50 protein-coding genes, 10 tRNA genes and 3 rRNA genes (2 of these 63 running past the window's edge) are annotated in these 57671 nt (G+C 21.1%); 36 read left to right on the forward strand and 27 right to left on the reverse strand.

Features of this window, described 5'->3' with window-relative positions; genetic code table 11:
- Positions 1 to 1486, forward strand: partial view of a UvrD-helicase domain-containing protein gene (locus MEJ61_RS00880; protein WP_459563215.1) — the 3' portion only. Its footprint begins 446 nt before the window's first position; 1486 of the gene's 1932 nt are visible here — the last part of the coding sequence; the start codon falls outside the window, past its left edge; the stop codon is at positions 1484 to 1486.
- Positions 1487 to 1545: 59 nt separating this feature from the next.
- On the opposite strand, the gene MEJ61_RS00885 is transcribed toward MEJ61_RS00880, so the two are convergent.
- Positions 1546 to 2037: a ferritin gene (locus tag MEJ61_RS00885; RefSeq protein WP_459563216.1), complete on the reverse strand. Its 492-nt coding sequence runs from the start codon at positions 2035 to 2037 to the stop codon at positions 1546 to 1548.
- A gap of 59 nt (positions 2038 to 2096) precedes the next feature.
- On the reverse strand, positions 2097 to 3047 hold the full coding sequence (locus MEJ61_RS00890; protein WP_459563392.1) for a ribose-phosphate pyrophosphokinase: 951 nt from the start codon (positions 3045 to 3047) through the stop codon (positions 2097 to 2099).
- Positions 3048 to 3234: 187 nt separating this feature from the next.
- On the opposite strand from MEJ61_RS00890, the gene tpiA reads away from it, so the two are divergent.
- The 4 genes from tpiA (at position 3235) to rpmA (ending at position 6156) form a co-directional block, all read left to right on the forward strand.
- Entirely contained in the window at positions 3235 to 3990 is a 756-nt protein-coding gene (gene tpiA / locus MEJ61_RS00895; RefSeq protein WP_459563218.1) for a triose-phosphate isomerase, read from the forward strand.
- 88 nt (positions 3991 to 4078) lie between these two features.
- On the forward strand, positions 4079 to 5539 hold the full coding sequence (gene zwf, locus MEJ61_RS00900) for a glucose-6-phosphate dehydrogenase (protein ID WP_459563393.1): 1461 nt from the start codon (positions 4079 to 4081) through the stop codon (positions 5537 to 5539).
- A 39-nt stretch (positions 5540 to 5578) separates the two neighbouring features.
- Positions 5579 to 5890 (forward strand): 50S ribosomal protein L21, encoded by a 312-nt coding sequence (rplU, locus tag MEJ61_RS00905; RefSeq protein ID WP_459563220.1) that lies wholly within the window; start codon positions 5579 to 5581, stop codon positions 5888 to 5890.
- Positions 5891 to 5904: 14 nt separating this feature from the next.
- A complete protein-coding gene (rpmA, locus tag MEJ61_RS00910; RefSeq protein ID WP_459563221.1) occupies positions 5905 to 6156 on the forward strand; it encodes a 50S ribosomal protein L27 in 252 nt (83 codons plus the stop codon).
- Between the two features lie 39 nt (positions 6157 to 6195).
- On the opposite strand, the gene rrf is transcribed toward rpmA, so the two are convergent.
- From rrf to MEJ61_RS00935, 5 genes are all read right to left on the reverse strand, one after another.
- A 5S ribosomal RNA gene (rrf, locus tag MEJ61_RS00915) occupies positions 6196 to 6311 on the reverse strand.
- A 64-nt stretch (positions 6312 to 6375) separates the two neighbouring features.
- Positions 6376 to 9258: ribosomal RNA gene (locus MEJ61_RS00920) — 23S ribosomal RNA — on the reverse strand.
- A 92-nt stretch (positions 9259 to 9350) separates the two neighbouring features.
- Positions 9351 to 9423: transfer RNA gene (locus MEJ61_RS00925), tRNA-Ala, on the reverse strand.
- Positions 9424 to 9490: 67 nt separating this feature from the next.
- Positions 9491 to 9564: transfer RNA gene (locus tag MEJ61_RS00930), tRNA-Ile, on the reverse strand.
- Between the two features lie 58 nt (positions 9565 to 9622).
- A 16S ribosomal RNA gene (locus tag MEJ61_RS00935) occupies positions 9623 to 11164 on the reverse strand.
- Together the 16S, 23S and 5S rRNA genes with 2 tRNA genes alongside form the textbook arrangement of a ribosomal RNA operon.
- Positions 11165 to 11553: 389 nt before the next feature.
- Here MEJ61_RS00935 and MEJ61_RS00940 point away from each other — a divergent pair.
- Positions 11554 to 11626: transfer RNA gene (locus MEJ61_RS00940), tRNA-Lys, on the forward strand.
- Positions 11627 to 11663: 37 nt separating this feature from the next.
- Positions 11664 to 12764 (forward strand): DNA polymerase III subunit beta, encoded by a 1101-nt coding sequence (gene dnaN / locus MEJ61_RS00945; RefSeq protein ID WP_459563222.1) that lies wholly within the window; start codon positions 11664 to 11666, stop codon positions 12762 to 12764.
- Positions 12765 to 12769: 5 nt separating this feature from the next.
- On the opposite strand, the gene grxD is transcribed toward dnaN, so the two are convergent.
- From grxD to rpsL, 5 genes are all read right to left on the reverse strand, one after another.
- Positions 12770 to 13084 carry a Grx4 family monothiol glutaredoxin gene (gene grxD, locus MEJ61_RS00950; protein ID WP_459563223.1) on the reverse strand — a complete coding sequence of 105 codons (315 nt, stop codon included), beginning with the start codon at positions 13082 to 13084 and terminating at the stop codon, positions 12770 to 12772.
- Positions 13085 to 13190: 106 nt separating this feature from the next.
- On the reverse strand, positions 13191 to 14378 hold the full coding sequence (tuf, locus tag MEJ61_RS00955) for an elongation factor Tu (RefSeq protein WP_459563224.1): 1188 nt from the start codon (positions 14376 to 14378) through the stop codon (positions 13191 to 13193).
- A gap of 167 nt (positions 14379 to 14545) precedes the next feature.
- Positions 14546 to 16654 carry an elongation factor G gene (gene fusA / locus MEJ61_RS00960; protein ID WP_459563394.1) on the reverse strand — a complete coding sequence of 703 codons (2109 nt, stop codon included), beginning with the start codon at positions 16652 to 16654 and terminating at the stop codon, positions 14546 to 14548.
- A gap of 24 nt (positions 16655 to 16678) precedes the next feature.
- Positions 16679 to 17149, reverse strand: a complete 471-nt coding sequence (rpsG, locus tag MEJ61_RS00965) for a 30S ribosomal protein S7 (protein ID WP_459563226.1) — start codon at positions 17147 to 17149, stop codon at positions 16679 to 16681.
- A gap of 45 nt (positions 17150 to 17194) precedes the next feature.
- Positions 17195 to 17566, reverse strand: coding sequence for a 30S ribosomal protein S12 (gene rpsL / locus MEJ61_RS00970; RefSeq protein WP_459563395.1), 372 nt, complete (start codon positions 17564 to 17566; stop codon positions 17195 to 17197).
- 285 nt (positions 17567 to 17851) lie between these two features.
- On the opposite strand from rpsL, the gene eno reads away from it, so the two are divergent.
- Positions 17852 to 19159 (forward strand): phosphopyruvate hydratase, encoded by a 1308-nt coding sequence (gene eno, locus MEJ61_RS00975; protein WP_459563228.1) that lies wholly within the window; start codon positions 17852 to 17854, stop codon positions 19157 to 19159.
- On the opposite strand, the gene tadA is transcribed toward eno, so the two are convergent.
- The 3 genes from tadA to MEJ61_RS00990 all read right to left on the reverse strand — a co-directional run bounded on the left by tadA (position 19151) and on the right by MEJ61_RS00990 (position 22852).
- Entirely contained in the window at positions 19151 to 19600 is a 450-nt protein-coding gene (gene tadA, locus MEJ61_RS00980; RefSeq protein ID WP_459563229.1) for a tRNA adenosine(34) deaminase TadA, read from the reverse strand. The genes eno and tadA overlap by 9 nt on opposite strands.
- Before the next feature lie 54 nt (positions 19601 to 19654).
- Entirely contained in the window at positions 19655 to 20260 is a 606-nt protein-coding gene (gene rsmD / locus MEJ61_RS00985) for a 16S rRNA (guanine(966)-N(2))-methyltransferase RsmD (RefSeq protein WP_459563230.1), read from the reverse strand.
- A gap of 117 nt (positions 20261 to 20377) precedes the next feature.
- Entirely contained in the window at positions 20378 to 22852 is a 2475-nt protein-coding gene (locus MEJ61_RS00990) for a DNA gyrase/topoisomerase IV subunit A (RefSeq protein ID WP_459563231.1), read from the reverse strand.
- Between the two features lie 160 nt (positions 22853 to 23012).
- On the opposite strand from MEJ61_RS00990, the gene MEJ61_RS00995 reads away from it, so the two are divergent.
- The 7 genes from MEJ61_RS00995 (at position 23013) to MEJ61_RS01025 (ending at position 25328) form a co-directional block, all read left to right on the forward strand.
- Positions 23013 to 23085: transfer RNA gene (locus MEJ61_RS00995), tRNA-Thr, on the forward strand.
- Positions 23086 to 23099: 14 nt separating this feature from the next.
- A tRNA-Tyr gene (locus MEJ61_RS01000) sits at positions 23100 to 23181 on the forward strand.
- Positions 23182 to 23225: 44 nt separating this feature from the next.
- Positions 23226 to 23296: transfer RNA gene (locus tag MEJ61_RS01005), tRNA-Gly, on the forward strand.
- 135 nt (positions 23297 to 23431) lie between these two features.
- Entirely contained in the window at positions 23432 to 23794 is a 363-nt protein-coding gene (secE, locus tag MEJ61_RS01010) for a preprotein translocase subunit SecE (RefSeq protein WP_459563232.1), read from the forward strand.
- Positions 23795 to 23865: 71 nt separating this feature from the next.
- On the forward strand, positions 23866 to 24294 hold the full coding sequence (gene rplK, locus MEJ61_RS01015) for a 50S ribosomal protein L11 (protein ID WP_459563233.1): 429 nt from the start codon (positions 23866 to 23868) through the stop codon (positions 24292 to 24294).
- Positions 24295 to 24302: 8 nt separating this feature from the next.
- On the forward strand, positions 24303 to 24989 hold the full coding sequence (gene rplA / locus MEJ61_RS01020; protein ID WP_459563234.1) for a 50S ribosomal protein L1: 687 nt from the start codon (positions 24303 to 24305) through the stop codon (positions 24987 to 24989).
- A 111-nt stretch (positions 24990 to 25100) separates the two neighbouring features.
- Positions 25101 to 25328 carry an oxidative damage protection protein gene (locus MEJ61_RS01025; RefSeq protein WP_459563235.1) on the forward strand — a complete coding sequence of 76 codons (228 nt, stop codon included), beginning with the start codon at positions 25101 to 25103 and terminating at the stop codon, positions 25326 to 25328.
- 170 nt (positions 25329 to 25498) lie between these two features.
- Here MEJ61_RS01025 and rpoD read toward each other — a convergent pair whose 3' ends face one another.
- From rpoD to MEJ61_RS01045, 4 genes are all read right to left on the reverse strand, one after another.
- Positions 25499 to 27325, reverse strand: coding sequence for an RNA polymerase sigma factor RpoD (rpoD, locus tag MEJ61_RS01030; RefSeq protein ID WP_459563396.1), 1827 nt, complete (start codon positions 27323 to 27325; stop codon positions 25499 to 25501).
- A gap of 80 nt (positions 27326 to 27405) precedes the next feature.
- Positions 27406 to 29175 (reverse strand): DNA primase, encoded by a 1770-nt coding sequence (gene dnaG / locus MEJ61_RS01035; RefSeq protein WP_459563237.1) that lies wholly within the window; start codon positions 29173 to 29175, stop codon positions 27406 to 27408.
- Between the two features lie 23 nt (positions 29176 to 29198).
- Positions 29199 to 29411 carry a 30S ribosomal protein S21 gene (gene rpsU, locus MEJ61_RS01040; protein WP_459563238.1) on the reverse strand — a complete coding sequence of 71 codons (213 nt, stop codon included), beginning with the start codon at positions 29409 to 29411 and terminating at the stop codon, positions 29199 to 29201.
- 40 nt (positions 29412 to 29451) lie between these two features.
- Positions 29452 to 29524 (reverse strand) — tRNA-Asn (locus MEJ61_RS01045).
- Positions 29525 to 29706: 182 nt separating this feature from the next.
- Between MEJ61_RS01045 and trpD the strand changes: the two genes are divergently transcribed.
- The 4 genes from trpD to trpA all read left to right on the forward strand — a co-directional run bounded on the left by trpD (position 29707) and on the right by trpA (position 34149).
- Complete coding sequence (gene trpD, locus MEJ61_RS01050) at positions 29707 to 30732, forward strand: anthranilate phosphoribosyltransferase (protein WP_459563397.1); 1026 nt, start codon at positions 29707 to 29709, stop codon at positions 30730 to 30732.
- Entirely contained in the window at positions 30716 to 32077 is a 1362-nt protein-coding gene (gene trpCF, locus MEJ61_RS01055) for a bifunctional indole-3-glycerol-phosphate synthase TrpC/phosphoribosylanthranilate isomerase TrpF (RefSeq protein WP_459563398.1), read from the forward strand. The genes trpD and trpCF overlap by 17 nt, the downstream gene beginning before the upstream one ends.
- A gap of 66 nt (positions 32078 to 32143) precedes the next feature.
- Positions 32144 to 33325: a tryptophan synthase subunit beta gene (gene trpB / locus MEJ61_RS01060; protein WP_459563399.1), complete on the forward strand. Its 1182-nt coding sequence runs from the start codon at positions 32144 to 32146 to the stop codon at positions 33323 to 33325.
- A gap of 8 nt (positions 33326 to 33333) precedes the next feature.
- Complete coding sequence (gene trpA / locus MEJ61_RS01065) at positions 33334 to 34149, forward strand: tryptophan synthase subunit alpha (RefSeq protein WP_459563400.1); 816 nt, start codon at positions 33334 to 33336, stop codon at positions 34147 to 34149.
- 17 nt (positions 34150 to 34166) lie between these two features.
- Here the strand turns inward: trpA and trpS are convergent, their stop codons facing one another.
- The 3 genes from trpS to htpX form a co-directional block, all read right to left on the reverse strand.
- Positions 34167 to 35168, reverse strand: a complete 1002-nt coding sequence (gene trpS, locus MEJ61_RS01070; RefSeq protein ID WP_459563401.1) for a tryptophan--tRNA ligase — start codon at positions 35166 to 35168, stop codon at positions 34167 to 34169.
- A gap of 109 nt (positions 35169 to 35277) precedes the next feature.
- Positions 35278 to 35562 (reverse strand): 50S ribosomal protein L25, encoded by a 285-nt coding sequence (rplY, locus tag MEJ61_RS01075; protein ID WP_459563244.1) that lies wholly within the window; start codon positions 35560 to 35562, stop codon positions 35278 to 35280.
- Positions 35563 to 35657: 95 nt separating this feature from the next.
- Entirely contained in the window at positions 35658 to 36530 is an 873-nt protein-coding gene (htpX, locus tag MEJ61_RS01080) for a protease HtpX (protein WP_459563245.1), read from the reverse strand.
- A gap of 259 nt (positions 36531 to 36789) precedes the next feature.
- Here htpX and MEJ61_RS01085 point away from each other — a divergent pair.
- From MEJ61_RS01085 to tyrS, 6 genes are all read left to right on the forward strand, one after another.
- Positions 36790 to 36863, forward strand: a tRNA-Arg gene (locus MEJ61_RS01085).
- Between the two features lie 107 nt (positions 36864 to 36970).
- A complete protein-coding gene (gene cyoA, locus MEJ61_RS01090) occupies positions 36971 to 37825 on the forward strand; it encodes a ubiquinol oxidase subunit II (protein WP_459563246.1) in 855 nt (284 codons plus the stop codon).
- A 61-nt stretch (positions 37826 to 37886) separates the two neighbouring features.
- Entirely contained in the window at positions 37887 to 39845 is a 1959-nt protein-coding gene (gene cyoB / locus MEJ61_RS01095) for a cytochrome o ubiquinol oxidase subunit I (protein WP_459563247.1), read from the forward strand.
- 6 nt (positions 39846 to 39851) lie between these two features.
- Positions 39852 to 40466, forward strand: a complete 615-nt coding sequence (gene cyoC / locus MEJ61_RS01100) for a cytochrome o ubiquinol oxidase subunit III (protein ID WP_459563402.1) — start codon at positions 39852 to 39854, stop codon at positions 40464 to 40466.
- A complete protein-coding gene (gene cyoD, locus MEJ61_RS01105; protein WP_459563249.1) occupies positions 40463 to 40801 on the forward strand; it encodes a cytochrome o ubiquinol oxidase subunit IV in 339 nt (112 codons plus the stop codon). Before cyoC ends, cyoD begins: the two co-directional genes overlap by 4 nt.
- 115 nt (positions 40802 to 40916) lie before the next feature.
- Positions 40917 to 42191: a tyrosine--tRNA ligase gene (gene tyrS, locus MEJ61_RS01110; RefSeq protein WP_459563403.1), complete on the forward strand. Its 1275-nt coding sequence runs from the start codon at positions 40917 to 40919 to the stop codon at positions 42189 to 42191.
- 38 nt (positions 42192 to 42229) lie between these two features.
- On the opposite strand, the gene metG is transcribed toward tyrS, so the two are convergent.
- The gene (metG, locus tag MEJ61_RS01115) at positions 42230 to 43885 is read right to left on the reverse strand and encodes a methionine--tRNA ligase (protein ID WP_459563441.1); all 1656 of its coding nucleotides are present in this window, start codon (positions 43883 to 43885) and stop codon (positions 42230 to 42232) included.
- 96 nt (positions 43886 to 43981) lie between these two features.
- On the opposite strand from metG, the gene sppA reads away from it, so the two are divergent.
- From sppA to rplT, 8 genes are all read left to right on the forward strand, one after another.
- The gene (gene sppA / locus MEJ61_RS01120; protein ID WP_459563251.1) at positions 43982 to 45595 is read left to right on the forward strand and encodes a signal peptide peptidase SppA; all 1614 of its coding nucleotides are present in this window, start codon (positions 43982 to 43984) and stop codon (positions 45593 to 45595) included.
- A 155-nt stretch (positions 45596 to 45750) separates the two neighbouring features.
- Positions 45751 to 46776: a PTS mannose transporter subunit IIAB gene (manX, locus tag MEJ61_RS01125; RefSeq protein ID WP_459563404.1), complete on the forward strand. Its 1026-nt coding sequence runs from the start codon at positions 45751 to 45753 to the stop codon at positions 46774 to 46776.
- A 28-nt stretch (positions 46777 to 46804) separates the two neighbouring features.
- Complete coding sequence (locus MEJ61_RS01130; RefSeq protein WP_459563253.1) at positions 46805 to 47605, forward strand: PTS mannose/fructose/sorbose transporter subunit IIC; 801 nt, start codon at positions 46805 to 46807, stop codon at positions 47603 to 47605.
- Between the two features lie 14 nt (positions 47606 to 47619).
- Entirely contained in the window at positions 47620 to 48444 is an 825-nt protein-coding gene (gene manZ, locus MEJ61_RS01135; RefSeq protein ID WP_459563405.1) for a PTS mannose transporter subunit IID, read from the forward strand.
- Between the two features lie 157 nt (positions 48445 to 48601).
- The gene (gene trxB, locus MEJ61_RS01140) at positions 48602 to 49555 is read left to right on the forward strand and encodes a thioredoxin-disulfide reductase (protein WP_459563255.1); all 954 of its coding nucleotides are present in this window, start codon (positions 48602 to 48604) and stop codon (positions 49553 to 49555) included.
- 90 nt (positions 49556 to 49645) lie between these two features.
- Entirely contained in the window at positions 49646 to 50149 is a 504-nt protein-coding gene (infC, locus tag MEJ61_RS01145) for a translation initiation factor IF-3 (protein ID WP_459563368.1), read from the forward strand.
- Positions 50150 to 50190: 41 nt separating this feature from the next.
- Positions 50191 to 50391 (forward strand): 50S ribosomal protein L35, encoded by a 201-nt coding sequence (gene rpmI, locus MEJ61_RS01150; protein ID WP_459563256.1) that lies wholly within the window; start codon positions 50191 to 50193, stop codon positions 50389 to 50391.
- Between the two features lie 26 nt (positions 50392 to 50417).
- Entirely contained in the window at positions 50418 to 50768 is a 351-nt protein-coding gene (gene rplT / locus MEJ61_RS01155) for a 50S ribosomal protein L20 (protein WP_459563257.1), read from the forward strand.
- 130 nt (positions 50769 to 50898) lie between these two features.
- Here rplT and MEJ61_RS01160 read toward each other — a convergent pair.
- The 3 genes from MEJ61_RS01160 to lpdA form a co-directional block, all read right to left on the reverse strand.
- Positions 50899 to 50972, reverse strand: a tRNA-Pro gene (locus tag MEJ61_RS01160).
- Positions 50973 to 51026: 54 nt separating this feature from the next.
- Positions 51027 to 51099, reverse strand: a tRNA-His gene (locus MEJ61_RS01165).
- Positions 51100 to 51146: 47 nt separating this feature from the next.
- Positions 51147 to 52571 carry a dihydrolipoyl dehydrogenase gene (gene lpdA / locus MEJ61_RS01170; protein WP_459563442.1) on the reverse strand — a complete coding sequence of 475 codons (1425 nt, stop codon included), beginning with the start codon at positions 52569 to 52571 and terminating at the stop codon, positions 51147 to 51149.
- A 140-nt stretch (positions 52572 to 52711) separates the two neighbouring features.
- Between lpdA and typA the strand changes: the two genes are divergently transcribed.
- Complete coding sequence (gene typA / locus MEJ61_RS01175; RefSeq protein WP_459563258.1) at positions 52712 to 54532, forward strand: translational GTPase TypA; 1821 nt, start codon at positions 52712 to 52714, stop codon at positions 54530 to 54532.
- 52 nt (positions 54533 to 54584) lie between these two features.
- On the opposite strand, the gene MEJ61_RS01180 is transcribed toward typA, so the two are convergent.
- Positions 54585 to 55100, reverse strand: coding sequence for a phospholipase D family nuclease (locus MEJ61_RS01180; RefSeq protein WP_459563259.1), 516 nt, complete (start codon positions 55098 to 55100; stop codon positions 54585 to 54587).
- 27 nt (positions 55101 to 55127) lie between these two features.
- On the opposite strand from MEJ61_RS01180, the gene crtY reads away from it, so the two are divergent.
- Both crtY and crtI read left to right on the forward strand, forming a co-directional pair.
- Positions 55128 to 56276, forward strand: a complete 1149-nt coding sequence (crtY, locus tag MEJ61_RS01185; RefSeq protein WP_459563260.1) for a lycopene beta-cyclase CrtY — start codon at positions 55128 to 55130, stop codon at positions 56274 to 56276.
- Position 56277: 1 nt separating this feature from the next.
- Positions 56278 to 57671 carry the 5' portion of a phytoene desaturase family protein gene (gene crtI, locus MEJ61_RS01190; protein WP_459563406.1) on the forward strand. Its footprint extends 82 nt past the window's final position, so only the first 1394 of its 1476 coding nucleotides appear in the window; the start codon lies at positions 56278 to 56280; its stop codon lies off the right edge, out of view.

Below are 57671 nucleotides of genomic sequence, written 5' to 3' on the forward strand. Positions count from 1 at the left end.
GTATTCTAAAGATTATGTTGATATGAATTGTAGTAATGAATTTAATAATAAATTATTATATATATATAAAATATATCAAAAAGAATGTTATAAACATTGTTTTTTAGATTTTGGGGAAATTTTAATAAGCGCGAATGATTTTTTATTTAAAAATCCTGTTGTTTTAAAAAAATATAATATGCAATTTAAATATATTTTAATAGATGAATTTCAAGATATTAATAATATTCAATATAAATGGATAAGTACAATTAAAAATAAAAATAATAAAATTATGGTTGTTGGTGATGATGATCAATCTATATATGGTTGGAGAGGCGCTAAAAGTGAGTTTATACAAAAATTTATATTTGATTATCCAGATACAAAAATTATTCGTTTAGAACAAAATTATAGATCGACTGGAAATATTTTATTTGCAGCAAATGAATTAATTAATAATAATAATAATCGAATTAAAAAAAAATTATGGACACAAAAAAAAAATGGTGAATTAATTTCAATATATTCTGCAAAAAATGAAATAGATGAGGCGGTTTTTATTGTTAATTATATTAAAATTTGGAAATATAATGGTGGATTATTAAATGATTTTGCAGTTTTATATAGAAAAAATATTCAATCTAATATTTTAGAAAAAATTTTATTAAGAAATAATATTAATTATGAAATTTTAAATAGTATTAATTTTTTTAATAGAATAGAAATTAAATTAATAATTTTTTATTTACGTTTTATTTTAAATAATAATGATAATATTTCATTTTTAAAAATTATTAATACTCCTAAAAGAGGTATTGGTATTAATACTATTAATAAAATAAATGAAATTTCAAAAAAATATAAAATATCTTTATTTAAAGCAGTATATAAAATTTTAAAATATAAAATTTTAAAAAATCGTCAATTTTTAAATTTAAATGGTTTTTTTATTTTAATTAATGAAATAAAAAAAAAAATAATAAATTTAAAATTATATGAACAAATAAATTATATTATTCAAAAAATTGACTTATTTTTAATGTATAAAAAAAAAGAAGATTTTAAAATTAGGATTAATAATGTATATGAATTAATTGAATTAAGTAAAAAATTTTATTTTGAAAATATTAAAGAAACTGAAATTTTAAAATTATTTTTATCAAATATTATATTAAATAATGATAACATAGATATTAAGAAAATTGATTCAGTGAAATTAATGACTTTACATTCTTCTAAAGGATTGGAATTTAATCAGGTATTTATAATTGGAATGGAAGAAGGGATATTCCCTAATAAATTTATAATTAATAGTAAATCTTTAGAAGAAGAAAGAAGATTAGCTTATGTTGGAATAACAAGAGCAAAAAAAAAATTAATATTAACTTATACTAAAAGTCGTTATTTGCATGGTAAAAATATATTTCCAATACCATCTAGATTTATTAAAGAAATACCTAAGAAATTTATTAAAAAAATTGAAAATTATAAAATTATTTTATAAATTCATTAAATTTTAAATTAATAAAAGTAATTAAATAATTATTTAATTTTATTTTGAATTTAAATGTATTTTGATAAAAATAAATTATCAAAAATTAAAAAATTTTTGTTATTATAATTAAAAAATTTTAAATTATCTAAAATTGTTTTTAGTATTTTTTCTTCTTCATTTTGTTTTAAAATATACCAACTTAAAAAATGAAAAGTTTTAAAATCTCTTTTTTTAAATGCAATATTTGATATATAATTAATATTACGTGTTATTTTTTTTTCGTTAATATAAGCTTTTTTAAAAATATCTTGTATGGAATTAAAATTTATTTTAAAATAAATATTAAAATTTAATATTGGTAATATATTAATATCACATAAAAAATTAAATATTTTTTCCATATGTTTTAATTCTTCTTCTGAGTTTTTTTTAAAAAAAATAGATGCATTTTTATAATTTTCAATATTACACCATGCACTCATTTGTAAATATAAATTTGATGAATAATTTTCTAAATTTAATTGATTATTTAAATTTTTATTTATTTTGTTTTTATTCATAATTATCCTTTTTAAAATAGATTGTTTTAAATTAAATTTTTTAAAATTAATAATATTTATTAAATTTTGAACATTTCTGATATTGATTGACCATTATGTATTCTACGTATAGATTCAGCAAGTATATTTGATAATGTTTGTGTGTTTATTTTAATACTTTCAGAAATTTTTTTAGATAATGGAATACTATCACAAACAGTAATTTCATCAATTTCAGAATATTTCATATATTGTGTAGAATTACCTGAAAACACAGGATGTGTTACATATGCATAAACCTTAGTAGCACCATTTTTTTTTAAAGCTTTGGCTGCTTTACATAAAGTACCTCCAGTGTCAATCATATCATCTATTAGTATACAATTTTTATTAATAATATTACCTATTATATGCATTACTTGTGAAGTATTTGAATTATTTCTGCGTTTATCTATTATAGCAATATTAACATCGTTTAAAATTTTTGATATAGCTCTTGCTCTTATAACTCCTCCAATATCTGGGGATACTATTGTAATTTTATCTTCTTTCTTTTTTTTAATTATATCTTTATAAAAAATTAAACTACCAAATATATTATCTACAGGAATATCAAAAAATCCTTGAATTTGTTCTGAATGTAAATCTACAGTTAATATACGATTAACTCCTACATTTGTTAAAAAGTTAGCTATTAATTTTGCAGTTATTGGTACACGGGATGAATAAATTTTTCTATCTTGTCTAGCGTATCCAAAATATGGAATTACAGCGGTAATACGTCCTGCCGATGCCCTTCTAAGCGCATCAACCATAATAAGTAGTTCCATTAAATTATCATTACTTGGCGAACAAATTGATTGTATTATAAATACATCATCTCCTCTAACATTTTCATTTACCTGAATATTGATTTCTCCGTCACTAAAACGTCCAACATGAGAACAACTTAAATTAATTTTTAATTTTTTTGATATTTTTTTAGCAATTTCAGTATTTGAATTTCCTGCAAAAATTTTAATATTAGGCATTTGTTTCCTTAAGTAATTTAAATTTATATAAATAATTTTATTTTAGTAATAGAATAATATTTTTAAAATAATAAATCAAATATTTTAATTGAATTTATATTAATTATAATTATATAATATTTTTGTTGTTTTAAAATATTATTATATAATTTTTAATAATTTACAATTTTAAAAATTAAGGAATAACATGAAATTCCCTTTAATTATTGCCAATTGGAAATTAAATGGAAATAAATATTTTGTTAATGTTTTTTTAAAAAAATTATGTTATAAATTAAATAAAAAAAAATTATATAATATTGCTATTGCTCCTCCGTTGGTTTATTTACATACATCTATAAAAGAAATTAAAAATACTAATATTACTATATGCGCTCAAAATGTTGATGTTAATTTATCCGGTGCTTTTACTGGTGATGTATCGATTTCAATGTTAAAAGATATAGGTGTAAAATATGTATTAATAGGTCATTCTGAAAGACGTATTTATCATAATGAAACTGATTTTGAAATTTTAAAAAAATTTATAAATGTTAAAAAAAATAATTTAATTCCAATTTTATGCATTGGTGAAACATTAGAAGAAAAAAAAAAAAATAAAACTAAAGAAATTTGTTTTAATCAAATTAATTTAATTATTAAAAATTTAGGTATTAAAGTGTTTAAAAATTGTGTTATTGCATATGAACCTGTATGGGCTATTGGTAATAAAGTTTCTGCAAATTTTAAAGATGTTCAAAAAATACATAAATTTATACGATCAACAATTAGTTTATATGATAAAAAAATATCTAAACAAATTATAATACAATATGGTGGTTCTGTTAATTATAAAAATGCTAAAGAATTATTAATGCAACAAGATATTGATGGTTTATTAATTGGTAATTCATCTTTAAATATTAATAATTTTTTAAAAATTATAAAAATATTAAAAAATTAATTTAATTTATTTTTTAAAATAGTTGTTTATTTAAAATTAAAATAATTATAATTTTATTTAAAATTATTTTAATATTTTGAGAATTTATATGGAAAAAATTAAACCATGTGACTTCATAATTTTTGGAGTTAAAGGTGATTTATCTAAACGCAAGATATTACCATCATTATATTATTTGGAAAAAACTAATAATATTCATAATAATACTTGTGTAATTGGAGTTGGACGTTCTAAATGGCATAAAATAGATTATATTAATATGATAAGAAAATCATTAGTTACTTTTTTAAAAGAAAAAATTAATGAAAAAATTTGGTTAAAATTTATTTCTCGTTTTAAATTTTGTAATTTAGATGTATATTATAGTGACAATTTCATAAAATTAAAAAAAATTTTAGATCAAAAAAATCGCGTTTCAATTAATTATTGTGCTATGCCATCAAGTACTTTTTCTGCTATATGTGATGGATTAGGAAAAGCAAAAATAAATAAAAAAACTTCACGTATTGTTATAGAAAAACCTTTAGGAACAAATTTAGAATCGTATAATTATATTAATAAAAAAATTTTAAAATATTTTAATGAATCTCAAGTTTACAGAATTGATCATTATTTAGGTAAAGAAACTATTTTAAATTTATTAGCTTTTAGATTTTCTAATAGTTTTTTTTTAAATAATTGGGGTAATCATATTATTGATTCTGTTCAAATTACAGTTTCAGAAGAAGTGGGAATTGAAGGTAGAATAGAATATTTTGATAAAACAGGTCAAATTAAAGATATGATACAAAATCATTTATTACAAATTTTAAGTATAATTGCTATGGAATCTCCAAAAAATTTAAATACTAATAGTATTAGAGAAAAAAAAATAAAAATTGTACGTTCATTAAGAAAAATTGATTATAATAATATTAATGAAAAAATAGTTTTAGGGCAATATACTTTTGGAAAAATTAATGGAATAAATGTACCAGGTTATTTAGATGAAATAAATTTAGATAAAAATAGTAATACTGAAACTTTTGTTTCTTTACGTGTTGATATTGATAATTTAAATTGGGCAGGCGTACCATTTTATTTACGTAGTGGAAAAAGATTAAAAAAAAAATTTTCAGAAATTGTAATTTATTTCAAAAATTTACCTATTAATTTATTTAAAGAATTTAATAAAAAAAATTTTCAAAATAAACTAATAATTCGTTTACAACCAAACGAAGGGGTTGAAATGCAAATTTTAAATAAATTACCTGGTTTAAAAAATAAATATGAATTACAATTAACAAAACTTGATTTTAATTTTTATAGAAATAATGAATATAAAACAGATGCTTATGAACTTTTAATATTAGAAATAATGTATGGTATTCAGTCGCATTTTGTTAGTTGCGAAGAATTAGAAGAATCTTGGAAATGGATAGATCCTATAATAAATGGTTGTAAAATTACTAAAAAAAAACCTATTTTATATAAATCCGGTTCATGGGGACCTGAAGAATCAAATTTTTTAATTAAAAAAGATGGTAGAGAATGGAATAAATATAATTAATTATTATATATTACTAAAATTATTTACATAAGGTTTATTATGTATGCAATTATAATTAATGGTGGTAAACAATATAAGATTGTTAAAAATAAAATTTTACGCCTTGAAAAAATAAATAATAAAATAGGGGAAATAATTAAATTTGAAAAAATTCTTTTGTTTGTTAAAAATAAATATATTAAAATTGGAAATCCTTTTGTTGAAAATATTATAATAGAAGCTGAAATTATTAATCATGGTAAAGATATTAAAAAAAAAATTATTAAATTTAAACGTAGAAAACATCATTTAAAACAAATAGGTCATCGACAAAAATATACAGAAGTTAAAATAATTAAAATAATTAAATAAAAATAAGGAAAAATATGGCTCAAAAAAAAGCTGGTGGTTCTACTAGAAATGGACGAGATTCTAAATCTAAAAGATTAGGTGTTAAAAAATTTGGTGGTGAAATAGTTTTAGCTGGGAATATTATTGTTAGGCAAAATGGGAATAAATTTCATGCTGGTGAAAATGTAGGTTGTGCTAAAGATTATACATTATTTGCATTAAAAAATGGCAAAATAAAATTCGAAACAAAAGGGAAAAAAAAAAAAAAATTTATTAAATTGATTTAATTTATTAAATTAATAATTTTAAATTTTTTAAATATAAATGCCTGGCATTTTCCTACTCTCACATGAGGGATCCTCACACTACCATCGGCGATACAGTATTTCACTTCTGAGTTCGGGATGGAATCAGGTGGTGCTACTGTGCTATTAATGCCAGGCAAATAAAAATTTAAAAAATAAAATTAATAAATATTTTAAAATTATTTAAATATTTAGTTATATAAAATTAAGTCTCACGGTTCATTAGTATTGGTTAGCTTAATATATTGCTATACTTACACACCCAACCTATCAACGTCTTAGTCTCAAACGTCCCTTTAGGAACCATAAGGTTCTGGGAAGATTTATCTTGAGGCAAGTTTCGCACTTATATGCTTTCAGCGCTTATCTCTTCCGTACTTAACTACCGGGCAGTACCATTGGCATGATAACCCGAACATCAGCGGTACGTTCACTTCGCTCCTCTCGTACTAGAAGCAACCCCTCTCAATCTTCCAACGCCCACGACGGATAGAGACCGAACTGTCTCACGACGTTCTGAACCCAGCTCGCGTTCCGCTTTAATGGGCGAACAGCCCAACCCTTGGAACCTTCTTCAGCTCCAGGATGCGATGAGCCGACATCGAGGTGCCAAACACCGCCGTCGATATGAACTCTTGGGCGGTATTAGCCTGTTATCCCCGGAGTACCTTTTATTCGTTGAGCGATGGCCTTTCCATGCAGAACCACCGGATCACTAAGACCTGCTTTCGCATCTGCTCGAGTTGTCACTCTCGCAGTTAAGCTAGCTTATGCCTTTGCACTTAAAATTACGATTTCTGACCGTAATTAGCTAACCTTTGTGCTCCTCCGTTACTCTTTAGGAGGAGACCGCCCCAGTCAAACTACCCACCAGACATTGTCTTTATTCCAGATAATGGAATTAAATTAGAATATTAAATTTTAAAGGGTGGTATTTCAAGTATGGCTTAATTAAAACTTGCGTTTTAAGTTTAAAACCTCCCACCTATCCTATACATTAAAAATTAATATTCAATATCAAGCTATAGTAAAGGTTCACGGGGTCTTTCCGTCTTGCCGCGGGTACACTGCATCTTCACAGCAATTTCAATTTCACTGAGTCTCGGGTGGAGACAGTCTGGCCATCATTACGCCATTCGTGCAGGTCGGAACTTACCCGACAAGGAATTTCGCTACCTTAGGACCGTTATAGTTACGGCCGCCGTTTACTGGGGCTTCGATCAAAAGCTTTGTATTTCTACTAACTCTATTAATTAACCTTCCAGCACCGGGCAGGCGTCACACCGTATACTTCCACTTACGTGTTTGCACAGTGCTATGTTTTTATTAAACAGTTGCAGCCAGCTATTATCTGCGACTGGATTCAGCTTGATTCGTTTAGAATTTTACTTAATACCAGCGTGCCTTTTCCCAAAGTTACGACACTATTTTGCCTAGTTCCTTCACCCGAGTTCTCTCAAGCGCCTTAGTATTCTCTACTTAACCACCTGTGTTGGTTTGTAGTACGGCTTTATTTTTATTTTTGCTTTAAAAGCTTTTCTTGTAAGTATGGCATTAACTAATTTATCATATTTAATGATTATTCATTGTATCTTAAAGTTAAAACTTCTACGTACTTAAACCAAGACAACCGACACCTGGATAGTTTAGCCTTCTTCGTCCCTTTTTTAGCAATAAAAATAAAGTACAGGAATATTAACCTGTTGTTCATCGACTACGCTTTTCAGCCTCATCTTAGAGACCGACTTACCCTGCCTTGATTAACATTGGACAGGAAACCTTAGTTTTTCGGCGAGCAGGTTTTTCACCCGCTTTATCGTTACTTATGTCAGCATTCGCACTTCTGATACCTCCAGAAAATTTTTCAATTTTCCTTCAACAGCTTACAGAACGCTCCTCTACCTAACAATAATAAATATTGTTACCACAGCTTCGGTATATAGTTTAGCCCCGTTACATCTTCCGCGCAGGTTGACTCGACCAGTGAGCTATTACGCTTTCTTTAAATGATGGCTGCTTCTAAGTCAACATCCTGGTTGTTTATGCCCCCCCACATCGTTTTCCACTTAACTATAATTTTGGGACCTTAGCTGGTGGTCTGGGTTGTTTCCCTTTTCACGACGAATGTTAGCACTCGCCGTGTGTCTCCCATGATAACATTCTTCGATATTCGGAGTTTGCAACGGTTCAAAAATCGGTAGATTCCTTACCCGAAACAGTGCTCTACCCTCGAAGATGAATTACATGAGGCGCTACCTAAATAGCTTTCGAGGAGAACCAGCTATCTCCCGGTTTGATTGGCCTTTCACCCCTAACCACAAGTCATCTGCTAATTTTTCAACATTAGTCAGTTCAGTCCTTCAATTAGTTTTAATTAATTTTCAACTTGCTCATGGTTAGATCACCGGGTTTCGGGTCTATATCTTGAAACTATTTGCCCATTTAAGACTCGGTTTCCCTTTGGCTACCCTATATGGTTAACCTTGCTACAAAATATAAGTCGCTGACCCATTATACAAAAGGTACGCAGTTACATTATATAAATGCTTCTACTGCTTGTACGTATACGGTTTCAGGTTCTATTTCACTCCCCTTCCGGGGTTCTTTTCACCTTTCCCTCACGGTACTAGTTCACTATCGGTCAATCAGGAGTATTTAGTCTTGGAGGATGGTCCCCCCGTATTCAAACAGGATTACACGTGTCCCGTTTTACTATTAGAGAAAAAAAAATATAATTTTTTGTATACGGGACTATCACCCTATATTATGTTTTTTTCCAAAAACTTCTACTAAAATATATTTTTTTAAAATATCTCTTGACTTGTCCCATTTCGCTCGCCACTACTAAGGGAATCTCAATTGATTTTTTTTCCTCAGGTTACTTAGATGTTTCAGTTCACCTGGTTTGCTTTTTGTTATTATGTATTCATAACAAAATAGTGTTTTAAAAACACTGGGTTTCCCCATTCGGGTATCATTGATTTTATCGGGTCAATCACCTTATCAATGCTTTTCGCAGATTTGCACGCCCTTCTTCGCCTCTGATTGCCTAGGCATCCACCGTATACGCTTAGTTTCTTAATTTTATAAAACTTAAAATGTATAAATTAATATTTTTGAATTTTAAATAATAATGTTTATAATGTATATAATTTTACTTTAATATATAAACAATATGGAGCTAAGCGGGGTCGAACCGCTGACCTCCTACTTGCAAGGCAGGCGCTCTACCAGCTGAGCTATAGCCCCTTTAAAATAAAAGGGGATATTTTTAAAATATTTTAATAATTTAATAGGTCAGTTAAAATATAAAATTTAGGCCTGAGTGGAATTGAACCACCGACCTCACCCTTATCAGGGGTGTGCTCTGACCATCTGAGCTACAAGCCTATTTTTGAATATTTGTTATATTTTAAAATTTATATGGGCACTCACGTTTTTAATAAAGTAAGGAGGTGATCCAACCGCAGGTTCCCCTACGGTTACCTTGTTACGACTTCACCCCAGTTATGAACCACAAAGTGGTAATTGCCCTTCCTTAGATTAAGCTAATTACTTCTTTTACAGCTCACTTCCATGGTTTGACGGGCGGTGTGTACAAACCCCGAGAACGTATTCACCACGACATGCTGATTCGCGATTACTAGCGATTCCGACTTCATGAAGTCGAGTTGCAGACTTCAATCCGAACTGAGACTGTTTTTTTGAGATTGGCTTGCTCTCGCGAGTTAGCTACTCTTTGTGTACACCATTGTAGCACGTGTGTAGCCCTACTCATAAGGGCCATGATGACTTGACGTCGTCCTCACCTTCCTCCAGTTTATCACTGGCAGGCTCCTTTGAGTTCCCGACTTTCTCGATGGCAACAAAGGATAAGGGTTGCGCTCGTTGCGGGACTTAACCCAACATCTCACGACACGAGCTGACGACAACCATGCACCACCTGTCTCAGAATTCCAATAGGACCAATTTCATTTCTGAAATGTTTTCTGGATGTCAAGAGTAGGTAAGGTTTTTCGCGTTGCATCGAATTAAACCACATGCTCCACCGCTTGTGCGGGCCCCCGTCAATTCATTTGAGTTTTAACCTTGCGGTCGTACTCCCCAGGCGGTCGATTTAACACGTTAGCTACGAAAGCTATATCTCAAGGATACAACTTTCAAATCGACATTGTTTACGGCGTGGACTACCAGGGTATCTAATCCTGTTTGCTCCCCACGCTTTCGTGCCTCAGCGTCAGTTTTTGCCCAGGGGGTCGCCTTCGCCACTGGTATTCCTCCAGATATCTGCGCATTTCACCGCTACACCTGGAATTCTACCCCCCTCTACAAAACTCTAGTTTATTAGTTTCAAATGCAGTTCCTAAGTTAAGCTTAGGGATTTCACATCTGACTTAATATACCGCCTACGTGCTCTTTACGCCCAGTAATTCCGATTAACGCTCGCACCCCCCGTATTACCGCGGCTGCTGGCACGGAGTTAGCCGGTGCTTCTTTTGAAGGTAACGTCAATTATTAACATATTAAGTTAATTTTTTTCTTTCCCTCTGAAAGTGCTTTACAACCCTAAGGTCTTCATCGCACACGCGGCATAGCTGCATCAGGCTTTCGCCCATTGTGCAATATTCCCCACTGCTGCCTCCCGTAAGAGTCTGGACCGTGTCTCAGTTCCAGTGTGGCTGGTCGTCCTCTCAGACCAGCTAGAGATTATTGCCTAAGTGAGCCTTTACCTCGCTTACTAGCTAATCTCGTCTGGGCACATTCAATGGCATGATATTATTTACCCCTTTGGTCTTTTTACAAGACATTATATGGTATTAGCTATCATTTCTAATAGTTATTCCCTTCCATTGGGTAGTTCCCCAGATATTACTCACCCGTTCGCCGCTCGCCGTCAAAATAGTTAAACTATTTTTCGTTGCCGCTCGACTTGCATGTGTTAAGCTTGCCGCTAGCGTTCAATCTGAGCCATGATCAAACTCTTCAATTTGAGAACAAATTTTTTTTCTTTAAAACTAATTTTAAATTTACATGTTTATTTATTGACTCTAAAAAAATTAATTTTTAATTTATTAAAAATATTTTTCTGTGAGTGCCCATATAAATTTAAAAATAATTTTATTTAAAATTATTTAATTTTAAAAATATTTTTAAACAATTTAATTCTAAAATATTTATTTATAATGTCAAGGAATTATTATTATTTCTAAAATAACTTGTTTTTATAATTTTATTATTTTTAAATATTTATTTAGTTTATTTAAAATGTATTTAAATATTTTAATTAATTTAAAATATGTATAATAATTTTTTATATATTTTTAAAATTATTTATTGCTAATTTTAAATATTTTTAGTACAATTATTTATATAATTAATGGGTCGTTAGCTCAGTTGGTAGAGCACTTGACTTTTAATCAATTGGTCGCAGGTTCAAATCCCGCACGACCCATTATTTATATAAATATAATATTTATAAGGAATAAAACATGAAATTTGATATTATTAAAGAGACATTTTTAAATAATGTTTATCAATTAAATTATATATTAAATACTAATAATTTATATATATATAATAATATTTTATTAAAAGTTAAAAATAATATTTTATTAGTTACTCATGCTAATCAAGAAATGGAAATAATATCAAAAGTTAAATTATGTGGAAATTCTGAAGATGGATCAATAACAGTTTCCACTAAAAATTTTATAAATATATTTAAAAATTTACCAGATAATTCTGAAATTTTAATAAAATTAGAAAAAGATTTAATATTTATGAAAACAAAAAAAATTAAATTTTGTTTATCTACATTGCCATCAAATAATTTTCCTAGTATAGATAAATGGATTATTAAAAATCAATTGGAATTTATATTAAATCAGCATGTGTTTAAAAATATTATTAACAGCACTTATTTTTCAATATCAAATAATGATATTAAATATTCATTAAATGGCATATTTTTGGAAATCAAAAAAAATATAATACAATGCACTGCTTCAGATGGACATAGATTATCTATTTGTACTTTATATATTACGCAAGAATTACCATTTTGTTCTATAATTATACCTAAAAAAGGAATTTTAGAAATAATGCGTTTATTAAAAAAAGGTGATATGAAATTACAAATAGGTAAAAACAATATACGTATATATATTAAAAATTTAATATTTACTTCAAAATTAATAAATGGAAATTATCCAAATTATAAAAATTTATTAGATAATAAAAAAGGAGAAAGTTTTGAAATAAATTCAGATGATTTTAAAGAAGCTATTAAACGTGTATCTATTTTAGCAAGTGAAAAATTTAATATTGTATATTTAATTTTAAATAAAAATAATTTAAAAATAAAAACATATAAACCGCCAAAAGAAAAAGCGGAAGAATTTATTGAAATTATTTATAATGGACCTAAAATAAAAATTGGTGTTAATTTAAATTATATTTTATCTATATTAAATTCATTTGTTAAAAAATATATCAAAATATTAATTAAAGATTTGGATAATAGTATTCAAATAACATATATTAGTAAAAATATCAAATATTTACACATTATAATGCCAATAGTAATATAAAATTTTTATTTTTGAATATTTTTAATCATTTTTTGTAATTCTTTAGTTTTATAAAGATATTTAATAATATCATAACCTCCTATAAATTCTTTATTAATCCATATTTGAGGAAAAGTATACCAATTTGAATATTTAGGTAGTTCTTGTTTTATAAATGGTTTTTCTAAAATATTAACATATGAAAATTTATTACAACATTTAAATAAAATTTGAACAGCTTTTTCTGAAAAAGAGCAATTAGGATTTTTAGGTGTACCTTTCATATATATTAAAATTAAATTATTATTAATTTGTTTTTTTATTTCTTCAATAGTTTTCATTTAAAACCAATTTAAAATAATTATTAATATAATTAGTTATTAATGTTTGTTATTTTTAAAACAATTTATTTTGTTTAAAGTAGGGCACTTAGTGCCCCGTGTAAAATTAAGAAATTATTTTCGTTACTATTCCAGCACCTACAGTTTTACCACCTTCTCTAATAGCAAATCTCAAACCTACGTCCATAGCTATTGGACTTATTAAAGTAACTATCATTTTAATATTATCTCCTGGCATAACCATTTCAATATTATTTTGTGAAAATTCAATATTACCTGTAACATCAGTTGTTCTAAAATAAAATTGTGGTCTGTAACCTTTAAAAAATGGTGTATGTCTACCTCCTTCTTCTTTATTTAATATATAAACTTCTGACTCAAAAACAGTATGGGGTTTTATTGATCCTGGTTTTGCTAATACCTGTCCTCTCTCAATGTCTTCTCGTTTTATACCTCTTAGTAAAACACCTATATTTTCTCCAGCTCTTCCTTCATCTAATAATTTACGAAACATTTCAACACCTGTACAAGTAGTTTTAACAGTATTTTTAATTCCTATTATTTCGATTTCTTCACCAATTTTGATAATTCCTCTTTCAACTCTACCAGTTACTACTGTACCTCTACCAGAAATTGAAAAAACATCTTCAATAGGTAATAAAAAATCTTTTTCAATCAATCTTTTAGGATTAGGGATATATGTATCTAAACTATTTGAAAGATCTATAATTTTGTTTACCCATTTTGAATTTCCATCTAAAGCTTTTAACGCTGATCCTCTAATTACTGGTGTTGTATCACCTGGAAAATTGTATTGTGTTAAAAGCTCTCTTACTTCCATTTCTACTAATTCTAAAAGTTCTTCATCTTTAACCATATCGCATTTATTTAAAAAAACAATTATATAAGGAACACCTACTTGTCGACTAAGTAAAATATGCTCTCTAGTTTGTGGCATTGGTCCATCAGTCGCTGCTACTACTAATATTGCTCCGTCCATTTGAGCTGCTCCTGTAATCATATTTTTAACATAATCAGCATGTCCAGGACAATCAACGTGAGCATAATGACGAATATTTGTATCATATTCAACATGTGAAGTATTAATTGTAATACCTCTAGCTTTTTCTTCCGGTGCACTGTCGATTTGTTCAAATGCTTTTGCTGTACCGCCATATTTTTTAGCTAAAATTGTAGTAATTGCTGATGTTAAAGTTGTTTTACCATGATCAACATGACCTATAGTTCCAACATTTAAGTGTATTTTTTTGCGTTCAAATTTTTTTTTTGACAAAATAATTTCCTTTTAATTTTAGTTTTTTGTTTAATTTAAAATATTTTTTATAATTATATTAATAATTAAATTTTAATTTTAGTTTTTGCTTTATTTAAAATATATTATTTTAAAATTATATTAATAATTAGATTTTAATTTAAAGTTAATTATAAATAATAAAATTACTAATATCCTCTTTTTTTTATAATTTTTTTAGATATATTATTAGGTGTTAAATCATATTTAATAAATTTCATATAATAGAATGCTCTTCCTTTAGTTAATGATCTTAAGTTAGTAGCATATCCAAACATTTCAGATAAAGGAACTTCTGCGTAAATAATTATATTATTTAAATTATTTTCTTGGCCTTTTAAAATACCTCTTCTTCTACTTAAATCACCAATTATATCACCTATATAATTTTTAGGTGTTTCAACTTCTACTTTCATAATCGGTTCAAGTAATATTGGTTTTGATTTTTTAAAACCTTCTTTAAATGCCATAGATGCAGCTATTTTAAAAGCAATTTCTGATGAATCAACATCATGATACGATCCGTAATGTAAACGTACACCAATATTGACAACTGGATAACCTGCTAATGGTCCAGATTTTAATTGTTCTTTAATACCCTTTTTAATTGCTAAAATATATTCATTAGGAATAACTCCTCCTTTAATATTATTAATAAATTCATAGTTATTTAAATTTAAATTTAAATTTAATGGATAAATATCAATAACTACATGCCCATATTGTCCTCGTCCTCCAGTTTGTTTAATATATTTTCCTTCAATATTTAAACTTTTTTTTTTAATTGTTTCACGATATGCTACTTGAGGTTTGCCAATATTTGCTTCAACATTAAACTCACGCTTCATTCTTTCTACTATAATATCAAGATGCAATTCTCCCATACCTGATATTATTGTTTGGTTTGTTTCTAAATCTATTAGCACTTTGAATGATGGATCTTCTTTTGATAAACGATTTAAAGCTATACTCATTTTTTCTTGATCGCTTTTAGTTTTAGGTTCAACTGCTATTGAAATTACTGGTAAAGGGAATTCCATTTTTTCTAAAACTATTGGATTATTTATATCACATAAAGTATCTCCAGTTATAACATTTTTTAAACCTATAGCTGCAAATATATCTCCAGTAAAAACTTTTTTAATTTCTTCTCTTTTATTAGCATGCATTTGTAAAATACGACCAAATCTTTCTCTTATTAATTTTGTTGAATTTAATACAATATCTCCTGAATTAATAAAACCTGAATAAACTCTTAAAAAAGTTAAATTTCCGACATAAGGATCGTTAATAATTTTAAAAGCTAATGCTGAAAAAGGTTCTTTGTCATTTGATAAACGTTTTATTTTTTTTTTGTCTTTTGAAATACCATTTATATATTTAATATCTTTAGGTGATGGTAAATATTCTATTATTGAATCCAATAAAGCTTGAACACCCTTGTTTTTAAATGCTGACCCACATGTAATTAAAGTTATTTCGTTGTTTAAAACACGTTTTCTTAAGGATTTTTTTATTTCAATATCGCTTATTTTTTTACCATCTAAATATTTTTGCATTAATTCTTCTGATACTTCTGCAGCGTATTCTAATAATTTTTTATTCCATTTTTTAGATATAATTTTCATATTATCTGGAATTTTTTTGTATTTAAAAGTATTACCTAAATCAAAATCATTCCATATAACAGCTTTCATTTTAATTAAATCTATAATTCCGATAAATTTTTCTTCTTTTCCTATTGGAATTTGTATTGGAACTGGTTCTGAATTTAAACGTTTTTTTATTTGCTTTATTACTTTAAAAAAATCAGCACCAATTCTATCCATTTTATTTATAAATGCAATTCTAGGAACATTATATTTATTAGCTTGCTTCCATACAGTTTCAGATTGTGGTTGAACTCCGCCAACTGAACAATATACCATTATTACACCATCTAATACTCTCATTGACCTTTCAACTTCAATAGTAAAATCAACATGTCCTGGAGTATCTATTATATTAATTTTATGTGGTTTAAATTGATTTGACATACCAGACCAAAATGTTGTTGTAGATGCTGCAGTTATTGTAATACCTCTTTCTTGTTCTTGTTCCATCCAATCCATAGTTGCTGTTCCATCGTGAACTTCACCAATTTTATGGTTAACTCCAGTATAAAATAAAATACGTTCAGTAATTGTTGTTTTACCTGCGTCTATATGTGCGCTAATACCAATATTACGATAATATTCAATAGGTGTCTTTCTTACCATTTAAACTCCTTATTTTTAAAATTATTACCATTTATAATGTGCAAATGCTTTATTTGCTTCAGCCATTTTATGGACATTTTCGCGTTTTTTAAATGCTAATCCTTTATTATTTGACGCGTCAAATAATTCATTTGATAATTTTAATGACATAGATTTATTTTTACGTTTTTGTGCTGCTTTAATAATCCATCTCATTGCTAACGAATTTCTTCTTTTCAAATTAACTTCAATTGGTACTTGATAATTTGCTCCGCCTATTTTACGTGATTTAACTTCTACTAATGGACCAATATTTATAATAGCTTTTTTAAATACTTCTAACGAAAAATTTTTAGTATAATTTATTAAATTTTCTAAAGCATTATATACTATTGATTGAGCTAAAGTTTTTTTACCGTTAACCATTATTATGTTAATAAATTTTGTTAATAATTTTGATTTAAATTTTGGATCCGGTAAAATTTTATGTTTTTTTATTTTTTTTTTACGTGACATATAACTCCATATTTAATAATATAAATATATTATTAATTTTAAAAATTATTTTGGTTTTTTAACGCCATATTTAGATCTTGATTTTTTTCTATCTTTTACGCCATTACAATCAAGTGATCCTCTAATAGTGTGATATCTTACACCAGGTAAATCTTTAACTCTTCCACCTCTAATTAACACAACTGAATGTTCTTGTAGATTATGTCCTTCTCCTCCAATATATGAAGTAACTTCAAAACCATTAGTTAGACGTACTCTACAAACTTTTCGTAATGCTGAATTAGGTTTTTTAGGAGTAGTGGTATATACTTTAATACATACACCTCTTTTTTGAGGACAATTTTTTAATGCTGGTACGTTACTTTTATTTTTTTTTGATAATCTAGATTTTCTAATTAATTGATTAATTGTTACCATTTTAACCTTTTTTATTTTAAATATGTTATTTAAAATTAAATTTTTAAAATAAATAAATTTTAAAAATTGTCAAGTATGAATTTATTTTTTAAAAACACTTTATAAATGTTAAAAATATTAATGTTTTAAAATTATTATGATAATTTTTATTATATTTACATAATAAATAATAATTTAATTACTTTTGAATGGAATTTAATTACAAATAACATTAATTATTATATTTTAAATTTTTTTTTCAAAATTAAATATTTTATAAATTTATTTATTATAAATAAGGATAAAATGTCTAAAATTAAAAAAATAATAGCTAGAGAAATTTTGGATTCTAGAGGTTTTCCAACTGTTGAAACTGAAGTTCATTTAAATAGTGGTTTTATAGGTATAGCTTCGGTTCCTTCTGGTTCGTCTACTGGTACTTATGAATCATTAGAATTAAGAGATGATGATAAATTAAGATTTTTAGGTAAAGGTGTTTTAAAATCAGTTGATATTATTAATAAAAAAATTTCACGTATTCTTATTAATGAAGATTCGTTAAATCAAAATTATATTGATAATTTAATGATTAAATTAGATGGTACTAAAAATAAATCAAAATTAGGTGCTAATTCTATTTTAAGTGTATCTTTAGCAAACGTAAAAGCTGCAGCGTATTATAAATGCATACCTTTATATGAATATATATCTGAATTAAATGGAACTCCTAAAATATTTTCAATGCCATTACCAATGATAAATATAATTAACGGTGGAAAACATGCTGATAATAATATAGATATTCAAGAATTTATGATACAACCTATAAACGCAAAAACTTTTAAAGATTCAATAATAATTAGCGCAAATATATTTCATAATTTAGGTAAAATTCTTAAAAAAAAAAATATGATAACTTCGGTTGGTGATGAAGGTGGTTATGCTCCAAATTTAAAATCAAATGATGAAGCTTTTGATTTAATTATCGAAGCTATTGAAAATTCTGGTTATAAATTATATAAAGATATATCTTTGGCTATTGATTGTGCAGCATCAGAATTATATAAAGATAAAAAATATATAATATCAGAAAATAATATTAAAAAAGAATTCACATCTATAGAATTTAGTGATTTTTTAAAAAAATTAACAAATAAATATCCAATATTATCTATAGAAGATGGATTAGATGAATCTGATTGGGAAGGATTTGTTTATCAAACAAAAATTATGGGTAATAAAATTCAACTTGTTGGTGATGATTTGTTTGTTACAAATCCTGATTTATTAAAAAAAGGTATTATTAATAATGTTGCAAATTCTATTTTAATAAAATATAATCAAATTGGTACTCTTACTGAAACTTTGAATACAATTAAAATAGCTAAAAAAAATGGTTATACAACTATAATATCGCATCGTTCTGGAGAAACTGAAGATACAACTATTTGTGATTTAGCTGTAGGAACTTCAGCTGGTCAAATTAAAACAGGTTCTATAAGTAGAACAGATCGAATAGCAAAATATAATAGACTCATTAGAATTGAAGAAATACTTAAAGAAAAAATTATATTTAATGGTTTAACAGAAATTAAAAATCAAAAATTATTTTAAAAAAAAATTTCTTAAAATTTGTGAACATTTTTTTTTTAATATACCTGAAGTAATTTTAATTTTATGATCATAACCTAAATTATTTAAAGTATTCATTAAAAAATTAATTGAGCCTAGTTTGTTACATGATGCCCCAAAAACTATTTTTTCAATTTTACTGTTTAATATAGCACCTATACACATTATACAAGGTTCTAATGTAACATAAAGTGTTGTATTTAATAAATAATTATTTTTTAATATTTTACAACTATTTCTTATAACATTAATTTCTGAATGTGCAGTTGGATCGTTTTTTTGAATAGATTTATTATAAGATTTACTAATTATTTTATCTTTAAACATAAGTATTGATCCAATCGGTATTTCATTGTTTTTTTTTGCTTTTAAAGCTAATTTGTATGCTTTATTCATCCAATATAAATCATTATATTTTAACATTATTTAAATTTTGAATTTATAATATAATTTTATAAATAAATATTTTTCGAAAATTTAAATATTTAAACGTAAATATAATCTAATTAAAACATTTCCTATGATTTTAATTTTTTTAATATACCAATTTTTAGGTAATTTTATTATTTTTTTTTTTTTTGATTCTATATAAATTAATGATGTATTTGATAAATATTTATTTTTTTCTAATAAATTTATAGTTTTATTTAATAAATTTTTTTTAAAAGGTGGATCTAAAAATACTATATTAAAACGAACTTTACTTTTTATATTAAGCCAATTTATTGTATTAATATTAATTACGCAATTATTATAATTATTATAATTTAATAATTTTAAATTTTGTTTTAATTGATTTATAATATTTTTATTATTATCTAAAAAAAAAACTTTATTAGCATAATTAGATAATGCTTCTATTCCTAATGAACCACTACCAGCAAAGCAATCTAAACATATAGAATTTTTAATAATAGGTTTAATCCAATTAAATAATATTTTTTTAATTATACTTGTTGTTGGACGTAAATTATAATTATTATTAATAAATAATTTATAATTTTTCCATTTACCTGTATTAATATTTATTTTGTTTATATTTTTTTTGTTTTTAAATAAATTAATATTTTTATAATTTGACATAAAATCTTATTTTATTTTATTATTAAAATAAAATGTTTTAAAATAAATATATTAAATAAATATTATTATGTGAATTTATATATAATTATTATTTTTTTTAATTTAAAGTAAATTTATTTAATATTCTATATTTTCAAAAATTTTTTTGGAAAAAATTATTTTTTCATTTAGTTTTTTGTTAATTATTAAAAAATTTTTATTAATATTATTATTAGTGTTAATTTTAAATATTTTATTTTTGTTAGTAATTATAAAAATATAATTTTTAATATTATCATATATAATTGAAATTATTTTACTGTTATTTATAATATTAAATTTATTATTTAAATTTTTTTTATTATAATTTTTATTAATTTTTTTAACAATATATTTATATTCTGTTATAATTAAAATATTTTTATATTTATTATTTTTAATAATTGTATAAATTAATTTATCGTTTTTTTCTAAATTTATTATTTTAACACCTAAATTATTAAAATTAGTTTCTTTAATTTTATTTTCTATAAAATATATTGTTTTACCATTTAATGAAAATAAAATAATTTCATTATTTAAATTAATTGTATTAATATCAATTATTTCATCATTTTTATTTAAATTAATAATTTTAGTTTTTTTTAAATTGATATTTAAAAAATTTTTAATATTTATTTTTTTAAATATACCTTTTTTAGTTGTAATAATAATATATTTAAATTTTTTAATATTATTAATTGATAAAATTTTATTAATATATTCATTTTTTTTAATTTTTAAAATATTTTTAATATTATATTTTTGATTTTTAAAATTATAATTTATAAAATTTTTTACTTCTACTAAATATAAAAAACCAAAATTTGAAAATAATAAAATTTTTTCATAAATATTTGTAAATATAAAACAACGTATTAAATCTTTATATTTTTTTTTTTTAATATTTATTTTTTTTTTATAATAATTAATATCGCCTTTATATGTAATAAATAATAATATGTTTTTATTTGATATAATTTTTTTAGAATTTAATTCATAATTATTAAATTTAATTTTTGTACGTCTGTTATCACCAAAATTTTTTTTTAAATTTATTAATTCTTCTGTAATAATATTTATTAAATATTTTGAGTTTTTTAAAATCATTATTAAATTAATACTTTTTTTAATTAATTTTTTATATTCGGTAATTAAATTATTATATTCCATTCCAATTAATTTATGTAAACGTAAATCTAAAATTGCTTTTACTTGATTTATTGAAAAATAATATTTTTTTTTATCAATATTTTTTTTTTTATATAACCAATCATGATGATCAAAATTTTCTTGTGAATATTTTATTATAGTATAAAATTTTTTAAATTTCCAATAATTAAATATTAGTATTTTTTCTGCTTCTTTTAATGTTTTTACTTTTTTTAATATTTTAATTATAATTTTAATATTTATTAATGCAATAATTAAACCTTCTAAAATATGTGTTCTTTCTTTTATTTTGTTTAATAAAAATTTTGTTCTTCTTGTTACAATTTCTCTTCTATGATTTAAAAAAGCTTCTAAAATATTTTTAATATTTAATAATTTTGGTTGACCTTTATGTAACGCTACCATATTTATATTAAATGAAATTTCTAATTTTGTTAATAAATATAATTTTTTTAAAATTTTTTTTGTTATTGTTTTTTTTTTTAATTCAATTACTATTCTCATTCCATCTTTATCAGATTCATCACGTATTTTATTAATTTCTTTTATTTTTTTTTTTTTTATTAATTCTAAAATTCTTTTAATTAAACATAATTTATTTACTTGATATGGAAGTTCTTTTATTATAATATTTTCATTTTTGTTTTTTGGATTTTTTTCTATTTTAATATTTGCTCTTATTAAAATTTTTCCCCTTCCAGTTTTATAAGCTTTTTTAATTTCTTCTGTACCGTATATTATTGCTGATGTTGGAAAATCTGGTCCTGGAATATATTTCATTAATTTTTTAATAGTAATATTTTTGTTATTAATATAATTTATACAAGCGTTTATTACTTCAGATAAATTATGTGGCGGTATATTAGTTGCCATTCCTACAGCAATACCAGATGAACCATTTATTAATAAATTAGGAATTTTTGAAGGTAAAACTGATGGTATTAATTTAGTATTGTCATAATTTGGAATAAATTCTACTGTGTTTTTTTCTAAATCAGATAATAATTCATATGCAATTTTTGACATTCTAATTTCAGTATATCTCATAGCAGCAGCATGATCACCATCAATAGATCCAAAATTACCTTGTCCATCAATTAGAATATATCTTAAAGAAAAAGTTTGTGACATTCTAACAATTGAATCGTATACAGCTTTATCTCCATGAGGATGATATTTACCAATTACATCTCCAACTATTCTAGCAGATTTTTTATAAATATTAACCCAATTATTATTCATTTTGTACATTGCATATAATATTCTACGATGTACTGGTTTTAATCCGTCTCTAACATCTGGTAATGCTCTACAAATAATTACAGACATAGCGTAATCAAGATATGATTTTTTAAGTTCTTTTTCTATATTTATACTTTTTTTTTTTTTAATATTAATCATAAATTTCCATTATAATATTTTAAATATTAGTTTTTAAATTTTGTAAGTAGTTTTAAAATGCAACTTATATTTATTATAATTTAAATTTATTAAAGTAATTTAAATAAAGCTATTGTTTTTTTTTAAAAATATATTATAATTAAATGTTTTTGAATAATATGCCGGCTTAGCTCAGTAGGCAGAGCAACTGATTTGTAATCAGTGGGTCACCAGTTCAATTCCGGTAGCCGGCAATTATATAAATATTGATGGGGTTCCCGAGTGGTTAAAGGGAGCAGACTGTAAATCTGCCGTCTTAGACTTCGAAGGTTCGAATCCTTCTCCCATCATAATATTATTTATTATCTATTATCTATTATTTTTATTTTAAAATGCGGATATAGTATAAAGGTATTATATTAGCCTTCCAAGTTAATGATATGGGTTCAATTCCCATTATCCGCTTTATTTTAAAATAATATTATTAATAAATTTATAATAAAATATATTTTTAACAATTATAAAAATAATATATAAATATTTTTAAATACAATTAATTTTTATTATTAAACAATAATTTATATTATTTTAAAGGATATTATGAATATTATTAAAGATTTTAATATAATTAAATTTTTTATAAATAAATATGCGTATATATTATTATTATTCTTATTAAGTTTATTTTTTTATAACAAATTTAATATATTTTTAAATATATTATTAACTTCATTAATTATATTTGTTAATATTTTTATAATTATAAAAATAATTAATAAAAAAAAAATAAATGTAATTATTAATGAAATAATTTTAGAAATTAATAAAATATTTTGGCCTACTCATTTAGAAACATTACGTAATGCATTTATTATAACTATAATAATAGTTTTAACTTCATTAATTTTATATTTTTTAGATAATATTGTATTTTATTTTATAAATTCTATAATTTTTTTATAAAATTTGATTATATTTAAAATAATTTAATATTATAGAATTATAAATATTTTAAAATATAAGGTAATAAAATAATGAAAAAAAAAATTCAAACGTTTTTAAAATTACAAGTATCAGCTGGAATGGCCAATCCTAGTCCTCCAGTTGGGCCAGCATTAGGTCAAAAAGGTATAAATATTATGGATTTTTGTAAAAAATTTAATAATATGACTAATAATTTTGAAAAAGGAATTCCTATTCCTGTTGTTATTACAATTTATTCAGATAAAACTTTTAAATTTATTATTAAAACTCCACCTACTACTTTTTTAATTAAAAAAAAAATAGGAATAAAATCAGGTTCTGATAAACCTAATAAAAATATAATTGGAAGTATTAGTTATTTTCAAATCAAAGAAATAGCTAAAATTAAATCTGTAGATATGACTGGTTCTAATATGGAAGCGTTAATTAATTCTATTAAAGGTACAGCAATTTCAATGGGTTTAACTATAAAAGGATAATAATTAAAATGTCAATTTTTAAAAAACGTATGAGTTTTATTAGAAATAAAATTAATTTTAATAAAGAATATAAAATTCAAGATGCAATTAATATTATTAAAGAATTAAGTATTGCTAAATTTATTGAGAGTATAGATGTTGCAATAAATTTAGCAATAGATATTAAAAAAAAACAAATTATTTGCGGTAATGTATTATTACCATATGGTACTGGTCGTTTAATTAAAATTGCTGTTTTTGCTGAAGGTTTGCAAGCTAATGAAGCAAAAAAAGCTAATGCTGATTATATAGGTATGCAAGATCTGGCTGAAAAAATTATTAATAAAAAAATAAATTTTCAAATTTTAATTGCATCAAAAGACTCACTTTATTTAGTTAATAAATTAAGTAAAATAATAGGACCTAAAGGATTAATGCCTGATTTAAAATTTGGCACTATATCTAATAATTTATATAAAACAGTTAAAAATTTTAAATTTGGTCAAATTATTTATAAAAATGATAAAAATGGAATTTTGCATAATACTATAGGAAAAACAAATTTTAATACATTTTTTTTAAAAGAAAATTTAGAAACATTATTAAATAAAATAAAATTACAAAAACCCCATAATATAAAAGGGAATTATATTAAAAAAATAACTTTATCAAGTACAATGGGTATTAGTTTAATTATTGATAAACGCTATTATTAATAAATAATAAATAATAAATTTTATAATGTTTTAAATATATTAATAAATAAATTTATTTAATGTTTATAAATTTAATTAAATTTAAATATTTTAAATTAACATTATAAAATTATGGAAAAAATTTTTTGTTTTTATTTTAAAAAAATGGAAAATAGTAATTTAAGAATATATCCTGGAAAATTAGGTAATAAAATATTTACAAAAATATCTAAAAAAGCATGGATTGAATGGTTAAAAGTTCAAACAATTTTGATAAATGAAAATAATTTAAATATGTCAAATGATGAAGATATTAAAAAAATCGAATGTAAAATGATTAATTTTTTATTCAAAAAATAATTATTTATTTTAAATTATAATAAATATATTAATTTTAATAGTATTTAATATATTTTTATAAAATATCTAAATTATTAAAATTTATTTTATATATTTATTTGAATTTAAATTTAAATATTTCCTCCTTATTAATTTTTTAAGGAGGGATATTTCAAATTATATAAATAAAATTAGTTATCCATAAAACTACTTAATATGTCTGAACGACTTGGGTGTTTTAATTTTTTAATTGCTTTTGCTTCTATTTGTCTAATGCGTTCACGAGTTACATCTAATTTTTTTCCTATTTCTTCTAAAGTATAGTTAGAATTCATATTAATACCAAATCTCATTCTTAATACTTTAGATTCTCTTGCTGTAAGGCCTGATAATATTTTATTTGTTGTTATTTTTAAATTTTTAGAAGCTGCTCTTTTAAAAGGTGAAGTTGTTTTAATATCTTTTATAGAGTTTCCAATATCTAATTTATTATCATCTCCAATAGGAGTATCTAAAGATATAGGTTCTTTAGATATTTTTAAGATTTTTAAAAGTTTTCTTTCTGATATTGACATACGTAATGCTAATTCTTTTGGTGTTGGTTTTAAACCCGTTTTTTTAATAATATTTTTTATAATTTTATTTAATTTATTAATTATTTCTATCATATGTGCTGGTATTCTTATAGTTCTAGCATGTTCTGTTATTGCTCTAGTAATTGATTGTCTAATCCACCAAGTAGCATATGTTGAAAATTTATATCCTCTACGATATTCAAATCTATCTACTGCTTTTATTAAACCTATATTACCTTCTTGAACTAAATCTAAAAATTGAAGACCACTATTATTATATTTTTTTGCTATTGATATTACTAAGCGTAAATTTGATCTTATTATTTCTTGTTTTGCAAAAATTATTTTATTTCTTCCTTTATTAATTTGAATATTTATATGTTTTATTGTTTTAATAGATAGACCTATTTTTTTTTTAATATATTCTATTTTTTGTATATTTTTATATATATTTTTATATTCTTTTTTGAGTATTAAAGACCAAGGATTGTTGGTTTTGATTTCTTTTTTTAACCAAATATTATATAATTCAAAATCTTTAAATAAATAATTAAATAAAATAAATGGTATTTTACATTTGTGAACACATTTTTTAATTATAAATTTTTCTTTTTTTTTTATATAATTTACTTTTGAATTTATTTTATTTATTATTTTATTGATTTCTTGTGGGACAAATCTAAATTTTTTAAAACATTTTATTAATTTTTTTTTTTCTTTTTTATAATAAACTGAATTTCTACTATAATATTTAATATAAAAATATATTTTTTTATAACCTATTCTTAAATTATTAAACATTTTATCTGATATATTGAAATTAATTTCTTGTTCTAAATCGAAATCGTTATCTAAAATTTTTCTTTTTTTTTTATTATATTTTTTTCTTCTTCTTTGTCTTAAATTAACATGTATATTGTTTTTTTTATTTTTTTTATGTTTTTCAATAAAACCAATTAAAAAATCAGATATTCTATTTCCTCCTGTTTTAATTTTATTGTATTTTTTAAATACATAATTAATAGATTTAGGATATTCAATTAAATATGTTAATATTTGATTTGTTCCTTCTTCTATTCTTCTAGAAATATCTATTTCTTCTTCTCTTGTTAATAAATCTACAAAACCCATTTCTTTCATATACATACATATTGGGTCATTCATTTGGTTATCTTCAGTTTTATTATTTAATAAAATATTATTAAATTTATTTTTAAAATTTCTGTTTTTAAATTTTTTTTTAATACCCCCTTTTTTTTTAATTGAATTTAATACTTTTATACCTATATTATTTATCATTTTAATTATTTTTTTAATTTTTTCTGGATATTTTAATTTTAATGGTAATAAATTGTTTATTTCATTATATAGTAAATATCCATTTTTTTTACCTTTATTTATAAGTTCTTTTATTTGTAATTGTTGATTTTCATTTATTATCATTTTTAAAATTAATAAATTAATAACTTATGTTAATTTAAATATATTATAAATTATTTTTTAAAATATTGCAATTAATATTTCTAAATATTATAAATATTGAATATAGTATTGTTTAGTAAATTTATTTTTTTTTTTTCTATTAAATTTAAATCATTATCTTTTAATTTTAGGACTTTGTGTTTAATTTTTTTTTTTATAACTAAACATAAAAATTTTATAATATTATCTAAAAAAAATTTTTCAATTGATTTATTATCAAATAATTTGATATTTAATTTTAATAAAATTTTAATTACTTTATTTGTTTTTTTATTTCTATAAATTTCTAATATTTCACCTGTATTAATATTTGGATTTTTATTAATAATATTTAATAAATCTATAAATATATTTAATCCTGGGTAATTTTTTTTAATAGCATCTAATTTGTTTATTGATGGTATAAATTTTGATAATTTAGGGTATTGTATTAATAAAGAAATTATATTTCTCATGTTTGTTTTTTTAATTTTAAAATATTTATTTGAATTATTTAATTTGTTTTTCGTAACAACCCAATATTTTAATTGTGTATCATCTATTAAACCTATTTTAATGCTTAATAATTTTCTTAAATTAATTCTTAAAAAATCACCTGGAATTTTAGAAATTAATTTTAATGCATTTATACTTAATTTAATTTTGTCATTTATATTATTTAAATCTAATTTAAATGTTATTTTTTCAAACAAAAAATCTGAAAATGATTTTGCGTTATCAATTCTTTTTTGAAATTTTTCTTTACCTTCTTTTCTTATTAAAGTATCTGGGTCTTCTTTATTAGGTAAAAAAACAAATTTTATTTGTTTATTGTCTTTCATGTATGGTATACATATTTTTAATGAATTCCAAGCAGCTTTGTATCCAGAAGAATCCCCATCATAACAAAATATAATAGTATTAATAGTTTTGAATAATAATTGAATATGATATGTAGTTATAGATGTACCTAAAGAAGCTACTGCGTAATTAATTTCAAATTGTTTTAATGTTATTAAATCAAAATAGCCTTCTACTACTAAAATATATTTTAAATCTTTTTTTTTTTTTAATTTATATAAACCATAAAGATTTTGACCTTTACTAAATATTTCTGTTTCAGGTGAATTTAAATATTTAGGTAAATTATTGTTTAATACTCTTCCACCAAAACCAATTATTTTTTTATTATTATTTATAATAGGAAACATTATTCTATATATAAAGCGATCATATATTTTTTTCCCGTTAATAATAATCATTCCTGTTTTATTTAAAAGCTTTCTTTGTTTTTCATTATATCCAAATGTTTTTAATATATTATCTTTTTTAAATATAGCAAAACCAAGTGAAAATTTTTTAATTATTTTTTCATTTAAACCTCTATTTTTTAAATAATTTAATGCTTTAATACCATTAATTTCAAATAAATTTTTTTGATATAAATTTTTTATTTCTTCCATTATTTTGTATAAATTTTCTTTATTTGTTATTATAATTTTTTTTTTTTTAAGTTCATTTTCATAATCTATTTTTAAACCATTTATTATTGATAATTCTTCTATACTTTCAATAAATGTAAATTTTTCATAAGACATTAAAAAATCTATAGCATTACCATGTATATTACAACCGAAACAATAATAAAATTGTTTTTCATTATTTACAGTAAAAGAAGGAGTTTTTTCATTATGAAAAGGACAACATGAAACATAATATTTACCTTTTTTTTTTAAAGTTATACTTTTGTTAATTAAATTAGCTAAATCAGTAACATTAATTAAATTTCTAATAAATGTTTTAGAAATTGTTTTATAAATTTTTTTTTCCATATTTTAAAAGTTATTTTTAAAAATTAAAATTTATTTATTTTAATATTTACATTTAAATTTTTTTTAATACGTCTTTTTATAGCTGTAATTTTTGCTTTTTTACGTTTTGTAGTTGGTTTTTCATAAAATTCTCTTTTTTTTAATTCTGATAAAACTCCAGATTTTTCACATATTTTTTTAAATCGTCTTAAAGCTACTTCAAATGGTTCATTATCTTTAATTTTAATTTTTGGCATTTTTCTAAATTTTATTTATTTTTTTTAATATTTTAAAATACTCCTCCGACTGGATTTGAACCAGTGACATATGGATTAACAGTCCATCGTTCTACCAACTGAACTACAGAGGAATTTATATTTAAAATTATTATATTAAATAGTTTTAGTAATGTCAAATAAATTTTAAAAATTTAATAAATATACTAATTTATTATATTTTAATAATAAATTATATTCATATATGTATAACTAATCATTTTAATAAGTAATTAATGTCAAAAATAATTTTATAATAATAATTATATAAGGAAAAATGATAAATAAAATTTTAGAAAAATTATATAATTTTAATTTTATAAATAAATTTGAAGGATTAAAATTAATTAATGAAGTTTATAATAATAAATTAAATAATAATAAGATAATTTCGTTTGTTATTAGTATTAAAATACGAGGTTATTATTTAGAAGAAATATTAGGTTTTGTAAAAATTTTACTTAAAAATACAAAAAGAGTTATAAAACCTAATTATTTGTTTTCTGATATTGTAGGTACAGGAGGTGATAATATAAATAGCATTAATATATCAACTATTAGTGCTTTTATTTCATCAATTTATGGTATTAAAATTTTAAAACATGGTAATTATGGTGTATCTAGTTTTTCTGGTTCTTTTGATATATTATCAAAATTTAATATAAATTTAAATGTTAATTCATCTGAAATAATTAATATATTAAATAAATTTGGAATATTTTTTATAACTGCTTCAAAGTATAATAAAATTTTTAATAAAATTATATTAATTAGAAAAAAAATAAAAAGTAGTACTATATTTAATATTGTTGGTCCTCTTATTAATCCATTTAAACCTCCTGTAGTTTTAATAGGTGTAAATGATATAAAATTAATAATGATTATAATAAAAATATTAAAAATATTGAAATATAAAAATGCAGCTGTAGTTCATGGTGGTGGTATGGATGAAGTAGCTATTCATTCTAATACATATATATCAGAACTTAAAAAAAATTATATTATAACTTATCAATTAGAACCTAAATTAATAGGATTAAAAAAATATCCGTTAAATAAAATTTTAAATTTTAATAAAAAAAAAAATTATATTTTGTTTAAAAATATTTTAAAAGGTAAAGGTAATTCTATACATAATAAAGTTATATCTGCTAATGTTAGTTTACTATTAAAATTATTAGGAAAAGAAAATTTAGTTAAAAATACTAAAGTAATATTAAAAATTATTAAAAGTGGGTATAGTATTGATAAGATTAATATGTTTTTAAAAAAGGAAATATTCTTTAATGAAAACAATACTTAATAATATTATTTTAAATAAATTAAAATGGATTTTAAATTATAAAAAAAAAATATCTTTTAATTTTTTAAAATTAAATTTTAAAAAAAGTAATCGTGATTTTTATAAAGCATTAAATACAAAACATACTGTTTTTATTTTAGAATGTAAACAATCATCACCTTCTAAAGGAATATTAAGAAAAAATTTTAATATATTAAAAATTGTTAATGTATATAAAAAATATGCTAATGTAATTTCTGTATTAACTGATAAAAAATATTTTAATGGTAATTTTAAATTTTTGGAAAAAGCAAGTAAAAATACTAATTTACCTATTTTATGTAAAGATTTTATTATTGATGAATTTCAAATTTATTTAGCAAGATATTATAAAGCTGATGCAATTTTATTAATGTTATCAATATTAAATGATAATCAATACAAGAAATTAGAATTAGTAGCCAAAAAATTAAATATGGGTATATTAACTGAAATTTTAACTGAAAATGATCTTAATAGAGCTATTAATTTAAAAGCAAAAGTTATTGGTATTAATAATCGTAATTTAAATGATTTAAGTATTAATTTAGAACGTACTATTAAATTATCTACTAAAATACCTAAGGGTGTGATTATTATAAGTGAGTCTGGTATTACTAATAATATTCAAATTAGAAGAATTAGTAAATATGTTAATGGGTTTTTAATAGGTAGTTCTTTAATGATTGAAAAAAATTTAAATTATTCAGTTTGCAAATTACTTTTAGGTGAAAATAAAATTTGTGGATTAACTAGAAGAAAAGATATTAAATTAGTTTATAATAATGGAATAATTTATGGTGGTTTGATTTTTATAAATAATTCTCCACGACAAATAAATGTTAAAAAAGCATTTAATATTATTTTAAATATTCCATTAAAATATGTTGGGGTTTTTAAAAATGAAAATATTAAAAATATAGTTAAAATAAGTAAATTTTTAAATTTATATGCTATTCAATTACACGGCAAAGAAAATCAATATTATATAAATATATTAAGAAAATTTTTACCTTTTAAAATCCAAATTTGGAAAGCATTAAATATAAATAAAAAAATTCCAGAAAGAAATTTTAAATATGTTAAAAAATATATTTTTGATAATAAAGATGGAGGTACAGGTAAAAAATTTAATTGGAATTTAATTAAAAATGAATTTAATTTAGATAATGTTATTTTAGCAGGTGGGATAAATGTTAAAAATTGTAATGAAGCTATAAATTTGGGTTTTATAGGTTTAGATTTTAATTCAGGTATAGAAATTAAACCTGGTTATAAAAATGAAAAAACTTTAAATTTATTATTTAATACTCTTAGAAAATACTAATTAAATAATAATATTAAAAATTAATAAATATATAACAAATTAAATTAAAAAATAATTTTGGAAATTATGAAAAATATACTTAATCCTTATTTTGGTGATTTTGGTGGTCAATATGTTCCCCAAATTCTTATACCTCCTTTAAAAGAATTAGAAGATTTTTTTTTAAAATCATTAAATGATAATAATTTTAAAACGAAATTTTCAAATTTGCTTAAAAATTATGCTGGTCGTCCTACACCCTTAACATTATGTAAAAATATAACAAAAAATACAAAAACAAAATTGTATTTAAAACGCGAAGATTTATTACATGGTGGTGCACATAAAACAAATCAAGTTTTAGGACAAGTATTGTTAGCTAAAAAAATGAATAAATCTCAAATTATAGCTGAAACTGGTGCAGGTCAACATGGTGTTGCGTCAGCATTTGCTAGTGCTTTATTAGGTTTAAAATGTAGAATTTATATGGGTGAAAAAGATTTAAAACGCCAATTACCAAATGTTTTTAGAATGCGTCTTATGGGTGCTAAAGTAATACCAGTAAAAACAGGTTCTTCAACACTTAAAGATGCTTGTAATGAAGCGTTAAGAGATTGGTCCTTAAATTATAAAACTTCTCATTATATGTTAGGTACAGTAGCTGGTCCTCATCCGTATCCTACTATTGTACGTGAATTTCAAAAAATAATAGGCGAAGAAACTAAAAAACAAATAATTAAAAAAGAAAAAACTTTACCTAATATAATTTTAGCATGTGTTGGTGGGGGTTCTAATGCTATTGGTATATTTGCAGATTTTCTTAAAGATAGTAAAGTTAAATTAATTGGTGTAGAACCTGCAGGAATGAGTTTGAAATCAAATAAACATAGTGCACCTATAAATTGCGGTAGTTTAGGAATATATTTTGGCATGAAATCTTTAATGCTTCAAGATAATGAAGGTCAAATAAAAGAATCGCATTCTATATCTGCTGGTTTAGATTTTCCTTCTGTTGGCCCAGAACATTCTTATTTAAATAACATAGGTAGAGTAAAATATGTTTCTATAACAGATAATGAAGCTTTAGAGGCTTTTATTCTTTTATCTCGTTATGAAGGTATTATACCAGCTTTAGAATCATCGCATGCTTTAGCATATGCAATTAAAATTATTTATAAACAACCTAATAAAGAACAAGTTATAATTGTAAATTTATCTGGTCGCGGAGATAAAGATATTTTTACTATTTATGATATTTTAGAAAAATAAGGAATTTCATGGAACGTTATGAAAAATTATTTATAAATTTAAATAATAATAAACAAGGAGCATTTATACCATTTTTAATGTTAGGGGATCCTAATTTTAATATGTCTTTAAAAATAATTGAATTTTTAATTTTAAAAGGCGCTGATGCTCTCGAATTAGGTATACCATTCTCTGATCCTTTAGCTGATGGTATAATTATTCAGAATTCAGTATTAAGATCTTTTAAATCCGGAATTACACTTAAAAAATGTTTTAAAATTATATCTATTATTCGTAAAAAATATAGTAATATTCCTATTGGAATTTTAACTTATGCGAATTTAGTGTTTTATAAAGGTATTAATAATTTTTATTATAATTGTCAAAAATCAGGAATTGATTCTGTACTTATAGCTGATTTACCATTAGAAGAATCGAAATTGTTTATTAAATACTCAAATACTAATAATATAAAACAAGTTTTTATTTGTCCTCCGAACTCTGATGATAATCTATTACGTAAAATTTCTATTTATAGTAAGGGTTATACTTATTTGTTGTCTCGCTCTGGAGTTACAGGAACTGAAAAAAAAATAAAAAAACCGGATTCTTATATAATTAATAAATTAATTGAATATAATTCATCTCCAATTATTCAAGGATTTGGTATTTTTAAACCATCACAAGTTAGTGATGCAATTAAATTAGGCATTTCAGGTGTAATATCTGGATCTGCTATAATTAAAATAATAGAACAAAATCAAATAAATTCGGAAAAAATGTTCAAAAAATTAAATAAATTTATTAAAATAATGAAAAAATCAACTTTTTTTATAATTAGTTAAATATTTGATATTTTAATTTATTTTAATAAATTTATTTTTTTTTTAATTTTTAAAAAATTTATTTTCGCTATTTTTTTTGCTTTAATATTACCATCATATATTATATCTTTTAAAAAAGATTCTTTATTTCTAATATTATAATAATTTTCTTGTATTTTTTCTAAAAAATATATTAAAACTTTTGAAGTTTCATATTTTAAATCATTATACATTTTTCCATTAAAATTTTTTACTATATTAGTTATTTTTTCCCCAGTTAAACTCGCAAAAATATTTAATATGTTAGATATACCTGGTTTATTTATAATATCATATTTAATTTTGCGAGTTTTATCTGAGTCAGTTTTAGCTAATTTTATTTTTTTAAAAATATTTTCTTTTTTTTCTAATAAATAGATAATATTATTATAATTATTATCAGATTTGGACATTTTTTTTTTTGTTTCTTGTAAAGATAATATTTTACTTCCATATTTTAATATACATGGTTTTGGTATATTAAATATATTTCCATAATTATTATTAAATCTATTAGCAATATTTCTGCATAATTCTATATGTTGTTTTTGATCTTCGCCTATAGGAACATAAGATGTTTGATATAACAAAATATCAGATGCCATTAAAATGGGGTAAAAAAAAATCCCAGAATTTATATTTTTAAAATTATATTTTATTAATTTATTTTTAAATTGTGTCATTCGTTTTAATTCTCCATAATAACTATAACAGTTTAATATCCAACTTAATTGAGTATGCTCAGAAATATGTGATTGTATAAATATAACACTTTTTTTAGGATTTATTCCACATGCTAAATATATTGATAAGGTATCTAAAATAGCATTATTTAAGTCGAAATTTTTTTTTTTAAAAGTTATTGTATGTAAATCTACGATACAAAAAAAACAATTATATTTATTTTGCATTTTAACCCATTGTTTAATTGCACCAATATAATTTCCAATTGTTAGTTTTCCTGATGGTTGAATACCACTAAATACAATATTTTTTTTCATATTTTAATTTCATAAAGTATATAAAGTAAATGTTTAATTTTTATTTTATATTTTAAAAATTTAAATCTAATTCAAAAATTAATATTAATAAAAATTATTAATTACAATTTTATATTATTAAAAAATCTATATGCATAATTTTTAATTTATATGGATGCCATTGAATGTCTTTTAATTTAACTTTTATTTTTTCTTTATTAATATTTATAATAATTGGGTAAATATAAAATTTTTTATTTGATTCAATATTTTTAATATAATTGTGTTCTAATTCAATATTTAAATTTTTTTTTTTTTTTCCGTAAATATTAGCTGGAAAACTTTTTTTTAAACGCAAACGTCTACTTGAACTTTTTCCTGTTAATTTACGTTTTATTCCATTAATTATAAACATAATTTTATATTGTAAAATTTAATAAATAATTTTTAATAATTTTTATAATATTTAAAATAATTATATTTAAAATATTTTAATAATATATTAAAATATTATTTTTTTTTTAAATTCTTTAATGCTTTAATACGTTCATCTAGTGAAGGGTGTGAATTAAATATATTGCTAAATATATTAAACTTATTATTATTTATATAAAAAGTTGTCATATTATTGTTATTTATGGATTCAGTACTTATTTTAAGTTTATTAAGCGCAGCTATCATATTATTAACTCCTACAAACTTTGCTGCACCAGCGTCAGCACGAAATTCTCTATAACGAGAAAAACCCATTATTATTATATTCGATAAAGAACCTAATAATATTTCTAAGCTAGTAAATATTATTGTTTGAGTATTTTGGAAAAAGTTATTTTTATGATTATTTTTTTCTTCTTGATTGTATATTAAACTTGTAATAATTTGCGAAAAAAATAAAATAAATGTATTCATTAATCCTTGTAATAATCCCATAGTTACCATATCACCATTAGTAATATGTGAAATTTCATGTGCGATTACAGCTTCTATTTCATTTTTTTCCATATATTTTAATAAACTACTACTTAAACCTATTAATGAGTTATTACTACATGCTCCTGTAGCAAAAGCATTTATATTATTGGCTTTGTATATTATTACATCTGGTATTTTGATATTATTTTTTTTTGAAATATTTTTAATAGTATTTATTATCCATATTTCAGTTTTATTCATTGGATGTTTAATTAATTTACCATTTATTGAATTTAAAGTAATAATTTTTGAAAATAAAATTGAAATAATTGAACCAATAAAACCAAACATAATCATTATAAACATTGAAAAAATATTAATATTGTTTTCTAAACCTAATAATTTTAATAAAAAACCTAAAATAACTACTATTAGTAAATTTGCCGCAATAAACAATGAAACTCTAATCATATTTTTTTCCTTATTTATATTTATATTTATAAAATTAATAAATATTTACAAAGTATGTTATTAATAAATTATTTTATAAAATAGCAGTATAATATATTTTAAAGATAAATGCAAGTTTTTTTTTTATAACAAATTTCAAAATATTTATTAAAAATTTTTAATATGTTTATTTAATAAAATTTTTTTATTTAATTATTTATTTAAATTATACTAAATAATTATATAATATTTTATATTTTAATATTTATATTTAAATATTATGCCCTTAGCTCAGTTGGATAGAGCAACAGCCTTCTAAGTTGTAGGTCACAGGTTCAATTCCTGTAGGGCATAGAATTAAAGTAATAATTTTAATATAATTTAAGTAAATATTTTAAAATTTTTGAAATAAACAATTTTTTATTAAATTATATTCATTAGATATTTTTTGGAATTTATAAATGAAAAATAAAATAAAAAAAAATATATTATTAATAATAATTTTTTTTTTAATAACATTAATTTTAATTTTTTTAAGTAGTGCACCAATTTTTTTAATACATCCTAAAGGAAATATAAGTTTATTAGAAAAAAAACTAATACTTACATCAATTGTTTTGATGTTATTTATTATAACACCTGTATTATTTATAACTATATGGTTTTTTTATAAATATAATAGTACAAATAAAAATAAATATAAACCCAATTGGTGTAATTCTAAAAAAATTGAATTTTTTATATGGATAATCCCAATTATTATTATTTTTATACTTGGATTAATAACTTTTAAAACAACTTATGAACTTGATCCCTATAAAACTATAAATAATTTAAATAAAGTTATTGAAATTGAAGTTATTTCATTGGATTGGAAATGGTTATTTATTTATCCAAAAGAAAATATTGCTACTATAAATGAAATTTATTTTCCTAAAAATACACATATTAATTTTAAAATTACTTCAAATTCAGTAATGAATTCGTTTTTTATACCAAAATTAGGTAGTCAAATTTATTCGATGGCTGGAATGGAAAGTAAATTAAATTTAATTAGTAATGAATCTGGTAATTATGAAGGTTTTTCTAGTAGTTTTAGTGGTAAAGGATTTTCTGGAATGAAATTTAATGTTATTGTAACTAAAAATATTGATAATTTTAATAAATGGATAAAATTAGTTAAAAATTCAAAAAATTCTGTTTTAACACAAGAAAGATTTAATATTTTAAATAAACAAAGTGAAAATAATTCAGTGGAATATTTTTCAAAAGTTAAAAAAAATTTATTTAAAGAGATAATTAATTTTTATAAATAAAAATAAATAATAATAATAAAATTTTAAATATATAAATTATAATAATTTAAAGGAATACTTTATGTTCGGAAAATTAACAATTAATGCTATTCCATTACACGAACCAATTATAATGTATACTATATATTTTGTTTTTTTGTTATTTTTAATAATTTCAATTACTATAACATATTTTAAAAAATGGAAGTGGTTATGGAATGAATATTTAATCTCTTTAGATCATAAAAAAATTGGTATTATGTATATCATAATGTCGATAATTATGTTTATAAGAGGTTTTGCAGATGCTTTAATGATGCGTAGTCAACAAGCAATTGTTTCTTCAGGAAAAACAGGTTTTTTAACATCAAATCATTATAATCAAATATTTACTGCTCATGGTGTTATTATGATATTTTTTATGGCTATGCCTTTTATAATTGGATTTATGAATTTAATTATACCTTTACAAATAGGAGCTCGTGATGTTGCTTTTCCCTTTTTAAATTCTCTTAGTTTTTGGTTATTTTTTGTAAGTGCTTTATTAATAAATATATCACTTTGTATTGGGGAATTTGCGCAAACTGGTTGGTTGGCTTATCCTCCTTTATCAAATAAACAATATAGTCCTGGTGTAGGTGTTGATTATTGGATTTGGAGTTTACAAATTTCCGGTATAGGGACATTATTAACTGGTATAAATTTCATTGTAACAATATTAAAAATGCGTGCTCCTGGTATGTCTTTAATGAAAATGCCTATTTTTACTTGGACATCTTTATGTAGTAATATATTAATTGTATTATCATTTCCTATTCTTACAGTTACTATTTCATTATTAGCGTTTGATAGATATTTAGGGGCACATTTTTTTACTAATGATATGGGCGGTAATATTATGATGTATATAAATTTAATTTGGGCATGGGGTCATCCTGAAGTATATATATTAATGTTACCTGCTTTTGGTATTTTTTCAGAAATAACTTCAACTTTTTCTAAAAAAAAATTATTTGGTTATAAATCATTAGTTTTAGCAACTATAGTTATAACTATATTATCGTTTATAGTATGGTTACATCATTTTTTTACTATGGGAGCTGGTGCTAATGTTAATTCTTTTTTTGGAATAACTACAATGATTATAGCTATACCAACAGGTGTTAAAATATTTAATTGGATTTTTACAATGTATAAAGGAAATATTAAATATAATTCAGCTATGTTATGGACAATAGGATTTATTATTTCTTTTTCAATTGGTGGAATGAGTGGTGTTTTATTATCAGTTCCAGGTGCTGATTTTTATCTTCATAATAGTTTATTTTTAATTGCTCATTTTCATAATGTAATTATAGGTGGGGTTGTTTTTGGTTGTTTTGCAGGTATTACTTATTGGTTTCCTAAATTTTTTGGTTTTAAATTAAATGAAAAATGGGGTGTACGTGCTTTTTGGTTTTGGATTTCTGGTTTTTTTATTTCATTTCTTCCATTGTATGCATTAGGTTTTATGGGTATGACACGTAGATTAAGTCAAAATATTAACTCAAATTTTCATACACTTTTAATTATTTCTGCTATCGGAACTTTAATAATTTTAATTGGTATTATTTGTCAAATTATACAATTTTATATAAGTATTTATAATAAAAAAACTAATCTTGATATTACAGGTGATCCTTGGGATGGTAGAACATTAGAATGGTTTACATCTTCACCTCCTAAAATATATAATTTTGCTATAATACCTGTAATTAAAGATATTGATGCTTTTTGGAATATTAAAAATAATAAAAACCCATTAGAAATTAAAAAATTTAAATCAATTAAAATTCCTAAAAATACATGTATAGGTCTTATAATAAGTTTATTTGTTTTAATTTTTGGTTTTTCAATGATTTGGTATATTTGGTGGTTATCTTTAATAAGTATAATTAGTATTATTTCTATATTAATCTTTAAAAGTTTTAATATTACAAATTATTATAAAATATCTAAAGAAGATATTATAAAAAATGAATCATCTTTTATGGAGTTGTAAAATATAATGAATACTATTTTAAATAATAAAAACACTTTTTTAGATCATAAATGTAAAGATGTTAATTTTAATACAATTTTAGGTTTTTGGATTTATATTATGAGTGATTGTATTTTATTTGCTAGTTTATTTGCAACTTATATGGTTTTAATTAATACTAAAATTAATGAACCAATATTTAAAGAAATATTTAATCTTAGAAATATTTTTATTGAAACAATAATATTACTTTTAAGTGCTTTTAGTTATGGTATAGCAATGTCAAAAATTAATTTTAAAAATATAAAATGTATAAATAATTGGTTATTTGTAACTTTTTTATTGGGGGGATTTTTTTTAATTTTAGAATTTAATGAATTATATAATTTTATTAAAATTAATTTTGGTCCTAATTATAATTCTTATATGTCAGGGTTTTTTTCAATTATTGTTACTCATGGAATTCATGTTTTTATAGGATTAGTTTGGATTTTAACTATTATTATTAATTTAAATAAATATGGTTTAAATTCAATTAATAAAACTCGTTTAATATGTTTAAGTTTATTTTGGCATTTTTTAGATATTATATGGATCTGTGTTTTTACTATTATATATCTTTTAGGGTACATGTATAAATGATTTATTTATTTAAAAATAAAAAAATTAAAAATTATAAATTTTATTCTGTTAAAAATTATTTATTTGGATTTATAATATCTGTAATATTAACAACAATCCCATTTATATTAATAAAATATGAATTTTTAAATATTAAAATAAATACTTTTATAATTATTATAATGGCAATTTTACAAATAATTACTCATTTTAAATTTTTTTTACATTTAAATACTTCAAATCAAGAAAAATTTAATTTAATTACATTAATTTTTACTTTGATAGTAATTTTAATACTTATATTTGGTTCTATTTGGATTATGTTTAATTTAAATAAAAATATGTTAATAACTTAAAAGTATTTTTATTTTATTATTTAAATTAATTATAATATCATATATTTAAATATTTATTTATTTTATAATAATTTTTAATAAATTTATTTAAATAATTTTAAATTTTAAAATAAATATGAAAAATTATAACATAATTCAAAAATTAAAAAAAAGATTATTAATAAATCAAGTTACAGAAGAAAAAAAAATAATTAAATTATTATCTAAAAAAAAAATTTCATTATATTGTGGTTTTGATCCTACATCTGATAGTTTGCATATTGGGCATTTAATACCTCTTTTATCATTAAAAAGATTTCAATTATATGGTCATAAACCTATAATATTAATTGGCGGAGCTACAAGTTTAATAGGTGATCCTAGTTTTAAAATAAATGAAAGAAAACTTAATAAACAAAATAATATTAATATTTGGTCTATAAAAATTAAAAAACAAATTAAAAAATTTTTAGATTTTAATTGTATTTTAAATAATGCAATTATAATAAATAATTATAATTGGTTTAATAATATAAATATTTTAGATTTTTTGTATAATATAGGGAAATTTTTCTCAATAAATCAAATGATTAAAAAGGAATTTGTTAAACAACGTTTAAAAAATGATGAAAAAAAAATTTCTTACACTGAATTTTCGTATAATATATTACAAAGTTTTGATTTTTTAAAATTATATATTAAATATAATGTATGTTTACAAATTGGTGGATCTGATCAATGGGGAAATATTGTTTCTGGAATTAATTTAATTAAAAATATTTATAAAAAAAAAACTTACGGAATAACTTTAACACTTATTAAACAATCTAATGGTATTAAATATGGTAAAACAGAAAATAAAACAATTTGGTTATCTAAAAAAAAAACTAGTCCATATAAATTTTATCAATTTTGGGTTAATATAAATGATAATGATGTTTATAAATTTTTAAAATTATTTACATTTATAAGTTTAAAAAAAATTAATAATTTAGAAAAAGAAGAAATAAAAAAAAAAAACAAACCTAAAGCACAATATATTTTAGCTAAAGAAATTACTTTGATGGTTCATGGTAAAAAAGAACTTAATTCTGCTGAACGTATTACAAAATGTTTATTTACTGGAGTTTTTAATAATATGACTAAACTTGATTTTTTACAATTAAAACAAGATAGTATGCCCTTTATATATTTAGAGAAAAACTCAAATCTTCAAAAATCTATTGTTATTGCAGGTTTTGCTTCATCTTATACTGTTGCGTATAATATTATAAAATCTAATGCTATTAGTGTTAATAATACAAAGCAATTAAATCCAAAATATATTTTTAAAAAATCTGATTTTTTTTATGGATGTTATACAATAATAAAAATGGGAAAAAAAAATTTTTGTTTAATTTTATGGAAATAATTTTTATATTTTACAAAATATATTAAATTTTATTAATTTTAAAGTATTTCATTTAATTTTATACGATGGAAAAATTTTTTGAATTTTTTAATTTTATTACCTAATAAAGGTTTTTTAATTCCAATCCAAGTTAATTTTGTGTTTAATAAAAATTCACTTTTAAATGTAAAAATAGGTAATATAGGTTTTAAATATGTTATTAAAATTTTAAATAAATTAATACCTATTGTACATATCATTTGTAATTTATTATTATACAATTTTTTTTTAAATAAATACCATGGTTTTTTAATGTTAATATAAAAATTAGCTAAATCAACTAATTTCATAATTATATTTATAATTATATCAAATTTCATATTTATATATAAATTAGATATATTTTTTGATTCATTTATAAATATTTGGTAGATTTTTGAATACTTTAAAATATTAGATAATTTATTATAATAATAATTATTTATGAAAGATGAATTTCTAGAAATTAAATTAGCTAATTTATTAATAATATCATTATTTATTATTTCTATAAAATTTTTAATATTAAATTCTATATCTTTTATCGAATTTGATAATTTACTAGCATAATAATAACGTAAAAAATCAGAATTTTTTTTTTTAAAATAATAATTTATATTTATATAAGTTTTTTTTGATTTTGATATTTTATTATTATTAATAGTAATATGACCATGCACAAATAATTTTGTAGGTTTTCTTAAATTACTACCTTCTAAAATAGAAGGCCAAAATAAACTATGAAAATATATAATATCTTTACCAATAAAATGATATAATTCAATTTTTGTTTTTTTATACCAAAAATTATCAAAATTTATTTTTTTATTATAATTGCATAAAATTTTAAAAGTCCCTATATAACCTATAAGAGCATCAAACCAAACATAGAAATATTTTTTATTTTCTCCTGGTATTTTAAAACCAAAATATGGATTGTTTCTAGAAATATTCCAAGCTTTAATTTCTTTTTTAAACCATTCTAATACTTTATTTAATACATTATTTTGAATAACTTTTAAATTCAACCAATTATTTATTTTTTTTTTAAATAAAAATAATTTTAAAAAATAATGTGTTGTTTTTTTAATTATAGGTTTTAATCCTGTAATTGTAGATTTAGGTTTAATTAATTCTGTTGATTTATAAAAAGCACCACATATTTCGCAGTTATCACCATATTGATTATATGCATAACATTTTGGGCATTTACCTTTAATAAAACGATCTGGTAAAAAAATTTTTTTTTTAATATCGTATAATTGTTTACAAATTTTTTTTTTTATATATCCATTATGTTTAAGTCTATCAAATAATAAATTTGTTAAAATTTTATTTTCTTTATTATGAGTAAAATAATATTTATCGTATTCAATATTAAATTTTTTAAATTCTATTATATGTGATTTATACATTTCAAAAATTATATTTTTAGGTATAGTTTTTTTAATAATAGCTTTTAACATAATAGCTGTACCATGGGTATCATCTGAACATATGAAATATACTTTATTACCAATTAATTTATTAAAACGAACCCATATATCAGCTTGAATATGTTCTAGTAAATGTCCTATATGAATAAAACCATTAGAATATGGAAATGCGCATGTAATTATCATTTCCTTTTTTTTTTTTTTCATATTATTCCGTATCTTAAAATAATTTAAATTTATTTAATTTGTGTAAATAATAAAATTTAAATAAATTATAAAATAAATTTATATTTTAATATTTTTAAATGTAATTAAGTAATTTATAATAGTAATAATATGAAAATATTATTTTTTTTAATTAAAAATATTCTAAAAATTATATATTATTTATTAAAATTAATTAAAAAATTATTTTTAATAATATTTATTATATTAATAATATTGTTTTTAAATATATATATTAAAAAACCATTACAAAATATTAACGAAAAAACAGCTTTATTATTTAATATTAATGGTATTATTGTTGAAAATAAAAATATTGATAATTCATGGAATAAATTTGGATTTAAATTATGGGATATAAACAATGGGAAAATTATTAAAAATATATTATTTAATATAATTAAAATTATTCGTTTATCAAAAAATAATAAAAATATTATTGGTATAATATTAAAATTAAATAATTTTTTAGGAACAGATCAAATTTCATTAGAATATATAGGTAAAGCATTAAATGAATTTAAAAAAAGCGGAAAACCTGTTTATGCTGTTAGTAATAATTATAATCAATCTCAATATTATTTAGCTAGTTACGCTAATGTAATATATATATATCCTAAAGGTTTGATAGATTTATACGGATTATATAATGATAAATTTTATTATAAATCTTTATTTAATAAATTAAAAATAAATTCTCATATTTTTAGAGTAGGTTTTGAAAAAAATGCAATTGAATCTAATATTTGTGATAACATACCAAACAAAACTAAACAATTAGAAAATAAATGGTTGAAAAAATTGTGGTTAAATTATATTGATGATATATCAAAGAATAGAAAAATAAAATTATGTAATATAATACCTAATATAAATGAATTTTTTAAAAAAACAAATAAAATAAATAATATCAATAAATATAATTTAAAAAAAAAATTAGTTGATAAAGTATTATCTCCTTTTAAGATTAAATCAAATTTTATTAAAATTTTTGGTTTTAATAAATATAAAAATAATTTTAAATTTTTAAATTTTTATAATTATAAAATTAAAGAATCTTTTGAAAAAAGTTATGAAATATCAGTAATTTTTATAAATGGAAAAATTATAAATAGTACAATAATTTCAGAAAAATTAAAAAAAGCTCGTTTAAATCCAAATGTAAAAGCAGTTATTTTAAAAATAAATAGTCCAGGAGGTAATATTATTGCTTCAGAAAATATAAGAATTGAAGTTTCAAATTTAAGATTTTCAAATAAACCTGTTATAACATCTATGGGCAATTTAAGTGCTTCTGGAGGATATTGGATTTCAATACCGTCAAATATAATAATTGCAGATAAGAGTACAATTACAGGATCTATTGGGGTTTTTAATATAATAAATACTTATGAAAAAACTTTAAATTTATTAGGTATAAATTATGATGGATCAAATATTTTTCCTACATTAAATTTTAAAATAAATAAATCATTATCACCTTATACATCTAAACTTATAGAATTAAATATTAAAAATGGTTATGAATATTTTATAAAATTAATTTCTAAAAACAGACAATTAACACCTAAAGAAATAAATAATATTAGTCAAGGACGTATATTTATAGGAAAAGAAGCAAAATATAATAAACTTATAGATAAAATTGGAGATTTTGATGACGCAGTAAAACAAGCTGTTAAATTATCAAAATTAAAAAATTGGCATTTACATTGGATTAATTAAAATTAAAATAATAATTAAATTTAAAATTTTTAATTTTAAAATTTAATAAATATTTATAAAATATTTAAATTATTATTTTATCTTAATTTAAAAATATTATTATTAATAAATATAATATTATTAATTAATTTAATAATTCATTTAAGGAAATAATTTTGAAAGTAGCTATAATAATAACTACACATGGTACTGTTTCTCAAAATTTGTTATTAACAACTGAAATGTTAATAGGTAAACAAAAAAATGTAGCTTGTGTTGATTTTTTAATTGGTGATAATACTGATGATTTATTTAAAAAATATAATGAAACAATTAACACTTTAAATATTAAAGATGGTATTATTTTTTTAGTAGATATTTGGGGTGGTAGTCCATTTAATGTTGCTAGTCGTATTGCAATTAAAAAAAAAAATATCGAAATTATTTCTGGTGTTAATATACCTATGTTAATAGAATTATTTATGGCTAAAGAAGATTGTTTAACACTTGATAAATTAGTTTTAATAGCTCTTAATAATGGCCAAAAGGGAATAAAGTCATTTAAAAATAAAAATGTTTATAAAAATAATAATAATAATAATAATAATAATAATAATAATAATACTAATAATAATAATAATAATAATAATAATAATAATAATAATAATAATAATAATAATAATAATAATATTAATAAAAAACATATGAAAATTGTATTAGCTAGAATTGATGATAGATTAATTCATGGTCAAATTGTAACTAGATGGGTTAAAGAAATAAATATTAACAGAATTATTGTAATAAATGATGAAGTAAATAATGATAATGTAAGAAAAACTTTATTAACACAAGTTTCTCCTCCTGGAATTACAGCACATGTCGTAGGAATTGATAAAGCAATTCGTGTTTGGAATAATCCTAAATATTCTAATGATAATGTAATGTTACTTTTTACAAATCCTAATGATGTTTTAAGAATTATTAAAAAAGGAGTAATAATTAAATCAATAAATATTGGTGGTATGTCATATAAAAAAGGAAAAATTCAAATAAATAATTTTATTTCTGTAGATCATAAAGATATTGAAGCATTTGAAGAGTTAAAAAATTTAGGAATAGAATTAGAAGCCAGAAAAATATCTAGTGATAAAAAAGTTAATATTATGGTTTTAATAAATGCTTCAAAATATATAATAAAATAATTTTTAATTATATAATTAGGAAACATATATGGAAATTAATACGTTACAAATTTGTTTGATTTTTATAGTTTCATTTATTGCAGGTATGGGGGCAGTATTAGATGAATTTCAATTTCATAGACCATTAATTACTTGTGCATTAATTGGATATATATTAGGTGATATTAAAACAGGATTTATTATAGGTGGTACTTTAGAAATGATATCTTTAGGATGGATGAATGTTGGTGCTGCAGTGGCTCCTGATGCAGCTTTGGCTTCTATTATATCAACTATTTTAGTAATTGCTGGTGGTCAAAAAATTGGATCTGGTATAGCATTAGCAATACCATTAGCAGCAACTGGTCAAGTTCTAACTATTATTGTACGTACATTAACAATAGTAATGCAACATGCTGCTGATAACGCAGCAAAAAAAAATAATTTAAAAACAATAAGTTTTATACATATTTTAGCATTAATGATACAAGCTATGAGAATTGCTATACCAACATTAATTTTTATCTTTTCAATTAAATCCCCAAGTGTAAATAATATACTAAATTCAATACCAGAATATATAACAACAGGTTTAAATATTTCAGGGGGTATTATTGTTGTAGTAGGCTATGCTATGGTAATTAATATGATGAGTGCAGCATATTTAATGCCTTTCTTTTATGCAGGTTTTGTTATAGCTGCATTTACAAATTTTAATTTAGTTGCATTAGGAATGATTGGTATTATAATGGCTATTATTTATATACAATTAAATCCTAAATATTATAAGAATAAATATATAAAAAATAATGATATTAAAAATAGTAATATTGATGATGAATTAGATTAAAGGTTATATTGTTTATGTTAAAAAAATTAACTTTTATGGATATTAATAAAGTTATATTGCGTTCAAATTTATTTCAAGGATCTTGGAATTTTGAACGTATGCAAGCTTTAGGATTTTGTTTTTCAATAATTCCAGCAATACGTAGATTATATCCTAAAAAAACAAATGATAGACGACAAGCTATTCAAAGACATCTTGAATTTTTTAACACCCATCCATATATAGCTGCGCCAATTATTGGCGTTATTTTAGCTTTAGAAGAACAAAAAGCTAATGGTTTTAATATTAATAATTCTACTATTAATAGTATTAAAATAGGATTAATGGGGCCATTTGCTGGTGTTGGTGATCCGATTTTTTGGGGTACTATTAGACCTATTTTATCTGCTTTAGGAGCAGGAATAGCAATGAGTGGTAGTTTGTTAGGACCAGTAATTTTTTTTATATTATTCAATATAATTAGATTAACTATGCGTTATTTTGGTGTTTTTTATGGATATAAAAAAGGTTTAAATATTATAAAAGATATTAGTAATGGTGTATTACAAAAAATTACAGAGGGAGCATCTATTTTAGGATTATTTGTAATGGGTGCTTTAGTAAATAAATGGACTCATGTTAATATTCCAATTATAATATCTAAAGTTAATGATTCTTCAGGTAATATTAAAATTACAACAATGCAAAATATTTTAGATCAATTAATGCCTGGTTTAATTCCATTATTATTAACATTTTTATGTATGTGGTTTCTAAAAAAAATAAATGCACTTTGGATAATATTAATTTTTTTTGGAATAGGAATAATTGGTTATAAATTAGGTGTTTTAAGTTTATAAAATTATATATTTATGAATTATTTTTATAAATTCAAATATTGATTTTTAATATATTAAATAATTGTAATAAATATTAATTTAATTTTTAATTTTAATTTTTTTAATTTCAAATTATTAATAATCGTAAATTTAATAGTTTTTATATTTTAAGGTAGTTATGTTAAATAATAAACATAGTAAATTATTAATTATAGGCTCTGGTCCAGCGGGTTATACTGCATCAATATATGGAGCCAGAGCTAATCTTAAACCATTATTAATTACTGGTTTAGAACAAGGTGGGCAATTAATAAAAACTAATACGATTGAAAATTGGCCTGGTGATAAAAAAAAAATTACAGGTCAAAATTTAATGGATCGTATGCGTAAACATGCTGAAAAATTTAATACTAATATTATTTTTGATTTTATTAAAAGTACTAATTTTGCTAAAAAACCCTTTATTTTAATAGGTGAAAAAAATATATATACATGTGATTCATTAATTATAGCAACTGGAGCAACAGCTAAATATTTAGAAATTCCATCTGAAAAGTTTTATAAAGGAAAAGGTATTTCTACTTGTGCAGTATGTGATGGTTTTATATATAAAAATAAAAAAGTTGCTGTAATAGGTGGAGGTAATAATGCAATTGAAGAAACATTATATTTATCTAATATTGCTGAAGAAGTACATTTAATACATAGAAATGAAAAATTTAAAGCTGAAAAAATTTTAATTGACAGATTAAAAAAAAAAATTAAAAGCAAAAAAATTTTTATATATACTAATTATATTGTTAAAGAGATTAATGGTAATAAAGAAATAGTAACTAATATAAACATTGAAAATGTTATTAATAAAAATTATATAAAAAATATTTTAGTTGATGGAATTTTTATTGCAATAGGATATAAACCTAATACCAATATTTTTGATGGTCAATTAAAATTAAAAAATGGTTTTATAAAAGTTAAAAATGAAGAATTTAATAAAACTCAAACAAATATTAGTGGTATTTTTGCAGCAGGTGATGTTATGGATAGAGTTTATCGTCAAGCAATTACTTCAGCGGCAACAGGGTGTATGGCTGCATTAGATGCAGAACGTTATCTCGAAAATATTTTTTAATTTTAAATTTTTTAAAATATAAAATTTATAAAATAATGGAGATTAATTATTAAAATTATTAAAAAATCAAATTTATATTATAATAAAAAAATAAATAATTTAAAATTAAGTAAAGTTAGATTAAATAATGAAAACGGAAAACTTATTGGAATATTTAGTTTAAATGAAGCACTTTTAAAATCAGAAGAATTAAATTTAGATTTAGTTGAAATTAATTCTAATACTACACCTCCTATTTGTAAATTAATGAATTATGGTAAATTTTTATATAAAAAAAAGAGAATTATTAAAAAAAAAAACAATAAAATATTACAAATTAAAGAAATTAAATTTAGACCAGTAACAAATAATAATGATTATATTATTAAAACTAAAAAAATTATTAAATTTTTAAAAAATGGTAATAAAACTAAAATTACTATTAAATTTAAAGGCAGAGAAACAATTCATAAAAATTTAGGAGAAAATATTTTAGAGCGTATTAAAAAAAATATTTGTGATAATTTAAAAATTGCTATTATTGAATCATTTTCTAAAAAATTAGAAAATCAACAATTATTAATGATTCTTGCTCCAAAAAATAATTCAATTTAAAATAATTTATAATTTTAAAATGGATAAAAAAATTTAATTAAATGTTAAAAATTAAAACTATTCGTAGTGCTTATAAACGTTTTATTAAAAAAAAAAAAAATTTTAAAAGAAAACATGCTAATTTAAATCATATTCTTACAAAAAAAACTACAAAACGTAAACGTCATTTGCGTTCTAAAAGTATAGTTTCAAAAAATGATTTGTCTTTAATAAATTCATGCTTACCTTATCTTAAGATTTAAAATTAAAATAATTTAAAAAGGTTAATATGACTCATATTAAACGTGGTGTTATTGCTCATGCTCGTCATAAAAAATATATTAAATATGCTAAAGGTTATTACGGAGCTAGATCTAGAGTTTATAGAGTTGTTTATCAATCAATTATTAAAGCTGGTCAATATGCGTATCGTGATAGAAAACAACGTAAACGTATATTTAGGAAATTATGGATTACTAGAATTAATGCTGCTGTTTGTAAACAAAATTTAAAATATAATAATTTTATAAATGGTCTTAAAAAATTATCAATAATAATAAATCGTAAAATACTTTCTGATATCGCAATATTTGATAAAGTTACATTTAAATTATTAATAAATAAAGTTAAAAATATTTAAAATGAAATACATTAATATTTTTTTATAAATATAATTTTAAAATAAATAATTTAATTAAATATTAAATATATAAAGCTTATTGGTAAAAATATTATAAAATATTATTAAAATTTATATTATTTTAAAAATATCGGCGAGAGAGGATTTGAACCCCTGACCTACTGGTCCCAAACCAGTTGCGCTACCAAGCTGCGCTACTCACCGTTATAACAATTTAATAACACATATTTAATATATTTAATATATTTAATATATTTAGGTGACTAATGGGAATCGAACCCATGACAACTGGAACCACAATCCAGAACTCTACCAACTGAGTTATAGTCACCATTAAATTTTAAAATATTTTAGTTTTATATTTATAAAAATAATTTATTAATTTTTTGGGTTATTATTTGGAAGATCAGTTATTACACCTGAATAAAGTTCAGCGGCTAAGCCTATAGTTTCATTTAATGTAGGATGAGCGTGAATAGTTAATGCAATATCTTCAACATCACAACCCATTTCTATTGCTAAACAAATTTCTCCTAATAATTCCCCCCCATGTGTTCCAACAATTGCTCCTCCAATAATTCTGTTTGTTTTATTTTCAAAAATTAATTTAGTTATACCTTTTTCACAATTTGAAATAATTGCTCTACCAGAAGCTGTCCATGGAAAAATAGAAGTTTTATAATTTATATTATTTTTAAATGCTTTTTTTTCAGTTATTCCCACCCAAGCCACTTCAGGATCAGTATATGCTATTAATGGAATATTTTTTTTATTAAAAATAATATAATTATTACCAGCAATAATAGATGCTGCAATATGGCCTTCGTGTATTGCTTTGTGTGCTAACATAGGTTGTCCAGTAATATCTCCAATTGCAAAAATGTTATTAATATTTGTTCTTAATTGTTTATCAGTTTTTATAAAACCATTGGTTTTTTTAATAACACCTATTTTTTCAATATTTATATTATCAGTATTAGGTTTTCGACCTATAGCAACTAATACTTTATTGTATTTTTTTATTTCTGTATGATTTTTAAATTTTATTTGAACGTATGCAAAATTTTTATTAATTTTTATTTCATTAACAGAAGTATTTAACATTATATTTATTTTTTTATACATAATTTTATATAAAATTTCTGAAATATCTTTATCAGCTTCAGGTATTATTTGATTATTTAATTCAATTATATCTACTTTAGAACCTAATGCATTATATATATAACTCATTTCCATTCCAATTATTCCTCCACCTATTATTAATAATTTAGATGGTATTTCTAATAATTTTAAAGCATCATTTGAATCCCAAATAATTGAATTTTTCTTTAATAAAAATGGTAATTTTATTGGTCTTGATCCAGTTGCTATAATTGCGAAATTAAAAATTAATTCAATTTTTTTTTGATTATTTTCAATTATTAATGTATTAATATCCTTGAATTTAGCAATACCATTAATTATTGTAATTTTTCTAAGTTTTGATAAATTTAAAATACCTTTATTTATTTTATTAATTATATTATCTTTCCATTCTCTAATTTTGTTAATATTATTATTAAAATTACATGATATAATATTTTTAGTAGTTAAAATTTTAATTTCTTCAATAATTTTAGAAATATATAATAAAGATTTAGATGGTATACATCCAACATTTAAGCATATTCCACCTAATTTTTTATAACGTTCTATTATAATAGTTTTAAAACCTAAATCAGCACATCTAAATGCTGAAGAGTATCCAGCTGGACCAGAACCAATTACTACAACTTGAGTTTTAATTGAATTATTCATTATTATTATTTTAATTTTATTTATTTTTAAATAATTGTTTAAATTTATAAAATATATATTAATTTATTATAAGTATTTATAAATTCAAATGAAGTTATAACTATTATATAAATATAAAAAATATATATTTAATGGAATATAATATGAATAAAAAAATAAGAAATATAGCTATTATTGCACATATTGATCACGGTAAAACTACTTTAGTTGATAAATTATTGCAACAATCTGGAATAATTAAAAATAATATTAATTATGAAAGAATAATGGATTCTAATGAATTAGAAAAAGAAAGAGGTATTACTATTTTTTCTAAAAATACTGCTATTATATGGAATGGATATCGTATTAATATTATTGATACTCCAGGACATTCTGATTTTGGAGGTGAAGTTGAAAGAATTTTATCAATGGTTGATGCAGCGGTTTTAATTGTTGATGCTTTAGAAGGTCCTATGCCTCAAACTCGTTTTGTAACACAAAAAGCTTTTTTAAATAATTTAAAAATAATTCTTGTTATTAATAAAATTGATAGACCTGGAGCTCGTCCAGACTGGGTATTAAATAAAACTTTTGATTTATTTGTTAATTTAAAAGCTAATGATGATCAACTTGATTTTCCTGTTATTTATACATCAGCTATAAATGGTATATCTGGTATTGATTATAAAAATATGAAAAAAGATATGGTACCTCTATTAAAAACAATTATTAATGATGTATCTCCTCCTAAAAATAATATTAATAAAAAATTACGTATGCAAATCTCACAATTAGAATATAACAATTATTTAGGTACAATTGGCATAGGAAGAATTAAAAGTGGTAAATTATATAATAATCAACCGGTTATTATTATTAATAAAGAAGGTAAAATAAGAAACGCAAATATTTGCAAAATAATCAGTTATTTAGGTTTAAAACGTATCGAAATAGAAAATGCATATGCTGGAGATATTGTTGCAATAACAGGTTTAGGTAATTTAAATATTTCAGATACTATATGTGATATTAATAATATTAAACCAATACCTCCGCTTTTAATTGAAGACCCTACTATAACTATGTTTTTTAATGTTAATGATTCACCTTTTAGTGGTATAGAAGGGAATTTTATAACTTCAAGACAAATTTTAAAGAGATTAAAAAAAGAAACATTAACTAATGTATCATTAAAAGTAGAAGAAACAAAAGATACTAATACATTTAAAGTTTCTGGGAGAGGTGAATTACATTTGTCAATTTTAATTGAAAATATGAGAAGAGAAGGATTTGAATTATCTGTTTCTAGACCTAAAATTATTACAAAAAAAATTAATAATATTATAAAAGAACCGTTTGAAAATTTATTATTAGATATTAAAAAAAAATATCAAGGCGTAATTATAAAATCTTTAGGTAAAAGAAAAGGAATTTTAAAGAGTATAATACCATATACTAAAGAACAAATTAGATTAGAATATTTAATATCTTCACGTAATTTAATAGGATTTAGATCTGATTTTATAACAATAACTAATGGTTCAGGATTAATGCATTCTGCTTTTAGTCATTATGATAATATTTGTAACAATGAAATTAATAAAAGATCTAACGGTGTATTAATATCTAATAATAAAGGTAAATCTCTTGCGTTTGCATTATTTAATTTGCAAAATAGAGGTAAATTATTTATAAATCATGGTGAAAAAGTTTATGAAGGTCAAATAATTGGAATAAATTCTCGCTCAAATGATTTAACGGTAAATTGTATAACTGGTAAAAAATTAACAAACATGAGAGCAGCAGGCTCAGATGATGCAATAACATTAATTACACCTATTAAAATTACTTTAGAAAAAGCAATACAATTTATAGAAGATGATGAATTAATTGAAATTACACCTAAATCTATTCGTTTACGAAAAAAATATCTTAAAGATAGCGAAAGAAAACGTTTTAACCGTATTTTTAAAAAAAAATAAAATTATTAATTTTAATATAATTTTAATTTATAAATTGTTATATTTAATAATTTTAAAATTTAATTGATTCTTTCCATAAAATATTAAATTCATTTTTATAAATTTTAGTAATATTATATATATTTTTAATTAAGATAACATTCTCTGCGTTTCTGTATATAGCATTATTGGTATAATTAAATGAACCAGTTTCAACTGAATTGTTATCAATAATCATAAATTTATTGTGCATTATTGAATATTTATTATTTAATTTAACTTTTATATTATGTTTTCTTAAATATTTAATTATTGTATATTTTCCAGTATTTGATTTTTTATCTACAACAACACGTATTTTAACTCCTCTGTTGTATGCTTTGTTTAATAGAATAGCTATAGGTTTATTTGTAAATGAATAAGCTGCAATATCAATAGTTTTTTTTGAATTATTTATTGATTTTAAAATTATATTTTCAGCTGTTTTACCAGGTGAAAAACCTACCTCTATATTTATTAAATTATATTTAAATTTAAAAAAAAAAAAAATAACTATTATAAAAATAAAATTAATTATTTTTTTAACCATAAAATATTATGTTATAAATTATTTTGCATGACATTTATAAATAATAAATACGATATAATTTTTATAGGCGCAGGGTTATCAAATAGTTTAATTGCTTTAAATTTATTAAAAAAAAATTTAAAAGTTTTAATAATTGATTCAAACAATAAATTAAATAATAATCATACATGGTCATTTTTTGAAAATATTATATTTAAAAATAAAAAAAATTGTATAAATAAATTAATATTTAATAAATGGAATTATTATAAAATAAAATTCCCAAATTATACAAAAATTTTTAAAAATAATTACTTTTGTATTAAATCTAATTTTTTTTTTAATTATTTAAAAAAAAAATTAAAACAAAACCTTATATTAAATACTTATATTACAAATTATGGTAAAAATTTTGTTCAATTAAGTAATGGAAATATTTTATATTGTAATTTAATAATTGATGGAAGAGGTTATTATCCTAAAAAAAATGAAAAATTAGGAATGCAATTATTTTTAGGTCAAGAATGGATTCTTAAAAAACCTCATAATTTGATTTACCCAATAATTATGGATTCTACTATATGTCAAAAAAAAAGTTTTCATTTTATTTATATTATTCCATTGTCAAAATATAATTTATTAATAGAAGATACTCATTATATTAATAATAATATTTTTAAAACAAATTTATTAAGAAATAATATTTTTAAATATATTAAAAAAAAAAATTGGATAATTAAAAAATTAAAAAGCGAAGAACAAGGAATTATTCCAATAAAACTTAAAAATTATAAAAATAAAATTTTTAAAAATATAATTTTAAATGGTTTAAAAGGTAATTTTTTTCATGCAACAACTGGTTATTCTTTATATATATCATTAATTTTATCAAATAAAATTTTAAAAATAAATAATTTAAATTATAAAAAAATATTAAATGAATTTAATTATTTATCAAAAAATATTTATAAAAATCAAAAAAAATATATTTTATTAAATAAAATTTTTTTTTTATTAATTAATACAAATAAACGCTATAAATTAATTCAAAAATTTTATAATTTACCTGAAATATTAATTAAAAAATTTTACATAGAAAAAATAAATTGTTTTGATATAATAAAATTTATGTCATTCAAACCACCTATTTCATATTTTAAAATTTTTTGTTTTTTAATAAATAAATATTTTATTTAAAATGGAAAAAGCAATAATTATTGGTTCTGGAATAGGAGGAATAGCAGTAGCTATTAGACTTCAATCTAAAGGAATTAATACTTTAGTAATTGAAAAACAAAAAAAACCTGGAGGATGTGCAAATATTTATAAAGAAAAAGGTTTTACTTTTGATACAGGTCCTACAGTTATTACTGATCCTAATTCTATTAAAGAAATTTTATCTATTCAAAAAAATAAAAAATACAATATTAAATTATTACCAGTTAAACCATTTTATAAAATATTTTGGAAATGCGGTAAAACATTTATTTATAATAATAATCAAAAATTATTAGAAGAACAAATTAAAAAATTTAATTTTAATGATATATTTGGATATCGTAGATTTTTAAATTATTCCGATAGAATTTTTACAGAAATATATAATAAATATATTGATAAACCATTTTTATTTAAAAGTAATATATTAAATATTTTTTCTAAATTTAAAATTTTAAATATATTAGATAATATATATAATAAAATATCAACTTATATAAATGATAATCATTTAAGACAAGTTTTTTCGTTTCATTCATTATTAATAGGTGGTAATCCTTTTCAAACTTCTTCAATTTATACTTTAATACATTCATTAGAACGTAAATGGGGAGTTTGGGTTCCTAAAGGTGGAATGTATTCTTTAATTAAAGCTATGTTAAAATTATATAAAGATTTAGGTGGACAAATAATATTAAATACAACAATTTGTAATATTGAAGTTAATAAAAATATGATTAAAAAAGTTTATTTAAATAATGGTAAATTTTTAAAAACTAGTTTAATAATATCAAATTCTGATATTATAAATACATATAAAAATATATTAAATAAACATTACAAATCTAAAATTTATGGTTATTATTTAAGTAATAAAAATATTAGTAATTCATTATTTATAATTTATTTCGGAATAAAATGTAATTATAATAAATTTTCTCATCATTCTATTTTTTTGGGGTCAAATTATAAAAAAATAGTTAATAATCTTTTTAACTATAAAAATTTAATTAAAGATTTTTCAATTTATTTACATTCACCTTGTAAAACAGATAATTCATTAGCACCAATAGGATGCGAAAGTTATTATGCATTATTACCTGTTCCTAATTTAGGTATTTCAAATATAAATTGGTTAATTGAAGGTCCTAAATTAAAATATAGAATATTAAAATATATAGAAAAATATTATATGCCTAATTTATTTAAAAATATAATAATTTCAAAATTTTTTACACCATTAGATTTTAATAATGTATCAAACAATTTTAATGGAACTTCATTTTCAATATCACCAAATTTATTACAAAGTGCATTATTACGTATACATAATAAAGATAAAATTTTAAAAAATTTATTTTTTGTAGGATCAGG

This window comes from Candidatus Psyllophila symbiotica, assembly GCF_029910555.1.
Taxonomy (GTDB): Bacteria; Pseudomonadota; Gammaproteobacteria; order Enterobacterales; family Enterobacteriaceae_A.

Coding starts and splice junctions, on each gene's coding strand:
- MEJ61_RS00885 (WP_459563216.1), bottom strand. CDS start 2,037: ATGAATAAAAACAAAATAAATAAAAATTTAAATAATCAATTAAATTTA.
- rpsG (WP_459563226.1), bottom strand. CDS start 17,149: ATGTCACGTAAAAAAAAAATAAAAAAACATAAAATTTTACCGGATCCA.
- tadA (WP_459563229.1), bottom strand. CDS start 19,600: ATGTTAAAATATAATGATTTATATTGGATGAATAAAGCATACAAATTA.
- rplK (WP_459563233.1), top strand. CDS start 23,866: ATGAAAAAAAAAATTCAAACGTTTTTAAAATTACAAGTATCAGCTGGA.
- rplA (WP_459563234.1), top strand. CDS start 24,303: ATGTCAATTTTTAAAAAACGTATGAGTTTTATTAGAAATAAAATTAAT.
- trpD (WP_459563397.1), top strand. CDS start 29,707: ATGATAAATAAAATTTTAGAAAAATTATATAATTTTAATTTTATAAAT.
- MEJ61_RS00890 (WP_459563392.1), bottom strand. CDS start 3,047: ATGCCTAATATTAAAATTTTTGCAGGAAATTCAAATACTGAAATTGCT.
- MEJ61_RS00990 (WP_459563231.1), bottom strand. CDS start 22,852: ATGATTAATATTAAAAAAAAAAAAAGTATAAATATAGAAAAAGAACTT.
- cyoB (WP_459563247.1), top strand. CDS start 37,887: ATGTTCGGAAAATTAACAATTAATGCTATTCCATTACACGAACCAATT.
- rpsU (WP_459563238.1), bottom strand. CDS start 29,411: ATGCCAAAAATTAAAATTAAAGATAATGAACCATTTGAAGTAGCTTTA.
- MEJ61_RS01130 (WP_459563253.1), top strand. CDS start 46,805: ATGGAAATTAATACGTTACAAATTTGTTTGATTTTTATAGTTTCATTT.
- eno (WP_459563228.1), top strand. CDS start 17,852: ATGTCTAAAATTAAAAAAATAATAGCTAGAGAAATTTTGGATTCTAGA.
- rsmD (WP_459563230.1), bottom strand. CDS start 20,260: ATGTCAAATTATAAAAATATTAATTTATTTAAAAACAAAAAAAATATA.
- trpB (WP_459563399.1), top strand. CDS start 32,144: ATGAAAAATATACTTAATCCTTATTTTGGTGATTTTGGTGGTCAATAT.
- tyrS (WP_459563403.1), top strand. CDS start 40,917: ATGAAAAATTATAACATAATTCAAAAATTAAAAAAAAGATTATTAATA.
- cyoA (WP_459563246.1), top strand. CDS start 36,971: ATGAAAAATAAAATAAAAAAAAATATATTATTAATAATAATTTTTTTT.
- cyoC (WP_459563402.1), top strand. CDS start 39,852: ATGAATACTATTTTAAATAATAAAAACACTTTTTTAGATCATAAATGT.
- grxD (WP_459563223.1), bottom strand. CDS start 13,084: ATGAAAACTATTGAAGAAATAAAAAAACAAATTAATAATAATTTAATT.
- rplT (WP_459563257.1), top strand. CDS start 50,418: ATGACTCATATTAAACGTGGTGTTATTGCTCATGCTCGTCATAAAAAA.
- tpiA (WP_459563218.1), top strand. CDS start 3,235: ATGAAATTCCCTTTAATTATTGCCAATTGGAAATTAAATGGAAATAAA.
- trpA (WP_459563400.1), top strand. CDS start 33,334: ATGGAACGTTATGAAAAATTATTTATAAATTTAAATAATAATAAACAA.
- fusA (WP_459563394.1), bottom strand. CDS start 16,654: ATGGTAAGAAAGACACCTATTGAATATTATCGTAATATTGGTATTAGC.
- dnaG (WP_459563237.1), bottom strand. CDS start 29,175: ATGGAAAAAAAAATTTATAAAACAATTTCTAAAACATTTATTAGAAAT.
- crtY (WP_459563260.1), top strand. CDS start 55,128: ATGACATTTATAAATAATAAATACGATATAATTTTTATAGGCGCAGGG.
- rpmA (WP_459563221.1), top strand. CDS start 5,905: ATGGCTCAAAAAAAAGCTGGTGGTTCTACTAGAAATGGACGAGATTCT.
- rpsL (WP_459563395.1), bottom strand. CDS start 17,566: ATGGTAACAATTAATCAATTAATTAGAAAATCTAGATTATCAAAAAAA.
- rpoD (WP_459563396.1), bottom strand. CDS start 27,325: ATGATAATAAATGAAAATCAACAATTACAAATAAAAGAACTTATAAAT.
- htpX (WP_459563245.1), bottom strand. CDS start 36,530: ATGATTAGAGTTTCATTGTTTATTGCGGCAAATTTACTAATAGTAGTT.
- cyoD (WP_459563249.1), top strand. CDS start 40,463: ATGATTTATTTATTTAAAAATAAAAAAATTAAAAATTATAAATTTTAT.
- MEJ61_RS01025 (WP_459563235.1), top strand. CDS start 25,101: ATGGAAAAAATTTTTTGTTTTTATTTTAAAAAAATGGAAAATAGTAAT.
- trpS (WP_459563401.1), bottom strand. CDS start 35,168: ATGAAAAAAAATATTGTATTTAGTGGTATTCAACCATCAGGAAAACTA.
- trxB (WP_459563255.1), top strand. CDS start 48,602: ATGTTAAATAATAAACATAGTAAATTATTAATTATAGGCTCTGGTCCA.
- trpCF (WP_459563398.1), top strand. CDS start 30,716: ATGAAAACAATACTTAATAATATTATTTTAAATAAATTAAAATGGATT.
- rpmI (WP_459563256.1), top strand. CDS start 50,191: ATGTTAAAAATTAAAACTATTCGTAGTGCTTATAAACGTTTTATTAAA.
- rplU (WP_459563220.1), top strand. CDS start 5,579: ATGTATGCAATTATAATTAATGGTGGTAAACAATATAAGATTGTTAAA.
- MEJ61_RS01180 (WP_459563259.1), bottom strand. CDS start 55,100: ATGGTTAAAAAAATAATTAATTTTATTTTTATAATAGTTATTTTTTTT.
- zwf (WP_459563393.1), top strand. CDS start 4,079: ATGGAAAAAATTAAACCATGTGACTTCATAATTTTTGGAGTTAAAGGT.
- typA (WP_459563258.1), top strand. CDS start 52,712: ATGAATAAAAAAATAAGAAATATAGCTATTATTGCACATATTGATCAC.
- secE (WP_459563232.1), top strand. CDS start 23,432: ATGAATATTATTAAAGATTTTAATATAATTAAATTTTTTATAAATAAA.
- sppA (WP_459563251.1), top strand. CDS start 43,982: ATGAAAATATTATTTTTTTTAATTAAAAATATTCTAAAAATTATATAT.
- manZ (WP_459563405.1), top strand. CDS start 47,620: ATGTTAAAAAAATTAACTTTTATGGATATTAATAAAGTTATATTGCGT.
- dnaN (WP_459563222.1), top strand. CDS start 11,664: ATGAAATTTGATATTATTAAAGAGACATTTTTAAATAATGTTTATCAA.
- rplY (WP_459563244.1), bottom strand. CDS start 35,562: ATGTTTATAATTAATGGAATAAAACGTAAATTAACAGGAAAAAGTTCA.